Source organism: Comamonas sp. NyZ500 (assembly GCF_016772095.1).
Lineage (GTDB): Bacteria > Pseudomonadota > Gammaproteobacteria > Burkholderiales > Burkholderiaceae_C > Comamonas > Comamonas thiooxydans.
Genome location: NZ_JAEIJE010000016.1, coordinates 57,427 through 111,922 on the forward strand (window position 1 = coordinate 57,427; position 54,496 = coordinate 111,922).

Consider the following 54,496-nt stretch of genomic DNA (forward strand, 5'->3'; position numbering starts at 1 on the left):
TGCTGCCAGGCACCTGAGCCTGCGGACACTGCAGCTGTATCAGCTCTCGTTCGTCCATGCGCTCCCCGATTCTCATCATGCTGAGGCAGCTGCCCCAGACGCAACCGGTGTCCATGGCCATCAGATCGGGCCGGTTGACATGGCCCAGCGTGGACCAGTGCCCAACAGCCATGGGTGTATCGGCAGTGAGCCGGCCCGGCACATCGAACCAGGGCATCAGTCCTTCGGGTGCGTGATCGGCGGATTCCGCGCTCTCAAAATCCATGACGCCGTCGGCACTGCAAAAACGCAGACGGGTAAAGGCGTTGACGATGCAGCGCAGTCTGTCATCGCCTTGCAGGTCGGCGGACCAGCGATCGGGCTGGTTGCCGTACATATTCTGCAAAAAACGCGCATGGTCGGCATGCTGAAGCACGGCCTGAACTTCGGTGCTCAAGGTCACGGCATCCTGCACACTCCATTGAGGAAGCACGCCGGCATGCACCATGAGAAGGTTCTCACCCAGCGCATTGGTGTGCAGGCGAGCCAGAGGCTGCTGGCGCAGCCAGTGCAACAGGTCATCGCAATCGGGTGTGCTCAGAACCTGGGCCAGAGTGTCGCGCTTGCTTTGACGGCGAAGGCCCCGGGCTGCGGCCAGCAGGTGCAGGTCGTGATTGCCGAGCAGAGGGCGAATGGCATCGCCGCCCTGCATGCAGCGGCGCAATACCTCGGCGGATTTGGGGCCGCGATTGACAAGGTCGCCGAGCACGTAAAGTGTGTCCCGACTTGCGGAAAAATCCACGATTTGCAATAAACGCTCGAAAGCGTCATCGCAGCCCTGGATGTCCCCGATACAGTAAAGTGCCATGGTCTTCTTTCTGATGGACGAGTCAGGGATTTTCTGCTGTTTGCATTGCTGACACTGCTTAACGGGGTGTTTGTAATGTCGAAACTGGCATTGGCCTTCCGGTTGCAGGGCAGGATTGCCGGCTTTGGCAAAGCTCGTGAGCAAGGACGCCCAAGCTGAGCTGGAGTTGCTTGAGAGTCCACGCAGTTTCTGTCTTTCGTGCAGCTTGGAATTACCTCCATCGGACGCTCAGCGGTATTGGGGTGGGGCTGCGATCAGCGATGGATTGGCCGTTTGGCTGATATCTCCGGGAATATTGGAAAGGACAGCAACCATTTCGGCAACGACTATCGTCGTAACTGCTATTACATTTATAACGATTATCTTTGGAGAGCTGGCTCAAAAGCGTATCGGGCAGCCCTATTCAGCGCTGGTTTCGGCATGGCAAGGCGCTCCATGGCCTGGGTTGCATCTATCGCAAAGTCCTTTGTGCGTTTGTTGTCATTTTCAATGCATGTCATATTGACTTTGCTGCGGATTAGTGAGTTCACCTGTGCAGCAATGGCTGAGGAAGAAATCGCAGCTGGTTTGGAGCAGGGGCGTCAGCCAGGTTTGATGGAGGTGCATGAGCATCAGGCGGCGTAAGCGTATTTCATTTAGACGATATTTATCTGACGTATTCAATGTTATTTACGCCGATATGTATTGCCTGAATGGCGAAATGGCGATGCATCAGGTTCTGCAGACCTGTGCCTGGCTGTTGCCCGGATGGAGAGCTGGGAAGACATTCCTGGTTACTGCATGCCGCAGCTCGCTGGACGAGATGCAAGGCATCATCGGCGTGCCCAATGGGCCGGCGCTCGCTGAGAAATCACAAGACCTGCAGGGAGAGCAGGCGCTGGCTTTGAAATTATTGCCTGAGACTTGGTGCGAGCCGAGGCGGCTGGATCAACTGCGTGCCAATGCAGGGAGCGGGGTGTTTTTCGTCGACGAATATGGGGCGGAGCAGGGCATCACGACACCGCATGGTTGGCTCTAAGTCAGTGCCAGAGAGCTTTGCTTCTTGGAGGAGGCAGAGGCCTGGGCAACTCGCAGAGAAGACGGATTCTGACTGCTCAAGGGCCTGATGCCTATTCAGAATTGAAGGCCAGGCTGACTATTTGAGTATTGCCAGGCGAAGGCCGGGGGCACCATAACACGCCGGCCGGTTTATTCCTTGCCAAAGCAGCCATTTGCCCGTTCCGGACGTGAAGGTCTTGTGTGGTGGCTGGATATTTGAGCTGATCGATTTGGACGAAAGCGTATCGACGGGATATTGGCAGCTCCTGAGACTGAATAGCTATTTATTAACACGTGGTTGCATTTTATAGATATTCTGAATTGTGGTTTTTGCTTACTAGGAAAATCATGAATTTGAAATTCCGGCATTTATAATGAGTTCACTTTAATCAACCAAGAAGCGCAAATCATGAGCACTTACAAGGAACTCCTGAAGCAGAGAGAAGAGCTGGAACAGCAAATCAACGAAGCCCGTTCGCGTGAACTGGCTGAAGCTGTGAGCAAGGTTCGCGGCCTGATTGCCGAGTACGGCTTGACTGCTGAAGATGTTTTCCCTCCCGCTCGCGCGCGCTCTTCCGCCAATGCGGGCGCCAAGGTGGCCCCCAAGTATCGTGATCCTGCTACGGGTCAGACTTGGACCGGTCGTGGCAAGCCGCCAAAGTGGATTGCAGACCAGGATCGCGAAAAGTTCGCTATTTGATCTGCTTTTGCGCACGTTGAAAGAGCCCGCCTTGGCGGGCTTTTTTCATGGCTGCAAGGTTTGCGGCAGCGCAAACAAGAGTTCTCTTCAATGCTGGCGACTACGCGGCACAATAAGAGTCCATGAACAAGCAGGTGTTGATTGCGGGTGGCGGTATTGGCGGTCTGGCAGCTGCCATTGCGGCGGTGCGGGCTGACTGGGATGTGCGCCTGTTCGAGCGTGCAGCGCAGTTTTCCGAAGTCGGAGCCGGTATTCAGCTGGGGCCCAATGTGGTGCGCTGTCTTCAGGCATGGGGGCTGCAGCGGTCGTTGCAGCAGGTCGTGGCCTGCCCTTTGTCCTTGCGAGCCTGCAGTGCCGTGACGGGGCAAGAGCTGGGGCGATTGCCCCTGGGCGCAGATATGGTGCAGCGCTATGGAGCCAACTACCTGACCATTCATCGCGCCGACCTGCACCAGATTCTGCTGGAGGCCTTGAAGGCTCTGCCAGAGGCTCACCTCAACCTCGACCAGTTCGTCAGCAGCTATAGCCAGCAGGACGGCGTGGTCACCATTCGCACCAGTACCGGCAAGCTCATCGAGGGCGACGCCCTGATCGGCGCTGATGGCGTGCGCAGTGCCGTGCGCGCACAGATGCTGGGTGATGGCCCGCCGCGTGTGACCGGGCACCTGGCCTACCGTGCCCTGGTGCATCAGGCCAATCTGCCCAAGCGCTTGCGCACCAGCGAGGTCACGGCCTGGCTGGGTCCGCAGCTGCACGCCATTCAGTACCCCGTGCGCCGCGGCGAGCTGCAGAATCTGGTGGTCATTGTGCAGGGGCCGGCCCCCGAGGATCTGGACAACTGGGATCACTCGGCCAATCTGCCCGATTTGCTGCAGCATCTTCAGGGCGCATGCGCTTACCTGCAGGATCTGGTTCAACATGTTCCCGATGTGGGTGGTGAATGGCGTTTGTGGCCGGTGGCCGACCGGCTGCCGGTGTCGTCAGAGGCCCAGATGGCGCAGGGCCTTGTAGCCCTGCTGGGCGATGCGGCCCATCCCATGCGTCCCTATCTGGCACAGGGTGCGGGCATGGCCATCGAGGATGCAGCCGAGTTGCAGAGTGCTCTGTCCATGCATGATCTGGATGTCAGTCTGCGGCTGCGCCGCTATGCGCTGAATCGCTGGCAGCGCAATGCCAGGGTGCAGGAACGCTCGCTGCGCAATGGCCGGATCTTCCATGCGACAGGGCCTGTTCGCTGGGGGCGCGATCTGTCGCTGCGCGCCTTGGGCGGGCGCATCATGGATGTGCCCTGGCTCTATGAGGGCGCGCTCTAGCAACCGGTTGCCATAGCCGGAATGGTTTTCGCGCAGCTGCCTGCCTGGCAGATAGACTGCCTCAGTTGCTGGCCTTGTGCAGCAATGGCGAAGGCTTGATGAGCTGGTAAGCCAGCACGCCGCTGCCCAGCATGGCGGCAATCATCAGCATCACGGCCTGATAGATGTCGGCATTCTGGCGTTCCGCAACGCCTGCGACCAAGCCCGACAGCCACTGCATGAGCGCGGCTCCTAGAAACATGGCCATGGTGAAGATGGACAGTGCGCGTCCCGTCGTGGCCGGTGGGTAGGAGGAGCGCACATCGGCATAGATCAGCGTGCCGTAGCCCGAAAGCACACTCATGACCAGCAGCAGCAGCACGCTGCCTACGGATTGGTGGAGCAGGGCCAGCGCTACAAAAACGGTTGCCATGAGCAGCGCAAAGCGTGCAATGCGCTGGCGACGCCTGGCCGGACCGGGGTCCAGCCGGCCGAACATGGAAGGCACAAACAGCGAAATGACGGAGCAGGCCAGGGCCACATTGCCGGTCGTGACCAATGAAAACTGGTAGCGATCCATCAGCATGGGACTGAGCCAGAGGCCGCGCACGGTGAGAAACGAGGCGTAGCTGACCATGCCCAGCAGCACAATGCCCCAGGTATGGGGCAGCAGCAGCAGGCTGCCAAAACCTTGCAGCGCCTGCATGAAGCCGGGCTTGGGCTGGGCATCGCCGGGAAGCTCGGGCTCGTGCACCTTGAAGAAAATCAGCAGCCAGGACAGCGCACTCAGCACCGCCAGCAGCGCAAAGCCGGCACGCCAGCCCATGTGCTGCACCAGCCAGGCCATGGGTGTGCCGGTAAACAGCAGGCCCAGCCCGCCCAGGCCAAGGCCTATGCCCGAGAGGTAGGCAAATTTATCGGCCGGAAAGTGGCGCGCGATAAACATGGTGCTGGCCAGAAAGGCGGGCGAGCAGCCCACGCCGATCAGCAGCTGACCCAGCATCAGCCAGGAATAGCTGGGTGCGAGTGCGGACAGCGCGGCGCCCGCAATCGACAGCGGAAAGGCCAGCAGCACGGTGCGGCGCAGGCCGTAGATATCCATGCCTATGCCCATGAGCAGCTGGGCCACGCCGAAGGACAGTGCAAACAGCCCGGCAAACGAGCCCAGCGACTGCGCGGACAGGCCGAAGTCCGTGCGCAGACCGTCGGCGATGATGGAGGTGACGGTTCTGAAGGCCTGGCTCAATGCAAAGCCCGTGAGCAGGCAGACCAGCATGGCCCAGGCGGAAGAGTCGGGTTTGGGGCTGGCGCTCGGCGCAGCCTCGGCGGCGCTGTGATCGGAAGACATGGGCAGTTTGTTGCGATGTTAGGTTTTGCACGGAGCCTAAAGAATTCAGGCTGCCCGCGCTGTCACGAAAGAGCAGCAGGGGCAGCCTGAATGGCGATGGCCTTGATGACCGGCCTACAGCTCGGTGCGCAGGCTCCAGATCTCGGGGAACAGCACCACGTCCAGCATCTTCTTGAGATAGCTCACGCCGCCGGTGCCGCCCGTGCCGCGCTTGAAGCCGATGACACGCTCCACCGTGGTCAGGTGGCGGAAGCGCCAGAGACGGAAGGCATCTTCGATATCGGCCAGCTTTTCTCCCAGCTGGTACAGATCCCAATACTTGTGCGGATCGCGGTAGACGGTGATCCAGGCCTGCTTCACGCCCTCGCTGGCCTCATAGGGCTGGGTCCAGTCGCGCTGCAGGCGGTCGGCAGGCACGGCGATGCCTTCGCGGGCCAGCAACTGCAGGGCCACGTCGTACAGCGATGGCGATTCGTAGGCGGCCTGCACCTGGGCCAGCAGATCGCTGCGGTGGGCGTGGGGCTGGAGCATGGCCGCGTTCTTGTTGCCCAGCGCGAACTCGATGCAGCGGTACTGGTAGCTCTGGAAGCCGCTGGAGTTGGCCAGATAGGGGCGCATGGCCGAGTACTCAGGCGGTGTCATGGTGGACAGCACGGTCCAGGCGCTGACCAGTTGCTCCATGATGCGCGAGACGCGCGCCAGCATCTTGAAGGCATCGGGCTTGGTCTCGCCCGATGCATTGGCAATGGCTGCCGTAGCCGCGCGCACCTCGTGCAGCATCAGCTTCATCCACAGCTCGCTGGTCTGGTGCTGCACGATGAACAGCATCTCGTCATGGGCGGGCGACAGCGGATGCTGGGCCGTGAGAATCTGGTCCAGATGCAGATAGTCGCCATAGCTCATGTCACGGCTGAAGTCGAGCTGGGCTTTCTCGTCGCGGACGATGGCTGCGCCGCCATGCAGGGGGCAACCGGAGGATTCATTCGTCATGGTCAAATCATCTTTGATAGGTCAGTGCGCGCAGCGTAACCGAATCCGGGCACACAAAGCCTGCAAGAACGTGGATGCAAGCTGCCATAGCTTTGCGTAAAGTCGGGCCAGTCATAGACCGATGACAGAAAACGCACTCAGCCGAGATTCACGCCATGCCCAGTCCTCTGCCTTCCACCGCCGCTGCAAATTCGCAAACAGATGAGCGCATGATCCAGTGCTGCCGCTGGCTGGAGAGCGAAGAGCCCATGCCCGCGCTGGAGGTGCTGGCTCAGCGCCTCGGGCTCAGTCCCTGGCAGTTGCACCGCAACTTCAAGCGCGCCACGGGGCTTACGCCCAAGGCCTATGCCAAGGCCCATCGCGGCAGGCATGTGCGTGCCGCGCTGGCGCAGGAGGCCAGCGAGTCGGTCACCGATGCGGCCTATCTGAGCGGCTATGAAGCCAGCAGCAGCTTCTACAAGGATGCACCGGCCATGCTGGGCATGGCGCCGCAGTCCTATCGCAGGCGCGGCCAGGACCAGCGTATCCGCTTTGCCCTGGCCGAATGCTCGCTGGGCAGCCTGCTGGTGGCCAGCACCGACAAGGGCGTGTGCTGCGTGCTGCTGGGCGATGATCCCCATGCGCTGGTGGACGATCTGCAGCAGCGTTTTGCGGCGGCGCAACTGATCGGGGCCGACGCCCAGTATGAGCAGACCGTGGCCCAGGTGGTGGCCCTGATGGAGCAGCCCCGCCTGGGGCTGGCCCTGCCGCTGGATATTCAGGGCACGGCGTTTCAGCAGCGCGTGTGGCAGGCGCTGCAGAGCATTCCGGCCGGGCAGACCGTGAGCTACAGCGAACTGGCCCGGCAGCTGGGCCAGCCCAGCGCCACGCGGGCCGTGGCCAGCGCGGTGGCGGCCAACCCGATTGCAGTGGCCGTGCCCTGTCATCGTGTGCTGCGCAACGACGGCAGCATCTCGGGCTATCGCTGGGGTGTGGAGCGCAAGCGTGCGCTGCTGCTGCGCGAGGCCCAGCAGGCCCGACTCAAGCTCTCTTAAAGAGAGCTGCTATCGCATGATCCTCAATGAATTTGAATTGATTTCTATCCGAAATCATTGGTTGATGAGCGATAGCAGCTATGAATTTAATGAATGAAGCACAGGCACGCTACGGCGCAGCCCCCTGTGATAGAAAACCGCATGCTGCTTGAAGTCTCCATTGCCCTGCCCGCGCGTTACCGCTTTGACGAATTCGTGCATTTCCATGATCGCGACGAGCAGCAACTGGCCGAGCGGGTCGATGCCGCTGCGCGCAGCCTGCACAAGGCCATCATGTGGAAGCGCAGCCCCGCCTTGCTGCAGCTGCAATGGCAGAGCGGACAGGTACAGGCCAGCTTGCATGCAGCGCACACAGAGCCGGCAGAGGCAGACCGGGCCGCGCTGCAGGCCATGGTGAAACGCATGCTGGGGCTGATCTATGCGCCAGACCAGCTGGAGCTGGCGCATGGCGACCACCGCGAGCTGGGCGCGCTGCTGTCGCGCCAGGCCGGCCTGCATGTACCCGGCTCGCCCACGCCCTTCGAGGCGCTGACCTGGGCCATCACCGGCCAGCAGATCACGGTGGCCGTGGCCGTTTCGCTGCGGCGCAAGCTGATCGCGCTGGCGGGCGAGCCGCTGGCGCAAGACGGGGACATGCCGGCCCTGCACGCTTATCCCGATGCACAGCGTGTGGCAGCCTTGGGGCTGGACGCGCTGCGCGGCGCGGGCTTTTCCCAGGCCAAGGCCCAGACCCTGCTGGCCGTGGCCCAGGCCGTTGCCGAGGGGCAGCTGCCGCTGGACGACTGGGCTGCCAGCAGTGCCGCCGGGCGCTGGAGCGAGGAGGATGTGGCCGCTGCCTCGGCACAATTGCTGGCGGTCAAGGGCATAGGGCCGTGGACGGTGAACTACACCTTGCTGCGCGGCTATGGCTGGCCCGACGGCAGTCTGCACGGCGATGTGGCGGTGCGCCGGGCCATCGGCCTGCTTACCGGCAGCGACAAGCCCGACGCGCGTGCCGCCAGCGACTGGCTGGAACAGTTCAAGCCCTGGCGCGCGCTGGTGGCCGCGCACCTCTGGGCCTCGCTGGCCGACAGCGCCTATTGAGAGGCGGCAGGCGGCAGCGCTTCAGAGCGGCGGCGACAGCACCAGCAGCAGCAGGCGTGCGGGCTGGCCCGAGGCATTGGCCAGGCGGTGCTCGCTGTCCACCACCAGCGTGGCCGTGTCGCCCGCATGCAGCAGCACCTGCTCCTGGGCGGTGAAGACTTCGATGCTGCCTTCCAGCACATGAAAGACCTCGCGCGTGCCTGCGCGATGGGCCGCGAAATGGCTGGAGACCGCATGCGGCGGAAAGCGGTAATGCACGAGGTTCACACCCGCGCTGGGGCTGGCCAGGGCCAGGCGCTCCACGCCGCTGGCCTCGTCGACAAAGCGCAGGTTCTCGCCGGCGCGCGTGATCTGCGCGCTGGGTGCGCTTTGCACCAGCTCGCCCAGCTCGCAGCCCAGACCCTGTGCAATCGCCATGGCATTGCGCAGGCTGGTGGCCAGCAGGCCGCGTTCCACGCGCGACAGCGCACCCGGTGAGACGCCGCTGGCCTGGGCCAGCTGATCCAGTGTGATGCCCAGCTGGGCGCGGCGCGCGCGGACGGCGGCGCCGAAAAGCGCATCCTGCTCCGATGCCTGCGATGCGGTGGTGGAGTTCAAGTCTGGCTCCTTGTCATGGCGTCTGTTCTTGTGTTGAAAATTTTCCTATGAGAAAATAATTTTGCGTATAGGAAATTATTTTTCGAGGATGAATGCAATGTACATGTTTATCAGTGCCTTGCCCGTGGCCACCGTCATCGCCGTCCTGCTGGCGGGCTGGCGCTCGCTGCATGCCGCAGCGCTGGGCGTGGCGGTGGCGCTGCTGGTGATTGCCGCAGCCTTTGCGCAGCCCGCTTCAGCATGGCTGGCCGCGGGCATGCACTGGGCGCCGGTGCTGCTGGAAGTGCTGCTGATCGTGGCAGGCGGGCTGCTGCTGTCCGAGGTGCTGCGCGCGTCGGGAGCGCAGAAGGCCCTGGCCGACTGGCTGCTGGCCAGGGCCGGCAGCGGCACGGGCGCCGTGCTGCTGGTGGTGCATGGCATCACGCCGTTTGCCGAGTCGGTCACCGGCTTCGGCGTGGGCGTGACCATAGGCATACCGCTGCTCGCGCACTTCGGCTTGCCGCCGCGCAAGGTGGTGCTCATCGGCCTGCTGGGCCTGTGCGCCGTGCCCTGGGGCTCCATGGGGCCGGGGACGCTGGTGGCAGCCACCATGGCGGGTCTGCCGTTCAAGGAGCTGGGTCAGGCTTCGGCCCTGGTCAGCGTGATTCCGTTTGTCATCACCGGCATGGCGGCGGCGGCTCTGGCGAGTGTGCCGGGCCGTCGCTGGCCGGCTCTGCTGCAGGGCCTGCTGTCGGGTCTGTTGCTGACTGCGGCCGTGGCTCTGATGAATACCCTGGCAGGCACGGCGCCAGCGGGGGCACTCGGTGCCTTGCTGGTGGTGGGCTGGCATCTGCTGCGCCTGCGCGTGTCGCAAGTGGACGCGGACAAGCCGCCCCTGAGCGCACCGGGGCGGCGTGCGCTGGCGGCCTATGCGCTGCTGCTGGGAGGCGTGCTGGCGGCGGCAGCGCTGCTGCGCACCCTGGATCTGCCCGCTGCCTGGCATGGGCTGGCTTCGCCGGGACTGTGGCTGCTGGTGGCTGCGGTTTTTTTCACGCGAGGCCGGCCGGCGCGCCCATCGCTGGCAAAGGTCTGGCGCTCCTGGCTGCAGGTGGCACCGGTCACGGCGCTGTTCATTGTGCTGGGCGTGCTGATGGCGGTTTCGGGCATGGCCGCGCAGCTGGCGCAGGCGCTGGCCCGCAGCGGGTCGCTGTATCTGCTGGCTGCACCCTTTGTGGGAGCGCTGGGTGGCTTTGTGACCGGCTCCAACACCGGGGCGAATGCCATGTTCGCGGCCACGCAGGCCGAGATCGCCCAGGCGCTGGGCGCGCCGCTGCTGTCATTCATGGCGGTGCACAACGTCAGTGCTTCGCTGCTGCTCATGGCTTCGCCCGGCAAGGTGGAGATGGCCGTGCAACTGCTGGCGCAGGGGGCTGACCAGCGGCGCTGGGTGCAGCGAAGCGTGCTGGTGCTGGACCTGGCCGCCGTGGCGCTGATGGGCGTGCTCAATTGGAGCTGGGCACGGGCCTGACCGGATGCCGGCCGGCCCGCGCCCGGTGCCTGCCTCAGGTCACGGCGTGCACGGTATTGAACTCGGGCCGTTGCCATTCGCCCGATTCCAGCACCTGGCGCAGATGCTCGACGGCATTCCAGACATCGGCAAAGCCCACATACAGCGGCGTGAAACCGAAACGCAGAATGTCCTTGTGCCTGCCCGTGCCGCCGTCGCCCTTGCGGAAGTCGCCGATCACGCCGCGTGCAATCAGCGCCTGGACAATGGCGTAGGCGCCGCTGTCCTGGCCATTCACGCCCAGGCCTTCTTCCCGGGTCAGGCAGACCTGGGAGCCGCGTGCCGCATGCTCGCGCGGTGTCGCCAGACCCAGGCCGTGGCCCTGGCAGCGCTCTTCCACGAGCTGGATGAACAGATCGGTCAGCGCCAGCGATTTCTTGCGCAGCGCGGCCATGCCGCCGAAAGCCTCGGCTTCGGTGTAGATGTCGATACCGCACTGCAGCACGCTCATGCTGATCATGGGCTGGGTGCCGCAGAGATAGCGCTGTATGCCCTGGGCGGGGTGGTAGTCGGGCACGAACTTGAAGGGCTCGGCGTGGCCGAACCAGCCCGACAGCGGTTGCCAGAAACGGTTGATCAGACGCGGATGCGCCCAGACAAAGGCCGGCGCGCCGGGGCCGCCGTTGAGGTATTTGTAGCTGCAGCCCACGGCGAAGTCGGCATCGGCGCCCTTTAGGTTCACGGGCACGGCACCTGCGCTGTGGCACAGATCCCAGACGCAGAGAATGCCTTTGGCATGGGCGGCGGCCGTGACGGCTGCCATATCGTGCATGGCACCCGTGCGGTAGTTGACATGGGTGAGCATGGAGATCGCCACATCGGTCTGCAGCGCGCCGGCGATTTCCTCGGGCTCGAGCAGCACCAGCTCCAGGCCATATTCCTGGCAGACGGACTGGGCGATATAGAGATCGGTGGGGAAGTTGCTGCGCTCGCTGATCAGCTTTTTGCGGCCGGGCGCATCTTCGCGGGCGATGCGCGCGGCAGCGCTCAGCACCTTGTAGAGATTGATGGAGGTGGTGTCGGTGAACACCAGCTCGCCCTGGCCCACGCCGAGCCAGGGTGCGAACTGGTTGCCCAGGCGCTCGGGCAGCGTGATCCAGCCCGCCTTGTTCCAGGAGGTGATGAGGTCCTGGCCCCATTCCTGCGTCACCACTTCGGTCGCGCGCGCGGCGGCGGCCTTGGGCTGGGCGCCCAGGGAATTGCCGTCCAGGTAGATCATGCCCTGGGGCAGGGCAAAGCGTTCGCGCAGCGCGCGCAGCGGGTCCTGGGCGTCCAGAGCCTGGCAATCTTGCAAAGTGGTCATTGTCTTCCTTCTCTCATTTTGATAGCTACTGACGATGATTGTGTCTACGCCAGAGCCGGTTCTGATTCAAATATGGCTGGACTCGAATTCGCCCATTGTGTCCGAGACCGGGGCGGCCCCGCTGCCTCGCACCAAGCGCATCAGAGCAGGCTGCGCAACACGGCACGCACCGGCGAGGCATCGGCTTCGATGAGCTTGAGCGGCAGAGCGATCAACTCATAGTCACCCTCGCTAACCTCGTCGAGCACCAGGTTCTCCAGCACGCGCAGGCCGCGCTGGCGGATCACCATATGGCTGTCCAGGCTCTTGCTGCTGGCGGGGTCTATGCTGGCAGTGTCTATGCCGATCAGCTTGACGCCGAGGTCGGCCAGCTTTCGCACGGTTTCGGGGGCATAGGCGGCGAGGTCAGCATCCCAGCCGGTGGGCGCTTTCTCGTAGGTGCGCACCAGCACGCGCGCGGGCAGGCCGGCATCGATGGCGTGCGTTATGTGACTCCATTCGATCAGCGGCCCGCAGCCCATGGCGTGGATCACGCGGCAGGGGCCCAGAAAGGCATCCAGATCGACGGCGCCAATGGCCGCGCCCTGCGCATCGTAGTGCAGCGGCGCATCGGCATGCGCGCCCACATGGGGCGAGAGATGAATGGCGCTGACATTGACCGGGCAGCCCGGGCCAATGCTGGCCACCCATTCCTGGCTATAGGGTGTGTCGCCCGGAAACACCGGTGCGGCAGGATGAATGGCAGGAGAAATATCCCAGATCTGGCGTGTCATGGTGCAACTAGCAATATGTGTATTTCAGCGGGAGCGTGACAAGTAGCGCAGCCTATGTCAAAGACACCGAGCAAGGGCCGCCCCGCAGCGATGGTGTCGTCCCCCTCCCATAGCGCGCAGCGCGTAGAGAGAGGGGGAAGCGGCGGGGCCGCCTAGGCAAAGCCGCTCAGGGGGTGACCTTCTTCTTCCTATACCAAAGAGCATAGACCAGTACCAGCACGATCAGAAACGGCACGCCCACCAGCACGGTGGTGTGGAACTCCTTGGTAAACAGCGTGGTGACGATCACGCCCGCCATCAGCAAGGCGCCGACCAGGGTCAGCACGGGAAAGCCCCACATGCGGAACTCCAGCTTCTGGCCCGGGTGTTCGCGTTGCCAGCGCGGGCGGAAGAACAGATGGGTCACGAACACCATGAACCAGGCAAACATGGCGCCGAACATGGCGATCGACATCATCAGCTCCAGCGACTGCTCGGGCTTGAGCACGTTGAGCACCATGGCCACGGCCATGCCCAGGCAGGAGACGGCAATTGCGCCCAGCGGCACGCCGCTTTTGCTGAGTTTGCTCAGGCCCTTGGGGGCATAGCCGCCGCGCGAGAGGCTGAACATCATGCGCGAGGTGACGTAGAGCTGGCTGTTCATGGCCGACAGCGAGGCCAGCAACACCACGAAGTTGAGGGCCGCGGCCGCGCCGGGGATCTGCAAAATCTCCATCACCTTGACGAACGGGCTCTTGTCCGTGCCCGCATGGCTCCAGGGTACGACGGCCAACATCAGTGCCAGCGACAAGAGATAGAACAGCACCAGGCGCAGCACCGTGGTGCGGAAGGCGCGGGTCACGGCCTGCTTGGGGTTCTGGGCTTCGCCGGCCGCAATGGCAATGGATTCCAGGCTCAGATAGCTGAAGATGGCCACGATCACGCCCACCCAGGTGCCCCACCAGCCGTTGGGGAAGAAGCCGCCGTCGACAAAGTAGTTGTCGAAGCCCACGCCCTCGGGCCGGGTGCCGAAGACCACATAGGCGCCGATCAGGATGAAGGCCACGATGGCAATCACCTTGACCATGGAGAACCAGTACTCGACCTGGCCGAAGGCCTTGACGCTGGTGGCATTGACGGCGGCCAGCAGGACCGAGAACAGCGCCACCCAGATCCATGGGTCCACCGTGGGGAACCAGTAGGCCATGTACTTGCCCACAGCCGTGACCTCCATGCCCACGGCCAGCACCACGGCTCCCCAGTAGGCATAGCGCACCACAAAGCCGGCCAGCGGACTGATGTAGTGCTCGGCGTAGGCGCCGAAGGAGCCCGAGGTGGGGTGGGCCACGGTCATCTCGGCCAGGCATCCCATGAGCAGCAGGCCGATGAAGGCGCCGATGGCGTAGCTGATGAGCACGCTGGGACCGGCAAAGCCGATGGCAAAGGCGCTGCCCATGAAGAGACCGGTACCGATGGCGCCGCCGATGGCGATCATGGTCATCTGGGCCGAGTTCAGGTGCTGCTGCAAGCCTGTCTCGCGTTGCTGAATACTGTCAAAGTTGGCCATTGCTGACTTGCGCGTGCGAAAAATCGAAGCGGCAAGTATCCCGCGAATGACCGGCTGCGGCGGCGTGGCGGCGAATGTCCCTGACCCGGCCGGCTTAGCGCTGCGTGCCGGCGTAGTTGCCAGGCGTCAGCGCATGATGGGCCTTGAAGGCGCGCTGCATATGGGCCTGATCGGCAAAGCCCATCTGGTGAGCGACCGAGGCCAGGGGCTCGCCCTGGGCCAGCAGGTGGCGCACGCCATTGAGGCGCAGGTTGAGGCGGTAGGCCCCGGGCGTGACGCCGGTGACGGCCCTGAAGCGGCGGATGAAACGGCTGGGGCTCATGCCGCAGCGCAGGGCCAGGGCCTGGACGCTGGTTTCGTCTTCGGGGCTGCGGTGCATGTGCTGCAGCGCAGGCAGGACGGCATTGGGCGGCTGGGGCTCTGGGGCAGGGGAGTCGGCGGCACGGCCCAGCAGCTGCAGGAAATCCGTCAGCGATTGCTCGTGCTGCCGCAGCTGCGCATCCGTGGCGCTGCCGGCAAGCGGCTGGCAGAGACGGTCTGCCCAGCGCGAGATTTCTGGCTTGTGCAGCGCGCGCCGTGCAAAGCGCAGGCCGCCGACGCCGAGCCGCTCATGAACCCAGTCGGCCTGCACGAACAGCATGCGGTAAGACCAGGGCTGCAATGTCTCGGGGTTGCAGGCATGCCAGTGGCCGGGCTCGATCAGCACCACGCTGCCAGCACTCAATGCTTCGGGGCCATCGTCATGCAGAAACAGGGTCTCGCCCTCATCCACGATGCCTATGGAGTACTGCGCGTGCGCATGCAGCCGGTAGCTGTAGCAGGATTGGCGGCTGATGCGCAGCTCGGCCCAGGGCAGGGCCGGGTGGCGGTGGAAATGGTGGCTGGGGGCTGGCATGACGGCCTCATCATGCCAGCATGCTGACCACGCTTGCCACCAGCACCATGGCCAGGGCCTGGTTCAGCCGCCGCTGACGCAGGGGCGTGCTCAGCCATTGGGTCAGTGCATGGCCCAGCGCGGCCCAGCAGCCAACGCCGAGCAGGCAGGCCAACAAGGAGACGGCGCAAAACAGCAGCAATGCAGCAGGCAGCGAGACCTGCTGCGCCGCCAGAGGGGCCACAAACATGCCGATGCCCGAAAGCGCCACCAACCAGGCCTTGGGGTTGAGGCTCTGAATGGCAATGCCTTGCACGAACGCTCCGCCTGGACCGGCCGGCAGTGACGAGGGCACGCTTTCCCTGGCTGCCCGGCCATGGGCCCCGGGGGCATTGGCCAGCTGCCAGGCCAGCCAGAGCAGATAGAGAGCACAGACACGCGGCGCCCAGCGCAGCAGCTCGGGCTGCTTGAGCAGCCATTGCCCGCTCTGGCCCATCAGCCAGACGATGACGGCGTAGCTGACGCTGGCTCCCAGTACATAGCAGAAGGCGGCGCCAGCGCGGCCGTTGCCATGGCGCAGGGCCAGCACGTTCACCGGCCCTGGCGTGATGGCGCCGGCGAGTGCAAATCCGGCCATGGCCAGAACAGAAGAAAGCATGGACAAACCTGAAACAAGAGGTCGCCAGTCTGAGTCCTTGGCCGTTCCAGGTATTGAACAAAATTGCGCCTTTGCTTGGTTAACAAGTGCAAAACGGTGTCTTTTTCAGACAAGGAGCGAAGCTAACTTGCGTTACGCTTGAATGCTTTCGCGAACCTGACCCCCGTCCCACCTTCCATGTCATCCGCAGCAGCTTCTAGCCCATCCCGAGTCTGGCCGGCCGTACGCATGGTGGGGCGTGCAGACATGGGTCGCCAGCGCAGCAATAACGAAGACTCGGTGGGGCTGGAGCCGCAGGCCAGGCCCTGGCCGGTTGCAGTGCTGGCCGACGGCATGGGCGGCTATAACGCGGGCGAGGTGGCCAGCGTCATGGCCGTGGAGCTGATCACGACCAGCGTGCAGCACGGTCCGGCCGCCGATGAATCCATGCTGGCAGCACAGTGCGAGCTGACGGACTCTCTGCACATGGCCAATACGGCCATCTATGCCGCCGCGCAGTCCACGCCCGGCTGCAGCGGCATGGGCACCACGGTGGTGGCCGCCCTGGTGCTGGCGAGCGAAGTGCTGATTGCCCATCTGGGCGACTCCAGGGCCTATGCCTGGCGTGCCGGCCGGCTGCAGCGCCTGACGCGCGACCATTCGCTGGTGCAGCAGGATATCGATGCCGGCCTGATCAGCGAGGCCGATGCCAGGACCTCGCGCTACGGCCATCTGGTGACTAGAGCGTTGGGAGTGATGCCCCAGGTGGAGCCGGAGCTGAACCACTGGCCGCTGCAGCAGGGTGACCGCATTCTGCTGTGCTCGGACGGCCTGACCGATATGCTGAGCGACGCCAGCCTTGCCTCCCTGTTCGAGGAAAACCTGCCGCTGGAGCGGTTGCAGGAGGCCTTGATCGAGGCGGCCAATGCCGCGGGAGGCAAGGACAATATCGGCGTGGTGCTGATTGAGCAGGGCGCCTGATCCCCGGATCTGACCGGGACTCTTAGATCAGACCGCTTTCCAGCGGAGGCAGCTGATGGCGCTGGCGCACGCGGTTGCAGGCGTCCGAGCCCGCGGCGAACTCCCGGCAAGGGGAGGGGCGCCATTCATAAATGCCGCAGTACGCCTTCTCTCCCACCTTGCCCACCAGAGCTGCACAGCGTGGCCTGGCCCAGTCCGTGCCACGCATGCGGCAGGTGTAGTCGGTGACTTCCTCAACCAGCCCTGCGGGGACACTGCCCCCATGCTCCTGGGACTCGTGCACGGAAAAATCGACACGAAAGGACGCACAGCAGGCGCCGCAGCTAAGGCAGGGGTGGGTCATGGGAAGGCGGAGTTTTTCCGGTGGGGCGGCGATTTTCGCAGCTGTGCAAATCCTTTGGTTGTGCCGGGCCGCAGATTTGTCAACCGCGCCGCTCAATACCCGCCCAAAAGTCCATGCTGCTGGTGCCAATTCGCCACCGTTGTGCACCAATCGCCTACAGTAAATGGAAAATGAGAATCAAAATCAATTAATAATGCGCTATGAGTTCTTTGCAGTCCCCCTCGGCGAGGTCTGAGGCAGTGTCAGTTACTTCGTCCATGAATGCTCTTTCTGTTCAAGCGTCTGAATCCGGCGTGCCATCTTCCAGCGCTGCAGCCACGGCCACCGGGCCCATCATGGGCCTGGATCAGCTGGTGGTGAATCAGCCGGCCCGGGTGGTGGATCTGGCTTCCTCCGAAGGCGAGGATGAAAGCCTGTTGCTCAGACTCATGGAAATCGGCTTTCTGCCCGGTGAGTCCGTGCGCGTCGTTGCCACCGGCTTTCCCGGCCCCGACCCACTGGCCGTGCGCATAGGCCAGGCGACGTTTGCGCTGCGCCGCCACGAGGCGTCCCAGGTGCTGGTGCAGCTGGAGGCCGCAGCATGAACGCGCGTGAATCCAAGATCACCATGATGAGCTCTCAAGCTGCGGAGCAGGCGCCCCTGCGTGCCGCGCTGCTGGGCAATCCGAATTGCGGCAAGACGGCGCTGTTCAATCTGCTGACCGGCGCGCGCCAGAAGGTGGCCAACTACGCGGGCGTGACCGTGGAGCGCAAGGAAGGCTGGCTGAGCACGCCCGGCAAGCGCCGCGTGCGCGTGCTGGACCTGCCCGGCACCTACAGCCTCGATGCGCACAGCGAAGACGAGCGCATCACGCGCGACATCGTCAAGGGCCAGCATCCGCGCGAAGCGCCGCCCGAGCTGCTGGTCTGCGTGACCGATGCCACCCATCTGCGCCTGAACCTGCGTCTGGTGCTGGAAGCGCGCGCTCTGGGCCTGCCCATGGTGGTGGTGCTCAATATGAGCGATATGGCGCGTCGCCAGGGACTGGTCATCGACAAGGCCAGGCTCAGCGAGCTGCTGGGCGTGCCCGTGGTGGAGAGCGTGGGCGTGCATCTGTCCGGCGCCAAGGATTTGCTGGCCTGGCTGGACAGCGAGCAGGCCAGGCAGCTCAAGGCGCCGACGCTCGAAGGCCAGTTCAAGCCCGTGACGGGCAGCAACTCGCGCGCCCAGCTGCTGGCCCTGCACCAGCAGGTAGCCGAGATCATGCGCCAGACCGTGCAGGAGCCCGCGGCTCCCACGCAGCGTGACGATCGCATCGACTCCGTGGTGCTGCACCCGCTGTGGGGCACGCTGCTGCTGGTGGTGACTCTGTTCCTGATGTTCCAGGCCGTGTTCAGCTGGGCCGAGCCCCTGATGGACGGCATCGAAGGCCTGGTCAGCGACTTCGGCCAGTGGGTGCATGGCGTGATGCCCGATGGCGTGCTGCGCAGCCTGCTGGTGGACGGCGTGATTGCCGGCACAGGCTCGGTGGTGGTCTTTTTGCCGCAGATCCTGATTCTGTTCTTCTTCATCCTGGTGCTGGAAGACTCGGGCTATCTGCCGCGCGCCGCCTTTTTGCTGGACCGCATCATGGGCAGCGTGGGCCTGTCCGGACGCTCCTTCATCCCGTTGCTGTCCAGCTTTGCCTGTGCCGTGCCCGGCATCATGGCCACGCGTTCGATCTCCAGCTGGCGCGACCGTCTGCTGACCATCATGATCGCGCCGCTGATGACCTGCTCGGCACGCCTGCCCGTGTACACGCTGCTGATCGGCGCCTTCATCCCCGAGCAGACCGTGGCCGGCTTCTTCAATCTGCAGGGCCTGGTGCTGTTTGCCCTCTATGTGGGCGGCATCGTCAGTGCCATGGCCGTGGCCTGGGTGGGCAAGCTGGCCACCAAGGTCAAGACCCGCACGCCGCTGCTGATGGAGCTGCCTTCCTACCGCATCCCCAGCCTGCGCAGCCTGGTGCTGGGCCTGTACGAGCGGGCCATGATCTTCCTGCGCCGCGTCGGCGGCATCATTCTGACCGTCAGCATCGTGCTGTGGTTCCTCTCCAGCTACCCAGGTGCTCCCGAGGGCGTGACCGAAGGCGCGATTCGCTACAGCTTCGCGGGCCAGATCGGCCGTGCGCTGGAAGTGGTGCTGGCACCCATCGGCTTCAACTGGCAGATCGCCATTGCGCTGGTGCCCGGCATGGCCGCACGCGAGGTGGCGGTGGGTGCGCTCGGTACGGTGTATGCGCTGTCGGCCGTGGGCGATGACGCCATGGCCCAGCAGCTGAGCCCGCTGATCGCCAGCAGCTGGTCGATGGCGACCGCGCTGTCGCTGCTGGTCTGGTTTGTGTTTGCGCCCCAGTGCATCTCCACGCTGGCCATGGTCAAGCGCGAAACCAATGGCTGGCGCTATCCGCTGCTGATGGCCGGCTATCTGTTTGCTCTGGCCTATCTGGCCAGCTTTGTGACCTATCGCGTCGCCGTGGCCCTGGGCTGGGGCTGAGAAAGGATTGTCTATGTGGCAGGAACTGATAGTGGGCGCCATCGTGCTGGTGGCCGCCGTGTCGCTGGCCTGGCGTTTCATGCCCGCCGGTCTGCGCAGCAAGCTGACGCGGGTTCATCCTTCGCTGGCGCCGGCGGGCAAGAGCGGCAGCTGCGGCGGTTGCAGCGCCTGTGGTGGCGACAGCTGCTCGGATACGCGCAAGGCTTGAACACAGGCGGAGCCTGACCGCATCAGCTAAAAATATAGCTGCCTGCGATTGTCATCTATGCATTTCAGATGCTTTTGTATCTGAAGTGATTGATTGGCAAGCGCAGGCAGCTTTTTATTTGGTAGCGATAGTGCTTGCGGGCTTGCCGAAAGCTCAGGCGGCTTCCAGCCAGGGCTGGACTTCTTCCTCGCTCAGTGCCGACAGGCCGAACTTCTGGCGTGTGTCATGGCAGCCGTAGGAGGCAAACGGAAAGTCGCGGCAGGGGCGCGAGCGCTGCTCGTAAATGCCGCAGCCTATGCAGCCCGCGCCGACCTCGGGCAGCTCGCGCAGCGCCACGCAGCGCACCGGGTGGCGCTCCGTGCCGTTCATGCGCGCGCGATTGCCCTTGCCGGGCACTTCATGGGCCAGCTCATCGGGGACGGTGCCGCCCATGGATTGCAGCTCGTAAATGGAAAACTCAACGCGGTAGTTCTGGCAGCAGGCGCCACAGCTCAGGCAGGGGTGGACGGATTCGGACATCGTGTTTTTTCAAGGGTTCAGGCATCGGGGTCGCGCCGTCCTCCTCCGGGAAGGACGGCTTTCTAGGGAGCAGAGGGAAGCCGGCGCACAGGGCTGTCTGCGGCTTCCGGTGCCGAGCCACTAGGTATGGCCTTGAAGAAACTTCAGATAGAAGGTGTGGATGCGTACATAAAGCGCACGCACGCGCGCGGCAAAGGATTTGCGCGGGCCGAAGAAGGAAGGCACGCGCGTGTGGCGTGCCATATGCGGCTGGCGCAGCGCCAGCAGGCCGCCGCGCTGGCCGTAGCGGGCATCGCCCTGGGTGGGGCGCAGCGGAAACAGAAACACCGCCAGCTGGCGCAGGGCCCGCTGGCGGTGTGGGGATGTGATGTGGCTCAGGTGCATGGGTGTGGTGGTATGCAGATGAGCCCGGACGTGCCGAATCAGCCTGGCTGGCGGCCCAGCAGCAGGTACTCCATGAGAGCCTTTTGCACATGCATGCGATTTTGGCTTTGGCACGCGGCATGCTGCCGCTTCACACCCGCGAAGCGGGTATGAGCCTGCGCCCGAATCGCATGCTGGCTCTGGCGAGCCGTCGCGTGCACCGATGTCTTCGCCATCAGTCCACGCGACCCAGCAAAAGGTACTCCATGAGAGCCTTTTGCACATGCATGCGATTCTCGGCCTCGTCCCAGACCACGGATTGCGGTCCGTCTATGACTTCGGCCTCCACTTCCTCGCCGCGGTGGGCGGGCAGGCAGTGCATGAACAGGGCATCGGCCTTGGCCGAGGCCATCATCTCGGCATCCACGCACCAGTCGGCAAAAGCCTTCTTGCGCGCCTCGTTCTCGGCTTCGTAGCCCATGCTGGTCCAGACATCGGTGGTGACCAGATCGGCGCCCTTGCAGGCTTCGAGAGGGTCCTTGAACACCTTGTAGCAGCCGGGGTTGACGGGCTTGCCGTTGAAGGCCAGCTGCTCGTCCACCTCGTAGCCGCCGGGTGTGCTGACATGAACTGTGAAGCCCAGCAGATCGGCGGCCTGCAGCCAGGTGTTGGCCATGTTGTTGCCGTCGCCCACCCAGGCCACCACCTTGCCCTTGATCGAGCCGCGGTGCTCGATGAAGGTGAAGATGTCGGCCAGGATCTGGCAGGGGTGGAACTCGTTGGTCAGTCCGTTGATGACGGGCACGCGCGAGTACTGGGCAAAGCGCTCGATCTTGTCCTGACCAAAGGTGCGGATCATGACCAGATCGGTCATGCGGCTGATGACGCGTGCGCTATCTTCAATCGGCTCGGAGCGGCCCAGCTGGCTGTCGCCCGTGGTCAGGTGGACCACGGAGCCGCCGAGCTGGTACATACCGGCTTCGAAGCTGACGCGGGTGCGCGTGCTGGCCTTCTCGAAGATCATGGCCATGGTGCGGTCGATCAGCGTGTGGTGCTTCTCGTAACCCTTGAACTTTTTCTTGATCAGGGCGGCACGTTCCAGCAGGTAGTCGTATTCATCTGCCGTGAAGTCGCTAAATTGCAGGTAATGCTTCATGCGGAATTCCTTGGAGGATCAGGCAGCCAGAATAGCTTGAACCAGGGGCTTGAGCCTGGCGACGATTTCGTCGGCTTCGGCCTTGCTCAGGATCAGCGGCGGCACCAGGCGAATCACGGTGTCGGCGGTCACGCTCAGCAGCAGGCCGGCTTCTGCGGCCTGGCCAATCAGCTCGCCACAGGGCTTGGTCAGCTCCACGCCAATCATCAGGCCCTGGCCGCGCACTTCGACGAAGCCTTCGAGGCTGCCCAGTTCAGCCTGCAGTTTAGCTTTCAGATATTCACCCACTTCAGTGGTATGAGCCAGCAGGCCGTCTTCCTCCATGATGCGGATGGTTTCCACCCCGGCGCGCATGGACAGAGGGTTGCCGCCAAAGGTGGAGCCATGGTTGCCTGCCTTGAGCACTTCGGCAGCCGCCTTGTGCGCCACTACGGCGCCCACGGGCACGCCAGAGCCCAGTCCCTTGGCCAGGGTCATCACATCGGGGGTGATGCCGGCCCACTGATGGGCAAACCATTTGCCGGTGCGGCCCATGCCGGCCTGAACCTCGTCCATGATCAGCAGCCAGCCCTTGGCATCGCACAGCTCGCGCACCTTCTTCAGATAGTCGGCGCGCATGGGGTGCAGACCGCCTTCGCCCTGGATGGGCTCCATCATGATGGCGACGATGTTGGGATTGCCTTCGGTCGCATCGATCAGGGCTTCGTAATCATTGGGTGCGATGCGGGTGAAGCCAGCGAGCAGATCGCCAAAGCCGTTGCGTACCTTGGGGTTGGCCGTGGCGCTCATGGTGGCGATGGAGCGGCCGTGGAAAGCATGGTCATAGACCACGATTTCGGGCTTGGCAATGCCCTTGTCCACGCCGTATTTGCGGGCGATCTTGATCGCGGCCTCGTTGGCTTCCAGACCGGTGTTGCAGAAGAACACATTGGTCATGCCCGAGCGCTCGGTCAGCAGCTTGGCCAGGGTTTCCTGGCCGGGCACATGGTAGTAGTTGCTGGTGTGGATCAGCTTGGCCACCTGCTCTTGCAGGGCAGGCACCAGCTTGGGGTGGTTGTGCCCCAGGGTGTTGACGGCAATGCCGCCCAGCGCGTCCAGGTATTCCTTGCCGTTCACGTCCCAAACGCGGCAGCCCTGGCCGCGCTCCAGCGCGATGGGTACGCGGCCGTAAGTGGGCATAACGTGGGGCGAAGCTGCCTCGATGAAAGCGGTCATTGCAAGAATCTCCTGAGAAGGAAGGTCAACGGCGCACGGTGGCGCCTGAAAAATGAGAGCTTTGATTCTAGAGTGCCCGGATAACCCCAACATTGCGGATTGCGCATCGCTGCCATGCAATCAACCTACGCCATTGTGGGGTTGACAGCATGGCTCTTATACAAGAGTTAGAATGCTTGTTTAGGCATGTTGGCGGGGATCCCGCCTGGTTGCCGGATCTTTTTGGCGAATATTTGATGGTTACCCCTTCCAGCAAAGAACTGTTCATCATGGGTATGACCCATGCCGGAAAAACCTTTCGACCCAGTGACTGGGCCGAGCGCTTGGCCGGTGTCATGAGTCAGTTTCGCCCTGGTGGAGCCTGCGCCGGAAGCCATCTGAGCTACTCTCCCTGGTGCGTGCCCACGGTGATGAACGGCACCAAATGCGTGGTCATCAACCGGGATCTGCGCGACTACGAGCCCATGGCCTGGGACTTCTGCTTGAACTTCGCCAAGGACAACGATCTGCAAGTGGCCGAGGCCTGCCTGCTTCCTGACAAGCTGCCAGCCGGCAAGAAGTGATTTTTCAGGTGCCAAGAGGCGCCGCGCAAACGACAAAGGCTTCCACGGGAAGCTTTTTTTGTATCTGTGCGCTGCGGGCGGGGCTAGTTCTGCGCTGTCGTGCTGTCCAGCATCCGTGACCGGCGCCACGGGCCCCAGCGGTAGTAGGCGATGGACAGCAGCATGGATGCCAGCGCGCTGAGCGGAAAACTCCACCACAGCGCATCCTGCCCCCACAGCGGCTGCAGCCCCCAGGCCAGAGGCAGGCGCAGGCCCCAGAGCGTCAGGGCCAGGATGGCCAGGGGCGCCAGCACTGCACCCGTGGAGCGCACCACGCCGGCCAGCACGCTGCTCACGCCCAGCAGCATGAACGAGCCCAGCACGATGCGGTTGAGATGGCGTGCAGGCTCCAGGGCCGTGCTGCCCTCGGGCAGGAACAGGGCCAGCACGGATCGGTCGCAGGCCAGAATCAGGGCCACGCAGGCGCCGGTCAGCAACAGGTGGCAGGCCACGCCGGCACGCGCCGTACGCGCCACGCGCGGCCAGTGACCGGCGCCCACGTTCTGGGCGGCGATGGTGGTGCAGGCCGAGGCCACGGCAATGGCCGGCATCTGGACATAGGTCCACAGCTGCAGGGCTGCGCCGTAGGCGGCCGAAACCTGGGCGCCATGGGTGTTGATCAGGGCCAGCATCAGCACCAGGGAGAGTGAGACCAGCAGCATCTGCAGGCCCATGGGCAGGCCCTTGATGACCAGGCAGCGCAGCAACTCAGGCACAGGCCGCCAATGGCGGCGCTGGCGCCAGCCTATCCACAGCGGCAGGCGCTGCCAGCGCAGCCAGGCCAGCAGGCCCGCAAGGCCGAGGCTGTTGGCCACCAGAGTGGCCAGGGCCGAGCCCGCCATGCCAAGGCCTGGCAGGGGGCCGGCGCCGAAAATGAACAAGGGGTTGAGCAGGGCATCGCCCAGGGCCACGCCCAGCAGGGCCACGAAAGGCGTGCGACTGTCGCCTGTGCCGCGGAGCACGGCGGCCACGAAGATCAGCAGCAGCATGGGCGGCAGCGCGAGAAAGAGCACGCGCAGATAGTCCACGGCCAGTGCGGCGGTGGCAGGCTCGGCCCCCATGATGCCCAGCATGGGGGCGGCCAGCGGCCAGCCCAGGGCGGCCATCAGCAGGGACATGCCCAGAAACAGGCTGGCACTGGTGCCTGTGATGCGGCGGGCCAGGGCCCAGCGGCCCGCGCCCACGGCCTGAGCCACCAGCAGATTGGCGGCCTGGCTGATGCCGAAGACCAGAGCAATCAGCGCAAACAGCAGATTGTTGGCATGCACGGCCGCAGACAGCGCACTCTCGCCCAGATGGCGTCCGATCCAGAAGGCATTGACCGAGGTATTGAGCGACTGCAGCACATAGCCGCCCCACAGTGGCAGGGAAAAACGCAGCAGGGCGCGGCCTATCGGTGCGTGAGTCAGTGGCTGGTGCATGGGGAAAAGGAAGTTGCAGAGCACCAAGCGGAGGGACTCTGCAAGAAAAAACCCCGCGCGGCACAGGCCGGCGGGGCGGGCACCGGCGGGGCCGGTGCGGGGAGGGCTGGGCTTAGAGCGCCTGCATTTCCTTGTTCAGCTGGGTGGGGTTCTGGGGAGCGGCAGCAGGCGCGGGAGCCGCTTCGGCCTTTTTGCCCAGATCGGCAGGAACATCCACATAGGGCAGCTTCAGGGCCGAGCTGGTCATGCGGCGGATCTCGTTGGTATAGGCGGCATCCTCGTTGATCTTGCGGCCGTAGGAGGGCACGATCTGCTGGATGTGAGCCTTCCACTCGGTGCTGGCCATCTGCTCGGGGAAGGACTTCTTGAGCAGGTTCAGCATGATGTGGGGAGCGGTCGAGGCGCCGGGCGAGGCACCCAGCAGGGCGGCAATGCTGCCGTCTTCCGAGCCAACGATTTCGGTGCCGAACTGCAGCACGGCGCCTTTTTCAGGGTCGCGCTTGATGATCTGCACGCGTTGGCCGGCGGTGACCAGCTTCCAGTCCTCGCGCTTGGCTTCGGGGAAGTACTGGGCCAGCACGGCCTGACGGTCGGCGTCGGTCAGCTCGGCCTGCTGCATCAGGTACTGGACCAGGTCCAGGTTGTGGATGCCCACGCGCAGCATGCCCATCAGATTGTCATGGGTGACCGAGGAGAACAGGTCCCACCAGGAGCCGTTCTTGAGGAACTTGGTGGTGGCCAGTGCAAAGGGGCCAAACAGCACCACGGGCTTGCCGTCGAGCTGGCGGGCGTCCAGATGGGGCACGGACATGGGAGGCGAGCCGGTGGAGGCAATGCCGTAGGCCTTGACGTCGTGGCGCTTGGCCAGCTCGGGGTTCTCGATGGCCAGGAACTGGCCGCCCACGGGGAAGCCGGCGTAGTTCTTGGATTCGGGGATGCCCGAGGCCTGCAGCAGCTTGAGTGCGGCACCGCCGGCACCGACGAAGACGAACTTGGCCTTGACGGTCTTTTCCTGGCCGCCCTTGGCCAGATCGGCCACGGTCACGTTCCAGGTCTTGTCGGCGTTCTGGCGCAGGGCCGTGACTTCGCTTTGCAGGTGCAGCTGGAAGTTGGGGCCCTTCTGGAGCGAGGCCATCAGTTGCTCGGTCCAGACGCCATGGTTCACGTCGGTGCCCAGGGGCATATAGGTGGCGGCGATCTTCTGGGCCGGGTCGCGGCCTTCGATCATCAGCGGGGCCCACTTCTTGATCTGTGCCTGGTCTTCGGAGTACTCCATGCCGTAGAACAGGGGGTTCTGGACCAGGGCTTGCTGGCGCTTCTTGAGGAAGGCGATGTTGTCATCACCCCAGACGAAGCTCATATGGGGCGTGGCGTTCACGAAAGTCTCGGGCGACTGCAGGTGGCCGCGGCCGACCTGGTGGGCCCAGAACTGGCGCGTCACCTCGAACTGCTCGGCAATGCTCACGGCACGCTTGGTTTCCACGCTGCCGTCGGGCAACTGGGGCGTGTAGTTGAGCTCGGCAAAGCCGGAGTGGCCGGTGCCGGCGTTGTTCCAGCCGTTGGAGCTTTCCAGGGCCACGCCGTCCAGGCGTTCGAAGACCTCGATCTTCCAGTCGGGCTGCAGTTCCTGCAGATAGGTGGCCAGCGTCGTGCTCATCACGCCGGCGCCTACCATCACCACATCAACGGGCTGCTCGTTCTCGGCCTTGGGCACGGAGCGAGGGAATATTGGCCAAAACAAAAATAACAGCGCGGCCAGGACCAGGGCCGCGACGGCTCCCAGTCCTGCTTTGATCGACTTTTTCATGACTTTTTCTAGACTTGACTATCAAAAAAGCCTGCGGGCAGGCGGCAGGCTTTTTGCGAAGATACGGGGCAAGTCCTATAAAAGACATGAGACTCCCCGACCTGGGGATTGTCCTAGGGAAGTCAAAATCTGACGCTAATCAATTCGTATTAGGGTGCTTTGTGCTAGGTGTGAGGCGCGTCTGTGGATGCCTTGATGAGGCAGTCATGTCGGGCACAGGCAACAAAAAAACCGCCCTGAGGCGGTTTTGATGTTTTTGCTGACAGCGCACCCGTTACAAACGGCAGATGACCTAAGTCATCCGTGCTTGAGGGAGGCTGGTATTAGGCAGCCAGAGCCAGGGTCTTGACCTTGGCGGACAGGCGGCTCTTGTCGCGAGCTGCCTTGTTCTTGTGGAAGATGCCCTTGTCAGCGATCGCGTCGATCACGGACTGAGCCTTGGCAAACAGTTCAGCTGCCTTGGTCTTGTCGCCGGCCACAACAGCCTTCTCGACATTCTTGACAGCAGTACGGTACTTGGAACGCAGCGAAGTGTTCGCAGCGTTCAGCTTGACGTTCTGGCGGGCGCGCTTGCGGCCAGAAGCCAGGCGGGGGTTCTTTTTGGCTTTAGTTGCCATGATTTATTTCCTTGTGTGTCTGAGGATGATGTCAGCAAAACCGTGGATTGTATCACCCCCTGTGCGGCTTTGCCGCTTCCCCCTTTAAGGGGGACGACATCCTCGCGGCGGGGCGGCCCTTGCTCGATGTCTCTGTGTTGGGCCGTGTCTGGTTTGAGATCGCTGGATTGCTACAGAGTGAAAAGCGCCGCAAATCAGCCTGCAGCGCTTGGCATGAACGCATACACTTCGCTGCGTGTCACTGTTCAAAGCCGCCTCCACCGTATCCCTGATGACGCTGGCCTCCCGTGTTTCGGGGCTGGTTCGCGATCTGCTCATGGCCTCCATGTTTGGAGCCAATGCCCTCACAGACGCGTTCAATGTCGCCTTCAGAATTCCCAACCTGTTCCGGCGCCTGTTCGCCGAAGGGGCTTTCAGCCAGGCCTTTGTGCCGGTGCTGGCCGCGAGCAAGACCCGGGATGGCGAGGAGGCCACGCGCCACCTGATCAGCCATGTCGCAACCATGCTGTTCTGGGCTCTGCTGGTGGTCTGCGTCTTGGGCGTGATCGGCGCGCCGCTGCTGGTCTGGCTGCTGGCCAGCGGCATGCGCCAGTCACCCGACGGCTATCACGCAGCCGTGGTGATGACGCGCTGGATGTTTCCCTATATCGGCTTTATGTCGCTGGTGGCTCTGTCGGCAGGCATTCTCAATACCTGGAAGAAGTTCGCGGTGTCGGCAGCCACGCCCGTGCTGCTCAATATCAGCATGATCGTGGCGGCTCTGCTGGGAGCCCCCTGGTTCGAGAAGCAGGGCATAGAACCCATCTATGCCATGGCTGGCGGCGTGATGCTGGGCGGCGTGCTGCAACTGGCGGTGCAGATTCCTGCGTTGCGCTCCATGGGGCTGATGCCGCGCATCGGCTTCTCGTACGCAGCCATTCGCGCAGCCTGGGACGAGGCGGGTGTGCGTCGCATCCTGGCACTGATGGGGCCGGCGCTGCTGGGGGTAGGGGTGGCCCAGGTCTCATTGATGATCAACACCCAGATAGCTTCCTATATGGCGCCCGGAAGCGTGACCTGGTTGTTCTATGCCGACCGTCTGATGGAGTTTCCCACGGCCTTGCTGGGCGTGGCTCTGGGGGTGGTGCTGACGCCGCAGCTGGCTTCAGCCAAGGCGGCAGGTGATGGCGAGCGCTATTCCAATATGCTGGACTGGGGTCTGCGCCTGGTTGTGCTGCTGGCCGTGCCCTGCGCCGTGGGGCTGCTGACCTTTGCCACGCCGCTGGTGGCCACGCTATTCCATCGCGGTGCCTTGCATGACAGCGATGTGGGGCAGATTGCCCTGGCTCTGATGGGCTACGGCGCCGGCCTGCTGGGCCTGGTGGCCATCAAGGTGCTGGCGCCCGGCTACTACGCCAGCCAGGACATCCGCACACCCGTGAAGATTGCAATCGTGGTGCTGGTGATTACGCAGTTGCTCAATCTGGTGCTGGTGCCCTGGCTCAAGCACACCGGGCTGGCCCTGTCCATCGGCCTGGCTGCACTGGTCAACGCGAGCTGGCTGCTCACGGGCTTGTTGCGTCGCGGTACCTACAAGCCCAGGCCGGGCTGGTTGAAGTTCATCGTGCAGGTGATTGCGGCCAGTGCCTTGCTGGCGGTGCTGCTGCTCTGGGGCAGTCAGCACTTCGACTGGGTGGGCTTGCGCAGCAATGGCTTGCTGCGCGCAGGTCTGCTGGCTGCCATGATGGTCGGTGCCGCCGTGCTTTACTTTGGCGTGCTGATGCTGTCGGGCCTGAATCTGCGTCAATTGCTGCGCCGTTAAAGCTTGAGCTGCTCATGGAAAAGTGAGCGGTCAGCGCAGGTTTTACAGGCGTATCAAGGGGATTTCGCTTGCATGACCTGCCAAGGCGGCTTACAAATCAGCCTATGAGCTGGACGATAGACGAGTACCCCACGGCCCTGCAGTATTTTGCGTCTTTGGTGCAGAGTGATGAAAACTTTGCCTTGATGGAAGCCGCCATCAGCATTGCTCAGGATGCCGAACCTGATCTTGACCTGCAGGCCGTGCTGGCCGAGCTGGACAGGCTGCAAGTGCGTTTGGTGCAGCGTCTGGCCGGCGAGGAGGACGGTTTGCGCAAGCTCGGTGCGCTCAACAAGTTCTTCTATGGCGAGCTGGGCTTTGCCGGCAACCTCAACAACTATTACGACCCTGCCAACAGCTACATCCACCATGTGCTGCAGACAAGGCGCGGCATTCCCATCAGCGTGGCACTGGTCTGGCTGGAGCTGGCTGCCGGCATCGGTCTGACGGTGGAGGGCATAGGCTTTCCAGGGCATTTTCTGGTCAAGGTCATGCTGCCGCAGGGGCAGGTGGTGCAGGATCCGTTGACAGGCGACTCCTACTCCGCAAGCGCCTTGGCAGAGCGCCTGCAGCCGTTTCTCGATCAGGCCGGCATTTCACCCGATGATGCGCCGCCGCTGGGGCTGTATCTGCAGGCCGCTCATCCGCGAGATGTCGTGGCGCGCATGCTGCGCAATCTGCAGGAGATTCATCAGGTCCAGAAAGACTGGCCCATGCTGGTGGCCGTGCTCAATCGCCTGATCCTGCTGCAGCCTGGCCGCGAGGAGCTGTTCCGGGACCGCGGCATGGCGTATGCCCAATGGGGAGTGATTGAAAGAGCGCTATCGGATCTGGAGCGTTATGCGCCTGCCGCACAAGGGCAGGAGGCCGATTACATCGCCAAAACCATTGCCCGGCTGCGCCGCGCAGGTTGAGTGCCTTGGTGGCAAGCAGCTTGCTTACACCAGTTGTGCGGCTTCCAGCTCTTTCTTGAGGTAGGCATAGAACAGCGGCGCTGCCACCAGGCCTGCTGGGCCGAAGACGGACTCGGCCACAAACATCACGGCCAGCAGCTCCCATACGCCCATATGCGTGCGTGTTCCCACCACCTTGGCGTTGATCACGTATTCAGCCTTGTGAATCAGGATCAGAAAGCCCAGGCAGGCAGCAGCAGCTATGGGTGATACGGACAGGCCGACCAGCGTCAGCACGGCATTGCACAGCAAGTTGCCGACGATGGGGATCAGCCCGGCGATGAAAGTCAGCGTGATCAGCGCGGGGGTGTAAGGTAGTTGCAGCTTCCAGATCGGCAATATGGCCAACAGGAAGACGGACGTCAGCAGCGTGTTGAAGGCTGCAATCCAGAACTGGGCGGCCACGATCTGCTTGAAGGCCAGGGCAAAGTGACCGATGCGCTGCTGCAGGGCCTGCACCAGCGGCGGGTGACGCGTGGCGATGGGGCGAACGGCTGCCAGCGCGCCGATGATCAGGCCCACATAGGCATAGAGCAAGCCAGTGAGCCAGGCTCGGCCTGCAGTGGCCAGCACACCGGCCTTGGCGGCCAGATAGCCGGCCAGCTTGCTTTGAATTTCCTGAGCGCCGTCAGGCAGTTGGTCGGCAATGTCCGAAGGCAGTTTTTCTCGCAGCTCCAGCACCGTGGCCGCCAGATAGTCCAGCAGTTCCTTGTACTGGGCGGGGGCTTCGGTGATATAGGTCCGGGTCTGGGAGAGTGCGCCGCTGAGCAGGGCCAGCGGTGCCAGAATCACGATGGTGGTGGCAACCACCTGGGCCCAGCGTGGCAGCTGGTTGCTGGCAAAGGCGCGAGGGTTGGCGCGTGACAGCAGGCGCGACAGCGAGCGGGTAAGCATGAAGCCTACGCACACACACAGCAGGCCGGGGAGTATTCCCTGATGCATGACGAGCAGCAATGCTGCTCCCATCAATATGTAACTGGCCAGTATGACCTTGGGCGAAGGGCCCGGTTGCGTAGTGATGGGGGCGGGCAAATGCTGCGTCATTCAGGCTCGGGGTAGAGGGGCTGTGATGAAGGCCTGCTTAGCGCACTTCAACGGGCTTGCCGGAGCCGATTTCCGTGATGGCGCCGATGCTGTAGACCTTCTCGCCCAGCTCGGCCAGTGTGGCTGCCGTGGCTTCTGCGTCTTCAGCGGCCACCACCACCACCATGCCGATACCGTTGTTGAACGTGCGGTTCATCTCGATGTCGTCAATGCCGGCGGTCTTTTGCAGCCAGGCGAACAGCTCGGTCTGGGGCCAGCTGCCGGCCTTGAGATGGGCTGCGGTGCCTTCGGGCAGCACGCGGGGAATGTTCTCCAGCAGGCCGCCGCCCGTGATGTGGGCCAGGGCCTTGATGGGGTGCTTGTCCAGTGCGGCCAGCACGTTCTTCACATACAGACGGGTGGGCTCCATGATGGCTGCCTTGAAGGGCTTGCCGTCCAGAGTCGCGGGCACGCTGCCCTGGGCTTCGGCGCGCTCGATGCACTTGCGTACCAGCGAGAAACCGTTGGAATGCACGCCGTGCGAGGCCAGACCCAGCACCACATCGCCGGGCTTGACGTTCTGACCGCTGAGGATCTTGGACTTTTCGACCGCGCCGACGGCAAAGCCGGCCAGATCGTATTCGCCATCGGGGTACATGCCGGGCATTTCAGCGGTTTCTCCACCGATCAGTGCGCAGCCGGACAGCTCGCAACCCTTGGCGATACCGCCCACCACGGCAGCGGCCGTGTCCACATGCAGCTTGCCGCAGGCGAAGTAGTCGAGGAAGAACAGGGGCTCGGCGCCCTGCACCAGCACATCGTTCACGCTCATGGCCACCAGGTCGATGCCCACGGTGTCGTGCATATTCCACTCGAAGGCCAGCTTGAGCTTGGTGCCCACGCCGTCGGTGCCGGACACCAGCACGGGTTCCTTGTAGCGCTTGGGCACTTCGAACAGGGCGCCGAAGCCGCCGATGCCGGCCATCACGCCTTCGCGCATGGTTTTCTTGGCCAGGGGCTTGATGCGTTCGACCAGTGCGTCGCCTGCGTCGATGTCAACACCGGCGTCTTTGTAGGAAATGGGGGTAGAGGAGGATGCGGAAGAGCTCATCGATGGATCCGGTGCGGGGGCGCCCTGCTGGGCGGAAACCCCGGGATTCTACGGCGCTTGCCCGTGCAGCGGGGGCGCCCGGACATGCGTCAAAGGGTTTTGCTGGAGCATTCATGGCCTGACTACAACAACGGCAGTAGGCAAAATCAGCCCGAAGCCGCTCGGGGGCTGCGAGTGCAGACTAAAATTGGCGCTTTTGTTACCGAGTGATCACGCTAGGGCATATTGCAGGGCCTGATCTAAGTGCGCGTCCGGGCCTTTGTATCTTCCACCATTGATGCTGATGAATCTCCTGCCAGATTTCGCCGCATGGGCTGTTGAATGCCCAGGAAAGGGGGCGCTGCGCGTATGTCGCAGATGAAGCAGCTGGCTCTGGATATCAGCATGGCGCCCGGCCCGACGCTCGCGCGTTTCTTCGTCGGCCCCAATGCTGCGCTGATCGATCATCTGCGTCACTGGGTGGGCGATGGTCAGCTGCAGCAGTCGCGCACGCCGGTGCCCACCTATCTCTGGGGAGAGGCCGGGTCCGGCAAGAGTCATTTGCTCAAGGCGGTGCGAGAAGCTTTGCGCGAGCAAGGCGCGATGGTGGGCTGGATGGATGCATCCACGCCATTCCCGCCCGAGTTCGACGAGCGCTGGGCCGCCGTGCTCATGGACGATGTGGATATCTACACACCGTTCCAGCAGGCGCGTGCCTTCAACTGGTTTGTGAATGCCACCAGTCCCGCCACCGGCCTGCCGCGCTGGGTGCTGGCTGCGGGCCAGCTGCCAGTCGCCGATCTCAAGATGCGTGAGGACTTGCGCACCCGTCTTGGCTGGGGTCATGTCTATCAGCTGCATCTGCTCGACGAGTCGGCACGACGTGCCGTGCTGCGTCAGGAAGCCGATGCCCGTGGCGTGTTTCTGAGCGACGAAGTGATGGATTACATGCTCAGACGCTTTTCGCGCGATCTGGGCTCGCTGATGCAGCTGCTGGACATGCTGGACGGTTTTGCCTTGCGCAACAAGCGCGCCATCACCATCCCGCTGCTCAAGACCATGCTGGAAACCGAGTGAGGCCCCCGGTCACGCTCCCCGCTTTGGCCATGCCACAGCATTTTTTGTTGGATTTGAATGTCGACTTCTGAATTGGCTATCAAGCCCAGGCTGGCCCTGTTTGACCTGGACCATACGCTGCTACCGCTGGACTCCGACCATGGCTGGGGCGAGTTCTCCATCGCCATCGGCTGGTGTGACCGCGAGGAGTTCGGGCGCCAGAACGATGCTTTTTTTGACGACTATCTGGCCGGTCGTCTCAACATTCCCGACTATGTGCGCTTTGCCACGGCTGCCGTGGTTCAGCGCGGCGAGGCTGCGGCCACGGCTGCGCACCAGCGTTTCATGGACGAAGTGATTCGCCCCGCCATGAAGCCTGCCGCCCTGGCATTGGTGCAGCAGCACCTGGATGCGGGCGATACCGTGGTCATCACTTCGGCCACCAACGAGTTTGTGACGCGTCCCATCGCCCAGGCCTTTGGCGTGCAGCATCTGCTGGCGACCGAGCTGGTGCGTGATGGCAGCGGCTGGTTCACCGGCGAGATCGCCGGCACTCCCAATATGCGCGAGGGCAAGGTCGTGCGCATGACCGAATGGCTGGCCCAGCGCGGCCTGCGATGGGAGGACGTCGAGGCGACCTTCTACAGCGACTCCATGAACGATGTGCCGCTGCTTGAAAAAGTGGATCACCCGGTGGCCACCAACCCCGATGCGCGCTTGCGTGCCCTGGCCGAGGAACGCGGCTGGCGCATCGTGGACCTATTTAGCGAAGCACCATGATCAAGACCATTATTGACAAGCTGCTGGGCAAGGCGCCCGCAGCCCCCCGCTCGCGCAAGCCCAAGTTCGGCAAGCGTGAGGAAGTGCCGGTTCAGGTGCATGGCATAGACCCGAATCTGGTGGACCGTCGCGCCATCGATGTGGTGCAGACCCTCAAGCGCTCGGGCCACGAGGCCTATATCGTCGGCGGCGCCGTGCGCGACCTGCTGCTGGGTCTGCGTCCCAAGGACTTCGACGTGGCCACCGATGCCACGCCCGAGCAGGTCAAGAACCTGTTTCGCCGCGCCTTCATCATCGGCAAGCGTTTTCGCATCGTGCACGTGGTCTATGGCCGTGGCCGCGAAAACGAAGTCATCGAGGTGTCGACCTTCCGTGCCTTTCTTGACAACAGCGCGGCCGAGCAGGTCAGCGGCAATGAACGTACCAGCAAGAATCAGCTGGCTGGGCTGAAGCATGCCGTGGATGCCAGCGGCCGCGTGCTGCGTGACAACGTCTGGGGCCCGCAGGACCAGGATGCCACGCGCCGCGACTTCACCATCAACGCCATGTACTACGACCCCGAGACACAGATCGTGGTCGACTATCACGGCGGCATTGCGGACGCCAAGAAGAAGGTGCTGCGCATGATCGGCGATCCGGCCACGCGCTACCGCGAAGACCCGGTGCGCATCATTCGTGCCGTGCGCTTTGCCGCCAAGCTCAGCGGCAAGGGCTTCAAGCTCGAAGCCAAGACCGCCAAGCCTCTGGTCGAGTGCGAGCCGCTGCTGCAGGAAGTGCCGCAAAGCCGCTTGTTCGACGAAATGCTCAAGCTGCTGCAGACCGGTCACGCGCTGGCTTCGGTGGCACAGCTCAAGGAACTGGGCCTGTCGCGCGGCATCTATCCGCTGCTGGACGTGGTCATGGAGCGCGCCGACCATCCCTTCGTGCAGGCAGCACTGATGGATACCGACCGCCGCGTGGCCGAAGGCAAGCCCGTGGCGCCCAGCTTCCTGCTGGCCTGCGTGCTGTGGCAGGACGTCAAGCAGGGCTGGGAAAAGCGTCTGGCCAAGAGCTATCACCCTTTCCCTGCGCTGCAGGAGTCGATTGACGAGGTGTTCGATCAGCGTATCGGCGATGTCTCGGGCCGGGGCAAGCTGGCTGCCGATATGCGCGAGATCTGGGTCATGCAGCCGCGCTTTGACAAGCGCACCGGAGCCACCCCGCACTCCATGGTGGCGCAGCCGCGCTTCCGCGCCGGCTTTGACTTCATGCGCCTGCGTGCCGATATCGGCGAGGTCGAGGAAAGCCTGGCCAGCTGGTGGCAGGAGTTCCAACAGGCCGATGATGCCCAGCGCGATGATCTGATTGCCCAGGCCCGCGACGAACAGCGCGCCCGCCAGCGTGCCCAGCAGCAAACGGCGCCCAAGGTGCATCGCGTGACCAAGAAAAAAGCCGAAGGCGAGCAGGACAGCCCGCTGGATCAGGTGGCCTCAGAAGGCGATGCCGCCGCGCCCAAAAAGCGCCGTCGCCGTCGCCGCAAACCATCCGCCGGTGCTGCTTCGGTCGCCGGTGGTAATGAATAAACCGGTGGCGCTGGCGGCCGACACGGTTGCGGTCGGTCTCGGGGCCAACCTCGGCGATGCACGCCGGACCCTGTCCTGGGCCGTGGCGGCGATGGCCGGGCTGGCCCGGACCGAGCTGTTGGCCGTGTCCTCGCTCTACAGCAGCAAACCCATTGATTCGTCCGGGCCTGACTATCTGAATGCGGTGGCGTTGCTGCGCACCGGGCAGGAGCCGCTGGATCTGCTGCATGCGCTGCAGGCGATCGAGCTGCAGGCCGGACGCGAGCGCCCCTACCGCAATGCACCGCGCACGCTGGATCTGGATATCGAGCTATGGGGCGACCGGCACTCGGATGCTACCGAGCTGACCCTTCCCCACCCGCGCATGTGGCAGCGTGCCTTTGTGCTGCTGCCGCTGGCCGAAATTGCGCCCGGCTGCGTGAGTGCTGAACAACTACAGGCAGTGGCAGACCAGGGCATAGAGCGCAGCCTGGCCCAGGGCTGGTGGATAGAGCAGTCAGCGTAGTTTAGATTTGATAGCTTCTCGCGCTTGCCTGGCAAGCGATTGAGGCTGAACTAACTAAAAAAGCCCCGGAGCCGTCAGGCTGCCGGGGCTTTTTTATCAGTGCCAGGACTCGTCAGTCGACCTTGGCTCCGGAGGCCTTGACGATGGGCTGGTACTTGGCGCGCTCGGCAGCCATGAACTTGTCGAATTCGGCGGGCGTGGAGCCCACGGGTTCGGCCATCAGGGCGTTGAAGCGGGTCTTGGTTTCCGGTGCTTGCAGAGCATCATTGAAGGCCTTGCTCAGCTTGTCCAGCACGGGCTTGGGGGTGCCGGCCGGGGCAACCAGTCCCCACCAGGTGTCGATGGCAAAACCGGGGTAGCTCTTGGACAGCGCGGGCACGCCGGGCAGCAGTGGCGAGGCATTGAGCGAAGTCACAGCCAGAGCCACCAGCTTGCCGCTCTTGATATTGGGCGCGGCCGCAGCCAGGTTGTCGATATTGAAGTCCACCTCGCCGGACAGCAAGGCCAACTGGGCGGGGTTGGCGCCACGGTAGGGAACGTGCAGCGCAAAGATGCCGGCCTTTTGCTTGAGCATCTCGCCCGCCAGATGGCCAGCGGAGCCATTGCCGCCGCTGCCGTAGTTGAGCTTGCCGGGATGGCTCTTGGCGTAGGCGATCAGATCGGCCACGCTATGGATCTTGAGTTGCTCGGCCTTGGCGGCATTCATCACCAGCACATTGGGCACGCGCACCATCTGGGTGATGCCGGCAAAGTCCTTGCCCGCGTCATAAGGCATCTTGGTGTAGAGCCAGGGGTTGACGGCATGGGTGGCCGTGGCGGCCAGGCCTATGGTCAGGCCGTCGGGCTGTGCCTTGGCAATGGCGTCGGCGCCGATGTTGCCGCCAGCGCCGGCCTTGTTGTCGATGATGACGACGCCCAGGGAATCGCGCACTCGCTCTGCCAGCGCGCGGGAGGTGATGTCCAGCGGACCACCGGGCGCATAGGGCACGATCAGACGGATGGGTTCTTGGGCCTGGGAGAGGGGAGAGGCCAAGGCAGCAACGGCCGCCATGACCGAGAGAAGGCTGTTTCTACGGTTCATAGAGCTCTATTGTGCAAAAAATTGCAGCGGCTCCGGAACTGGCGGTTACTTGTGCAAGAAAATTGCGCGTAAACCCTGATGCGGCATGGAGTGCATCGGGGTTTGCGCAAAACAGCGTTCTTACTTGTCCGCTTCGGAGGTAAAGGCGTCGGCGTAGAACTCTTCGGCAGGTAGCGCGCGTTCGCTGGTATAAGCGGCGCGGGCCGAGTCCACGACGATGGGAGCACCGCAGGCATAGACCTGGTAGCCAGACAGGTCGGCAAAGTCGTCCAGCACGGCCTGGTGGACAAAACCGGTACGGCCCGTCCAGGCATCCTCGGCCAGGGCATCGGAGATCACGGGCACATACCTGAATTGGGGCATGGCGGCCGTGTGCTCGGCAATCCAGCTGGCGTCATACAGGTCGGTGGGGCGGCGGCCACCCCAGTACAGCGTGACGGGGCGGTTGATGCCCTTGTGGCGCATATGCTCGATCAGTGCCTTGATAGGGGCAAAGCCCGTGCCCGAGGCGAGCAGGATGATGGGCTTGTCCGAGTCCTCGCGCAGGAAGAAGCTGCCGAACGGGCCCTCCACACGCAGAATTTCCTTTTCCCTCATGCCGCCGAAGACATGATCGGTGAACTTGCCGCCTTCCATGTGACGGATATGCAGCTCGATGCCGGGTGCAGTCTCCTGCACATGGGGCGCGGTGGCCATGGAATAGGCTCGGCGGGCACCGTCGCGCAGGATGAACTCCACATACTGGCCGGCGTGGTAGCGGAACTTCTCGCTGGCCGGCAACTGCAGGCGCACCTGCATCACGTCATGCGACTTCTTCTCGAGAGCGGCCACGCGCACGGGCATCTTCTTGATGGGGAAGGAGCTGGCGTCCGTGACCTGGCGCGACTCCAGCACCACATCGCTGTGGGGCGTGGCGCAGCAGGTCAGCACATAGCCGCCGGCTTCTTCTTCGGCTGTCAGAGCCTTGTCCGAGTGCGTACCGTGGCTGACTTCGCCGCTGAGCTTCTTGCACTTGCAGGAGCCGCAAGCACCGTCCTTGCAGCCATAGGGCAGGCCGACGCCGGTGCGAATGGCCGCGGCCAGAATGGTTTCAGCGCCCTGAGTGGCAAAAGCACGTCCGCTGGGCTGGACGGTAATTTCAAACGAAGCGTGGGCAATCTCGGTCATGACGTTTTGGTTATCCTTGAAGGCGTATCCGGCAGCCTTTTTGTCGGCGCTGCTGCTGTCGCAGCAACGCCAGTGGCTCCTTAGATCTTGTACGCAGCAGGTCCCGATTTTGCCTTCAAACCAAAGCCCATTGGGCGCGCTGCCAGCGCGCTTTCGTCGTGAACGCTTATTGATCGTCGGCCACGGCGATGTGGGTCAGCGCGTGGCCCGATTGTTGGTCGCTTCAGGCCGTGGCAGGCACGGCATTCAGGTACTGGCTTTGAGCCGCAGCCCAGGTCGGGCCGAGCAACTGCATGCCCATGCCGTGAGGCCCTTGTGGGGGGATCTGGATGATCCGGCAAGCCTGCGCAGGCTGGCAGGCATTGCGACGCGGGTGCTGCACCTGGCGCCGCCTCAGGCACCGGCTGCCGGGGATGAATGCTCGTGGCTGGACTCCCGCACCACGGCTCTCATGCGGGCACTGCGCCTGCGCAGCCTGCCGCGCAGTCTGGTCTATGCATCGACTTCGGGGGTCTATGGCGACTGCGAGGGGCAGTGGGTGGCCGAAACCCGGTCCGTCGCGCCGACGACTGCCAGAGCTCAGCGCCGCGTGAATGCCGAGCTTGCAGTGCGCTTTGCAGGGCGCTTGGGTCTGCGGGCCAGCATATTGCGCATTCCCGGCATCTACGCACCTGATCGTGAGGGCGGTACGCCCCGCGCCCGGCTGCAGCGTGGCACGGCCGTGCTGCAGTCCGAGGACGACGTCTATACCAATCATATTCATGCCGACGATCTGGCACGTGCTTGCCTGCTTGCGCTGTGGCGCGGCAAGCCGCAGCGCATCTATCACGCGAGCGACGACACGCAGTTGAAGATGGGAGATTACTTCGATCTGGCGGCCGATCTCTACGGCCTGGCCAGGCCGCCGCGCATTTCGCGCAAGCAGGCGCAGACAGAACTGCCGGCGAGTCTGCTGAGTTTCATGAGCGAGTCGCGGCGGCTGTCGAATCAGCGGCTCAAGCACGAATTGCGGCTCAGGCTGCGCTATCCCACGGTGACCGAGGGCCTGCAAAGCTAGGCAAAGCACAGAGCACGATCCTCAAAAATTCGCGTGGCCAGGCAATGGGCGGCAAGCAAGCGCCGCCGCGCAGCGAAGCTGTCGCCCCCTGGGGGAAGGCGCACAGCGCCTCAGGGGGATTACGGTATCGGATGCACGCCGCCGCGGTTGTCATAGCAGCGAAAGACATTGCAGTTGACGATCTTGGCGGGCGGCTGCGATGGCGTGGGACGTGCCGGCGGGTAGCGGTTGGGATAGCCATAGCCCCACTGCGGGCGGTTGATGGCATTGGGCTGCAGTGCCCGGCTTTGCTGCAACTGCTGGTAGGCGGCTGCGCCCAGGCAGCTCATCTCCATCTGGGCCTGAGCCGCCTGGCTGCGCTCACCCCAGGTGGCCGGGTCGGGGCTGGCTTCGGCCAGTATGGCGTTGTAGCGCTCGCGGGCCTGGCGGCAGGCGGGCGTGTTTTCCAGATTGGCACCGGCCCGGGCCTGGGCTTTCTCGGCGGCCTCGCGTTCCTTGCGCTCCTGCTCTTCACGCTGGCGGCGCTGGGCTTCGTCGCGCGCCATCTGGGCCTTGCTGCGTTCCCGCGCCTGGCTGGCATTGGCACGCTCGGCCGCAATTTCCTCGGCGCTTTGCGCAGCCTGAATCTGTGTGCTCATTTCGCCCGAGATGCAGCGGCCATTGGTATAGGTCACCTCGCCGGTCTTGGCATCGACACAGCGCATGACCTGAGCCTGGGCCGTGCCTGCGATCAGCACCCAGCCCAGCAGCAAGCCCAGCGGCAGCTTGCGCATGGTGACGGCGGGAGATAGGGGCTCTGGCATGACCGCTCCTTCAAAGGCGTTTGAGTGCCTGCAAATTATGAAGTGGCGGCAAGAAAAGCAGAAGCGGTGCCGTGCCGCAGCGTCCGGTCAGCGCCAGTCACCGCGAGGAGGAAAGCCTTGCTGCTGACCTTCGCGCTGGCGTTGCTGCTGGCGCTGATCGCGCTCACGTTCGCGGTCTTGCTGCTGGCGGTCGCGGGCCTGTTGCTGGCGATCACGTTCGGCCTGCATGCGGTCACGCTCGCGCTGCTGCGACTGCTGTTGTTGTTCGCGCTCCTGCTGGCGGCGTATCTGGTCCTGATCGCGGCGATTCTGGGATTGCTGACGATCCCATTCGCGGCGCTGCTGGTCCCGGTCGCGCTCCATCTGACGCTGCCATTGCTCGCGATCGCGCATGTTCTGGGCGCGCTCGCGTTCCAGCTCGCGCTGGCGCTCCCATTGACGGCGCTCACGCTCGCGCCATGCCCAGTCATTGCTGTCCTGACCCTGGTAGACCGGATAGGCGGGATAAGCGGGCTGGGTGCTGTAGATGGTGGTGGAGCCATAGCTGCCACCGTAGCCGCCGCCATAGCCGGAGTCGTACTCGCCGGGAACCGCGCAGGCAGTGCACAGCACGGCCAAAGCCCCCATGCTGGCCCAGCGCGTGGAGGTGGACATCAATGACTGCAGGGATGGTTTCATGGCGTGTCTGGTGAGGTGTGGGTGGGCGCAATGCCCTGTGCTCTTAACGTCCGGCGGCTATTCCAGGTTGACTTCGCTACGTTGTATGCTCATTAAATGAGAGCTCGTTTGGCTTTGTGGACGCTCGTTAAGGATGGTTTTTCCTTGATTTTTCAGATTGACGCCATAGTGACCCTTTTGTCAAAAGCGCTGCCAAAGCGTCGCTAGAATGACTTCGTCTTGCGGTGAATTCCGGTTCACTGCAAAGCAGCGTTCTCAGGGCGGGGTGCAATTCCCCACCGGCGGTATCTGCGGCAATGCCTTGCATTGACTGCAGCAGCCCGCGAGCGCCTGCAGTCTCGCCAGAGGCTGCAGGGTCAGCAGATCTGGTGAGATGCCAGAGCCGACGGTCATAGTCCGGATGAAAGAGATCGCGCAGCATCGGTCCGTGATGCAGCTATCGCTGCCGCATGGGCGGGTGTATCAGCGCACGCCCTGATTCATTGGAATTTTCTGGAAATACCACCATGAATCAGACCCCCATCTCCATGAACTTTGCCACTCACGCGACTTCCGAAGGTACGCCCTGGAAGGCTGTGGCCGGCCGCAGCCGCATTGCCATCATCAGCGCCAGCTGGCACACCGAAGTGGTCTATCAGGCCCGCGATGCCGCTCAGGCCGAACTCCTGGCACAGGGCGTGCAGGCCGGCAACATCACGCATTTCAGCGTGCCCGGTGCCTTTGAAATCCCGCTGCTGGCCAAGAAGCTGGCGCAAAGCGGTCGTTTCGATGCAGTGATCGCCACGGCACTGATCGTCAACGGCGGCATCTATCGTCATGAATTCGTGACCACGGCCGTGATCGACGGCCTGATGCGTGTGCAGATGGACTCCGAAGTGCCCGTGTTCTCCGCCGTGCTGACGCCGCGCGATTTTCACGAGCATGGTGATCATGTGGAGTTCTTCCGCCAGCACTTCGTGAAGAAGGGTGTGGAAGTGGCCCATGCCTGCCTGAGCACGCTGGACCAGCATGCCAAGGTGGATGCTCTGCTGCAGGCCAAGGCTGCCTGAGCGGCAGGTGTCAATGAAGGAACGCCCCAGTCTGGGGCGTTTTTCTTTGGCGCTGCTGCCATTTCGCGAGCAAGGGCTTGCGGCGGGTTTTTCCAGCACAGCCCGGGGCGCTTGCCGATCCCTGAAAACACTGATTGTTGTGCCGGTGTAGCACTCGCTGCACCTATGTGATTGCCTCATTGCCAATTGCCTGTCGCGGGGCATAAGGTTGCGTCTTGTCTCAACCGAGTGGAGTGCGCAATGAAGAATTTTGGCAAGTTGTGTATCGCGACAGTCGTAGCTGGTATGGCTGGGGGCGTGATGGCCCAGGAGCAGATCATCAAGATCGGTCATATCGGCCCGACCTCCGGCCCTCAGGCTCACTTCGGCAAGGACGATGAAAACGGCGTGCGCATGGCCATTGAGGACCTGAACGCCAAGGCCATGGAAATCGGAGGCAAGAAGGTCAAGTTCGTGCTGGTGGCCGAGGACGATGTGGCCGATCCCAAGCAGGGCACGGCGGCTTCGCAAAAACTGTGCGATGACAAGGTGGCCGGTGCAGTGGCCTTTGTGAACTCCGGTGTGGCGATTCCTTCTTCCAAGGTGTTCCAGGACTGCGGCATTCCCATGATCACGGGCGCTGCGACCAATCCCGATCTGACCAAGCCCGGCTGGAACACCACCTACCGCGTGATTGCCAACGACAACGCCCTGGGCGCGGCGCTGGCTAGCTATGCGGCCAAGAATCTCAAGCTCAAGAATGTGGCCGTGATCGACGACCGCACGGCCTATGGCCAGGGCCTGGCCAATGTGTTCAAGAAGGATGCCGCAAAGCATGGCATCAAGATCGTGGCCAACGAGTTCACCAACGACAAGGCCACGGACTTCATGGCCATTCTGACCTCCATCAAGGCCAAGAAGCCCGATGCCATCTTCTACGGCGGCATGTATGGTCAGGCCGGCCCCATGCTGCGTCAGATGGCCCAGCTGGGCATGAACGACGTCAAGATGTTTGGCGGTGACGGCATTTGCGTGACCGAGCTGGCCAAGGTGGCTGCCGGCGCCAAGCCGCTGGAGAACGTGGTCTGCGCCGATGGCGGAGCCTCCATTGCCAAGATGCCTGGCGGCACGGAGTGGAAGAAGCGCTATGACGCCAAGTATCCGGGCCAGTTCCAGGTCTACAGCCCCTACTTCTATGACGGCACCATGCTGCTGGCCGACGCCATGAAGCGTGCCAATTCATGGGACCCCAAGGTCTATATCCCCTTCCTGCAGAAGTCCGACTATTCGGGTGTGACCTCCAAGATCCAGTTCGAGAAGAATGGCGAGATGAAGAACCCCAGCTATACGCTGAGCCGCTATGTGAACGGCAACAAGACGCCTATCGATCTGAACTGATTGCCTTGAGTGCACCAGGCCATGTGGTGTGGCCTGTTTTGCAAAGCCTGCGGATGCCTCGCATTTGCAGGCTTTTTTGCTTTCGGTCTTTGGGGGGGAGGCAGGCATGGATGGCTGCTGGCTGGGGCGTTGCACGCGAAAGGATTGCGCTAGTTCTGCATGCCCTCTAGCTGCGCGAAATACTCGCGCAGCACCTCGATGGCCTCGCGCACCTTGGCGGGCAGGCTGTCGCGGCTGGCGGTGACGGCCCAGATGTCCAGCATGCCCATATCCCAATCAGGCAGCAGGCGCACCAGGCTGCCCGTCTCCAGACTTGCCGCCACGTCATGGGCAGAAAGCAGGGCAAGCCCCAGACCCGCTTCACAGAACTGCTGCACCGCGCTGCGATGGTTGCTTACCATGAGCGGTCGCACCTGCAGCCGGTACTCCTGCGCCGTGCCCTGCTGACGCCACAGAAAGTCGGCCTGGGCGTCGTCACTGCGGCTCATTTCCAGCCAGGGCAGCTGTGCCAGCTCGCTGGGGTGTCGAGGCGTGCTGCCGTGGGCCTTGATCCAATGCGGCGAGGCGCAGAGCAGGGTGGCGCTGCGTCCCAGATGACGGGCCACCCAGCTGGAGTCCTGCAGATTGCCGAAGCGCAGCGCCAGATCCACGCGCGCCTGGATCAGGTCTATGGGAGCGTCATCCATGAGCAGGCGCAGCCGCAGCTCAGGATGCATGGCCAACCATCGGCCCAGCGCCGGGGCCGCATGCTGGGTAAAGCCGGCCGGGGCAGCCAGACGCAGTTCGCCGCTGGGCCGCTGATGCTCGGCAGCCAACTCGGCGCGCGCCCGGCTGGCGGCCTCGCACATGGCTGCGCACTGGATGTAGAAGCGCTGGCCGGCATCGGTCAGCGTCAGTTGGCGCGTGGAGCGGTGCAGCAGCGTCAGGCCAGCATCGTGTTCCAGCTGACGGATATGCTGGCTGACGGCCGAGGGCGTCATGTCGAGCTGGCGGGCAGCCGCGCTCATGCTGCCGCGCTCCACCACGGCGGCAAAAATGGCCATGCGTCTGAAATCTTCCATGAGGCTATTTTGAAGTGCTGCTTCAAGGTCATGGTGGCTGAAAGGGGTTTTTCTCGCGATTAATGGCGATTAATCTTTAGCCCTGTTGAAGATACAAGGAGTTTTCCATGAAAGTTGCATTGATTGGCGCCACGGGTTTTGTCGGTGCCGGGTTGCTGGATGAGTTGCTGCGTCGCGGTCACGAAGTCGTGGCCCTGGTACGCAAGCCCGAGGCCGCTGCAGCGCGCGAACATGTGCAGTTCGTCAAGGCCGATGTGCTCAAGGCCGACGAGGTACAGCGCGCCGTGACCGGCTGCGATGCGGTGGTCAGCGCCTATAACGCAGGCTGGAGCAATCCCAATATCTATGACGATTTCATGCAGGGATCGCGCGCCATCGTGCAAGGTGTCAAGGCTGCGGGCATCAAGCGTTATCTGGTCGTGGGCGGAGCCGGCAGCCTGTATGTGAATGGTCAGCAACTGGTGGATTCGCCCGATTTTCCGGCCTTCATCAAGCCCGGCGCCTCGGCGGCACGCGACATGTTTGCCGAGCTGCAAAAGGAGGCTGCTCTGGACTGGACCATGCTGAGCCCGGCCGTGGGCTTCCATGGCGGCTCCGATGCGCAGTCCAGGGGCCGTACCGGTCACTACCGTACAGGCAAGGACGAACCTTTGGTGCAGGCCGACGGCCAGCCCGGCGATATTTCGGTTCAGGACCTGGCCGTGGCATTGGTCGATGCCCTGGACAGGAACGAACACGTCAAGGCTCGTTTCACCGTCGCGTATTGATCAAGCCCTGCCGTCGCCCGGTCCGACCCCATTGATTGATGGGGCAAGGCCGGGCCGTCTGTCTGCTGTCATGCTGCAAGCGCACAATTTCGGGTTTTGCGGCGCCAGACGCCTGCACGCCTTGATTGCATGACAGAAACCTTGACTGCCCCTATCGAATCGACCCGATCTCCCACCCAGGCCTGGCTCAGCGTGATTGCGCTGGCGCTGGGTGCTTTTGTCTTCAACACCAGCGAGTTCGTGCCGGTCGGTCTGCTCAGCAGCATTGGCGCCAGCTTTGACATGCAGGTGGAGCAGGTGGGGCTGATGCTCACTATATACGCCTGGGTGGTGGCGCTGGCCTCGCTGCCCTTCATGCTGCTCACGCGCAATGTGGAGAGGCGCAAGCTGCTGATGGGCGTGTTTGCGGTGTTCGTGCTCAGCCATCTGCTCTCGGGCGTGGCCTGGAGCTATGCGTCCCTGGTCATCAGCCGCATCGGCATTGCGCTGTCGCATGCGGTGTTCTGGTCCATCACGGCCTCGCTGGCCGTGCGGGTGGCGCCTCCGGGCAAGAAGGCCATGGCGCTGAGCCTGCTGGCCACGGGTACTTCCGTGGCCATGGTGCTGGGCATTCCGCTGGGCCGCATCGTGGGTGAATGGCTGGGCTGGCGCATGACGTTTCTGGCCATTGGCGCGGTGGCGGCGGCGGTGATGCTGGTGCTGGGCAAGCTCTTGCCTCGGCTGCCCAGCGAGAACGCAGGCTCCCTGTCCAGTGTGCCCATGCTGTTCAGGCGCCCGGCCCTGGTCGGCATCTATGCGCTGCTGGTGGTGGTGATTACCGGCCAGTTCACGGCGTATAGCTATATCGAGCCCTTTGTGCAGGACATCGCCGGCCACGCCGGCGATGTGACCACGGCCGTGCTGCTGCTGTATGGCGGCATGGGTATTGTGGGCAGCGTGCTGTTCGGCTGGTTCGGTCTGCGCTTTCCGCGCGGCTTTCTGCTGGCGTCCATCGGCGTGCTGGCGCTGAGCCTGTTGCTGCTGGTCATGAGCAGCACGCATGTCTGGAGCCTGTATCTGCAAAGCTCGGTCTGGGGCATCGCCATGATCTGCTTTGCGCTGTCCATGCAGTCCAAGGTGCTGAATCTGGCGCCCGATGCCACCGATGTGGCAATGTCCATGTTCTCGGGCATTTTCAATATCGGCATTGGCGGCGGCGCACTGCTGGGCAGCATCGTCAGCCAGCAATGGGGCATGACGCATATCGGCCTGGTGGGCGGCCTGCTGATTGCCATGGGCGGCGCGCTCTGGTTGTTCATGATGCTCAAGCTGGCCGACAGCTTCCGTTTGAAGTCCTAGTTTTGTATACAAAACTGGCCTGACTCTTGCATGGGTGGTTTGTCTCAAACTTTTTAGAGAGGAAACCACCCATGAAAGCGTTTGCCGCTACCTTCACCACCATCGCCCTGGCTGCGGCCAGCCTGTCGGCTCAGGCCCAGAGTTCCGTGCAGCTCACTGGCACCATTGATAGCTATGCGGGCTCCATGAAGCTGGCAGGGCAAGAACGCGTGGCCTCGGTCGGCTCCGGCGGTCTGACCACTTCCTGGTGGGGTGTGAAGGGCGTGGAGGATCTGGGCGGAGGTCTCAAGGCCGACTTCAATATCACCAGCTTTTTTCGTGCCGATACCGGTACCCCCGGCCGCTTTGATGCCGACCCCTTTTTCTCGCGTGATGCCAATGTGGGTCTGGCTGGCAGCTTTGGTCGTGTGAGCCTGGGTCGTGGCCTGGCACCGAACTTTCTGCCCACGGTGCTGACCAATCCGTTTGGCGACTCCTTCACGGTCTCGCCGCTGGTGCTGCATGCCAATATGACGACCGCGGCCTGGGGAGCGGACAGCCTGACCACGGCCTCCAACACTGGCTGGAGCAACCAGATCCTGTATTCCACGCCCAGCTTCGGCGGTCTCAGGGCCAATGTGCATTACCAGTTCGGCGAGCAGACCAGCAGCGGCAACAAGGGCAAGAAGAATGTGGGCCTGAACCTGATGTACTCGGGCGGACCGCTGAGCCTGACTGCGTTCTACGAGCGTGCGCAGATCAGCAATCCGGTATCGCTGGCGGTGATGCCGACCAAGAGCAACTGGATGGTGGGCGGCAGCTATGACTTCAGCGTGGCCAAGCTCTATGCCACATACGGCCAGGCCAGGATCGACGCCCAGGACCGCGAGAATACCACCTACTCGCTGGGTCTGGATATTCCTGTCAGCGGAACGCCTGGAACCTTCAAGGCAGCGGCTGCACGCACCAAGTCGGAAGTGGGCAATGTCAGCGGCACACGCACCACCGTCAGCCTGGGCTACGACCATTTCCTGTCCAAGCGCACCGACGTCTATGCCGTGGCCATGTATGACCGCGTGAGCATGGACATTCCCAACAAGTCCGGCACCAGCGCCCTGGTGGGCATCCGTCACCGTTTCTGAGAACAGATCTTGTGTTGCACCAGTTTCATGCATGGGCACCCGGCTTGTGCATGAGGCGGGGCAAAGAAAAAGCCCTCGCCGGTATGTGCCGGCGAGGGCTTTTTTCATGTGCAGCAGACGCTTATTCGTCCATCTTCAGGTTCTGCTTTTGCACCACGTTCTTGTAGACGGCCAGTTCTTCGGCCATCTGCTTGGCAAAGGCTTCGGGGGTGTCGGCCATGATGATGGAGCCGCTTTCCTCGATGCGCTTTTTCACGTTGGGGTCCTGCACGGCCTTGCGCACGGCGGCATTGATCTTGGCCACGACCTCCTTGGGCAGGTTCTTGGGGCCGACGATGCCGTAGTACGCCATGCGGTTGACCTGGGGCAGACCGATTTCCTTGAAGGTGGGCACATCAGGCAGGGCGGCCACGCGCTGAGGGGCGGCGACGACCAGGGCTGTGAGGCGCTTTTCCTTCACAAAGGGCAGGGTGGAGGGCAGGTTGTCGAAAATCAGCGGCACCTGGCCGGCCACGGTGTCGTTCAGCGCAGGGCCGGAGCCACGGTAGGGAACGTGGGTCATCTCGGTCTTGGTTTCCAGCTTGAACATTTCCATCATCAGGTGGGTGATGGAGCCCAGGCCGGGCGATGCGTAGGAGTACTTGGCGGGATGGTTCTTGATCTCGGCCAGGAAGCTCTTGTAGTCCTTGCCGGCAAACTTGGGATTGGCCGCAATGATGTTGGGCGTGGCCGCAATGTTCACGATGGGCGTGAAGTCGGTGGCCACGTTGTAGGGAATCTTGGGGTTGATGGCCGGGTTGGTCGCCGTAGTGGACACGGTGGCAATGCCGAGGTTGTAGCCATCGGGCGCAGCGCGGGCGGTTTCGGAGGCACCGATGCTGCCGCCGCCGCCGCCCTTGTTTTCCACCACCACGGACTGGCCCAGTTCGCGGCTCAGCGGCTCGGCAATGATGCGGGCGATCAGGTCGGTCGTGCCGCCGGCGGCAAAGGGAACCAGCAGGCGGATGGGCTTGTTGGGATAGGCGCTTTGTGCCTGTGCAGCGCCGCAAAAAGCCATGGCAGCCAGAACGGTGGCTGTGAACTTGAACATCAATGTCTCCTTGGAAAGTGTGATTGGCAGTGCATCTCTGGTGAAGTTGCCTGCGGTTTTCGGGGCTTGGGCCCTCTTTTGTTGTCAGGAGTTTGCTTTGGCCGTGAAGGCCTCAAACCACTCCTTGCTCATGCAACGCAGCAATGGCGTTGTCATCAAGTCCGAATTCGCGCAGCACCTCATCGGTGTGCTGGCCGAGGGCTGGCGGGGCGTTGCGGTAAGTCACCGGCGTGGCCGACAGACGTATGGGGTTGGCGACGGTGGCGATACGGCCAATGCCGTCACTGGCGTTGCGCGGCAAGCTTTGCTGAATGCCGCGTGCCTTGACCTGGGGGTCTTCAAAGGCCTGGGCAATGGTGTTGATGGGGCCGCATGGCACGGCTTTGTCTTCCAGCAGCGCAATCCAGTCAGCCGTGCTGCGCTGAAGCATCTGTGGCTTCATCAACTCCAGCAGTGCCGCACGGTTCTGTACACGGGCGGTATTGGTGGCAAAGCGTGCATCCAGGGCCCAGCCGTCCTGGCCGATGGCTGCGCAAAAGCGCGCGAACTGACCGTCATTGCCTATGGCCAGCAGCACATTGCCGTCCAATGTCGGAAAGTCCTGATATGGCGCCAAGCTGGGGTGGATGTTGCCGGCGCGGCTCGGCGCCTGGCCGGTGGCCAGAAAGCCTGCAGCCTGGTTGGCCAGCACGGCCATGCCCACGTCCAGCAGCGCCATATCGATGTACTGGCCCTGGCCCGTGCCGTTTCTCGCATTGTCGCGGGCGTTGAGTGCAGCCAGGATGGCATTGCTGGCATAGAGCCCCGTGAACACGTCGATCACGGCCACGCCAACCTTGAGAGGGCCTCCGCCGGGTTCGCCATCTGCATGGCCGGTGATGCTCATCAGGCCGCACATGGCCTGCACCATGAGGTCATAGCCGGCGCGCTCGGCATAAGGGCCGTCCTGGCCAAAACCCGTGATGGAGCAGTACACCAGGCGCGGGTTCAGCGCCTTGAGACTCTCATAGTCCAGACCGTATTGAGCGAGCCCCCCGGTCTTGAAGTTCTCTACCACCACATCGGCCTCTTGCGCCATGCGCTGCAACAGGGCCCGGCCCTCAGGGTGTGCCATGTCCACGGTGAGGCTGCGCTTGTTGCGGTTGCAGGCCGTGAAGTAGCTGGCTTCGCGCGTGTCGTTGCCCGCATCGTCCCTGAGGAATGGAGGGCCCCAGTGGCGCGTATCGTCGCCGGCAACCGGGCGCTCCACCTTGACCACATCGGCCCCCAGATCGGCCAGCATCTGAGTGGCCCAGGGGCCCGCCAGCACGCGCGACAGATCCAGCACCTTGATACCTGCCAGTGCGCCCGTGGAAGTGCTTGTCGATGCGTTCATGTCGGAGGTGTCCAGAAACCGGGTAAGGGAACTATGAAAACAGAAGCGTCTTGCGCTTTATTGGTATGAGTTTTGATGTAAAAACTATTCAAAACTCATACGAATCAAGCGGTGGAAGCTAATAAATAGATAGCGAAAAAGAGGCTCGAATCTCTGCCATCGCCCCACGGCAAAGGCAGCAAGCAAGAGCCGCCTCGCGGCGAAGCTGCCGTCCCCCTCCCATAGCGCAAAGCGCGTAGAGAGAGGGGGCGCCCGGCCAGGGGAAGCGGCGGTGCCGCCCAGGTGGGGCCGCCCAGGCGGGGCCGCCTAGGCACAGCGGCTCAGGGGGGTCAGTTAAATGCAGCGATGCCGGTCTGGGCGCGACCCAGAATCAGTGCGTGCACATCGTGAGTGCCTTCGTAGGTGTTCACCACTTCCAGGTTCACCAGGTGGCGAGCCACACCGAACTCGTCGCTGATGCCGTTGCCGCCCAGCATGTCGCGCGCCATGCGGGCGATGTCCAGCGATTTGCCGCAGTTGTTGCGCTTGACCAGAGAGGTGATCTCGATCACGTTCTGGTGTTCGTCCTTCATGCGGCCCACGCGCAGCGCGGCTTGCAGGCCCAGCGTGATTTCGGTCTGCATATCGGCCAGCTTCTTCTGGATCAGCTGGTTGGCTGCCAGGGGACGGCCGAACTGCTTGCGGTCCAGTGTGTACTGGCGGGCGGTGTGCCAGCAGTCTTCTGCCGCACCCAGCGCGCCCCAGGCAATGCCGAAGCGGGCGCTGTTCAGGCAGGTGAACGGGCCCTTGAGGCCGCGCACGTCGGGGAAGGCGTTTTCTTCGGGGCAGAACACATCGTCCATCACGATTTCACCAGTGATGGAGGCGCGCAGGCCCACCTTGCCGTGGATGGCAGGCGCGGACAGACCCTTCATGCCCTTTTCCAGCACAAAGCCGCGGATCTGGCCCACAGTGCCGTCCTCGGAGACTTCCTTGGCCCAGACCACGAACACGTCGGCCACAGGGCTGTTGGTGATCCACATCTTGTTGCCCTTGAGGCGATAGCCGCCGTCGACCTTGTAGGCGCGTGTGGCCATGGAGCCGGGGTCGGAGCCGTGGTCGGGCTCGGTCAGGCCGAAGCAGCCGATGAACTCGCCCGAAGCCAGCTTGGGCAGGTATTTCATCTTCTGCGCTTCGGTGCCGAACTCGTTGATGGGCACCATCACCAGCGACGATTGCACGGAGGCCATGGAACGATAGCCCGAATCAACACGCTCGATCTCGCGCGCCACCAGGCCGTAGCTCACATAGTTCAGACCCGCGCCACCGTATTGCGTGGGAATGGTGGGTCCCAGCAGGCCCAGCTCGCCCATCTCGCGGAAGATGCTGACGTCCACGGACTCGTTGCGGAACATGGCTTGCACGCGAGGCTTGAGCTTGTCCTGGCAGTACTCGCGCGCAGCGTCGCGGATCATGCGCTCGTCTTCGGTCAGTTGCTGGTCGAGCTGGAAGCAGTCGTCCCACTGGTAGCCATTGGCCATGTTCATCTCCTGAATGCAAGGTGTCGGGTTGCAGGCGCATTTCCGCCTGAGTGCTTGCACACATATTAGGTTTGCAGAACAGGGGCTGGCAAACGATGAATAATCATCTATGAATGAGTAAAGCGCATGTATAAGCGAATTATTCAGGGTTTCCCCTTCGTTTTGAGATTGATTGATGCGTTCTAAGCACAAGAGATATGCGTAGAGTTCTCCCTTCCACCCAGGCCCTGGCCTGCTTTGAATCGGCCGCCCGCCATGTCAGCTACACCAAGGCTGCGCAGGAGCTGTCGCTGACGCAAAGTGCCGTCTCGCGCCAGATCATTGCGCTGGAGGAGTTTGTGGGCGTGGCGCTGTTCAAGCGCACACGCCACGGCGTGCTGCTCACCGATGCGGGGCTGCATTACGCCAAGCAGGTGGGACGCTGGCTGCAGGGGCTGGAGCGCGACACGCTGGATCTGATGAGCCATCAGGGCGAGGGCGGTCCCATCAATCTGGCGGCCGTGCCCACCTTTGCCACGCGCTGGCTGCTGCCGCGCCTGCCGCAACTGGCACAGCAGCACCCCGACATCACTGTGCATATCGATGTGCAGACCCGGCCTTTCCTGTTTGCCGACACGGTGTTCGATGCTGCTCTCTACGCGGGCACGCCCGAGCAGGTGGCCCGCTGGCCCGGCGTGCAGGCGCAGTGGCTGATGGACGAGGAAGTCGTGCCCGTGTGCAGCCCGCAACTGCTGGCCACGGCCCAGCAGCGTGATCCAGGCCGTGCCTGGCTGCCGGTCGGCCCCGAGGTGATTGCGCGCCTGCCGCTGCTGCAGCAAAGCACGCGCCCCCAGGGCTGGCGCCAGTGGTTCGACGCGATGCATGTCGATGCACCGCGCGCGCTCGACGGCATGCGGCTTGAGCTGTTTTCCATGCTGGCCGTGGCTGCCAGCCAGGGTCTGGGCGTGGCGCTGATCCCGCCCATGCTGATCGAGCAGGAGATTGCGCGCGGCGATCTCATCGTCGCCTGTCCCCAGCCGCTGCGCGGCAACCGCGCCTACTTTTTGGTCACGCCCGAGCTGGCGGCCGAGGCACAACCGTCGCCGGCGCTGCGCGTGTTCAGCCAGTGGTTGCAGCACAAGGCGCAGGAGGCTGCAGGTCGCAAGCCAGAGCGCCAGCCTTGAAATACAGCTTTGACCGCATAGCCGCCGGGCTTTGGGCCTTCGATGCAGGTATCTAGGCAAGAATGATTGCTTGCCCGGCCAGCAAAGCGCTGGCTGCTATGAATTCTTGCAGTGGAGAGTCGAATCATGTCATTCAGCCAAAGCCTGTGGAGCGCCAACCAGGCACTGTTTCAAAGTACCCTGGAGCTGCCCTTCAACCAGGAGCTGGCGGCCGGCACGCTGAGCCGGGAGCGCTTTCGCCACTACATGATTCAGGATGCGCACTACCTCGTCGCCTATGGCCGAGCGCTGGCCGTGACGGCGGCCAAATCCGATAACGCCGAAGGCGTGGTGCAGTTTGCCAATGCCGCCAATGAGGCCGTGGTGGTGGAGCGCGCCCTGCATGGTGGCTTCATGCGTGACTTCGGCGTGACGCCCGAGCAGTTTGCAGCCACGCCGCTCACGCCGGTCTGCCATCACTACACCAGCTATCTGCTGGCCACGGCCTGGAGCGCCTCCTATCCGGTGGCTGTTGCGGCCCTGCTGCCCTGCTTCTGGATCTATGCCGAGGTGGGGCGCGACATTCATGCGCGCTCGGCCAAGGACAATCCGTATCAGGCCTGGGTGGACACCTATGCCAGCGAGGAGTTTCATGCGGCGGTGCGCGGCGTCTGCGCCACGGTGGATCGCCTGGCCGAGGAGGCCACCGAGGCCACGCGCGCGGCCATGCATGCGGCCTACAAGGATGCGGCCCGGCTGGAATGGATGTTCTGGGACAGTGCCTACCGCCTGGGAGATTGGCAAGGGCCGCTGCGCTGAGTCGCTGAGTTTTAGTGCATAAACGGGGGTGCTGATTAAAAAATAATCAGCACCCCGTTTTTCCTAATGTGACAAGGAGTTAAGTCGCTTATTCAAGTGCTTGCTCCGGTTTGTCCACAAGCTTGTAATGATTTAGTGGGGAAAACTGGGCTACAGCCCAATTTGGGTAGGCGTGAGCTGCTATGAAATGCGGAGTTTGTAGGCTTTAAGAGCCGTATAGTGTGATTTGCTTAAAAATCAAGCAGGTATTGAAAAGTCTTTGCAGAACAAGGGCTTGATACGCTTATCCCGTTGAGTGGTTGGTATTGTCCACAAGCTTGTAGCGGGCGAATGGGGATATCCCGATACGATGCGCGGTAAACATCGAGGGAGAGGGAATTGAAGAAGTCGACATACCGGGCCATTGTTCTTGCCTCCTCGGCAATTCCTTTGGCGGGCCTGTGCCTGGACGCCTTTTTCCCGCTGATCCCCGCGAGTCTGAAGTCGGTGCATGACAGCATGGTGCAATTCGGCGGCATCAAGCGCTATCCGCCCGGAGTATTGCTGGCCATGGCGGTGGTGGTTGTGACTACGCTGGCTTCTTTTTACGGACAACTGCGCTTCAGAAGCTGGGCGCCAAGTCTGGCGGTCAGCTCGACGCTAGCCGGTTTGCTGGTGTCCTGTTTTACGGGCCCTGTTTTGCAATCGGGTCTGGGCAGCGCCGCCGCCGATGCGGGCACCCTGCTGAGCGGGTTGGCGCTGGTCCTGCCTTATGCCAACGCCGAAGTGCGGGCTCTTTTCTGGCCACAGGCCGCCGCAGCGACTGTCGATACGGCTGGCCTTCAGGTTGCTGGAACTGAGCCGGTTTGAGTCATGGACTCAGCGCTTGCCGGCCTCGACCAGATGGT

The 54,496-nt window shown here is 63.1% G+C and carries 55 protein-coding genes and 1 riboswitch (2 of these 56 running past the window's edge); of the genes, 27 read left to right on the top strand and 28 right to left on the bottom strand.

The genetic code is table 11. The features are described from left to right. On the bottom strand, positions 1-847 hold the 5' portion of the coding sequence (locus JAO85_RS19910; protein WP_202788833.1) for a symmetrical bis(5'-nucleosyl)-tetraphosphatase. It extends 8 nt beyond the left edge of the window; the window shows 847 of its 855 coding nt (coding positions 1-847); the start codon lies at positions 845-847; its stop codon lies beyond the left edge, outside the window. 273 nt (positions 848-1,120) lie between these two features. On the opposite strand from JAO85_RS19910, the gene JAO85_RS25655 reads away from it, so the two are divergent. The 4 genes from JAO85_RS25655 to JAO85_RS19930 all read left to right on the top strand — a co-directional run bounded on the left by JAO85_RS25655 (position 1,121) and on the right by JAO85_RS19930 (position 3,898). Continuing rightward, positions 1,121-1,471 carry a hypothetical protein gene (locus JAO85_RS25655; protein ID WP_237734922.1) on the top strand — a complete coding sequence of 117 codons (351 nt, stop codon included), beginning with the start codon at positions 1,121-1,123 and terminating at the stop codon, positions 1,469-1,471. Next, on the top strand, positions 1,452-1,865 hold the full coding sequence (locus JAO85_RS19920; RefSeq protein ID WP_237734923.1) for a TlyC: 414 nt from the start codon (positions 1,452-1,454) through the stop codon (positions 1,863-1,865). The genes JAO85_RS25655 and JAO85_RS19920 overlap by 20 nt, the downstream gene beginning before the upstream one ends. Before the next feature lie 429 nt (positions 1,866-2,294). Continuing rightward, the gene (locus JAO85_RS19925) at positions 2,295-2,585 is read left to right on the top strand and encodes an H-NS family nucleoid-associated regulatory protein (RefSeq protein WP_003052529.1); all 291 of its coding nucleotides are present in this window, start codon (positions 2,295-2,297) and stop codon (positions 2,583-2,585) included. 122 nt (positions 2,586-2,707) lie between these two features. Next, entirely contained in the window at positions 2,708-3,898 is a 1,191-nt protein-coding gene (locus JAO85_RS19930; RefSeq protein ID WP_202788834.1) for an FAD-dependent monooxygenase, read from the top strand. Positions 3,899-3,959: 61 nt separating this feature from the next. Here JAO85_RS19930 and JAO85_RS19935 read toward each other — a convergent pair whose 3' ends face one another. Next, a complete protein-coding gene (locus JAO85_RS19935; protein ID WP_003067177.1) occupies positions 3,960-5,225 on the bottom strand; it encodes an MFS transporter in 1,266 nt (421 codons plus the stop codon). A 114-nt stretch (positions 5,226-5,339) separates the two neighbouring features. Beyond that, positions 5,340-6,215, bottom strand: a complete 876-nt coding sequence (gene kynA, locus JAO85_RS19940; protein ID WP_003067178.1) for a tryptophan 2,3-dioxygenase — start codon at positions 6,213-6,215, stop codon at positions 5,340-5,342. Positions 6,216-6,370: 155 nt separating this feature from the next. On the opposite strand from kynA, the gene ada reads away from it, so the two are divergent. Then, positions 6,371-7,249 (top strand): bifunctional DNA-binding transcriptional regulator/O6-methylguanine-DNA methyltransferase Ada, encoded by an 879-nt coding sequence (gene ada / locus JAO85_RS19945; RefSeq protein ID WP_003067179.1) that lies wholly within the window; start codon positions 6,371-6,373, stop codon positions 7,247-7,249. A 93-nt stretch (positions 7,250-7,342) separates the two neighbouring features. Continuing rightward, positions 7,343-8,332, top strand: a complete 990-nt coding sequence (locus JAO85_RS19950; RefSeq protein ID WP_202788835.1) for a DNA-3-methyladenine glycosylase 2 family protein — start codon at positions 7,343-7,345, stop codon at positions 8,330-8,332. Between the two features lie 21 nt (positions 8,333-8,353). On the opposite strand, the gene JAO85_RS19955 is transcribed toward JAO85_RS19950, so the two are convergent. Next, complete coding sequence (locus JAO85_RS19955) at positions 8,354-8,929, bottom strand: helix-turn-helix domain-containing protein (RefSeq protein WP_003052541.1); 576 nt, start codon at positions 8,927-8,929, stop codon at positions 8,354-8,356. A gap of 97 nt (positions 8,930-9,026) precedes the next feature. Here JAO85_RS19955 and JAO85_RS19960 point away from each other — a divergent pair, with 97 nt between their 5' ends. Continuing rightward, a complete protein-coding gene (locus JAO85_RS19960) occupies positions 9,027-10,436 on the top strand; it encodes an SLC13 family permease (protein ID WP_202788836.1) in 1,410 nt (469 codons plus the stop codon). Between the two features lie 34 nt (positions 10,437-10,470). Here the strand turns inward: JAO85_RS19960 and kynU are convergent, their stop codons facing one another. The 5 genes from kynU to JAO85_RS19985 form a co-directional block, all read right to left on the bottom strand. Next, positions 10,471-11,778 (bottom strand): kynureninase, encoded by a 1,308-nt coding sequence (kynU, locus tag JAO85_RS19965; RefSeq protein WP_202788837.1) that lies wholly within the window; start codon positions 11,776-11,778, stop codon positions 10,471-10,473. Between the two features lie 140 nt (positions 11,779-11,918). Beyond that, positions 11,919-12,551 carry an arylformamidase gene (gene kynB, locus JAO85_RS19970; protein WP_202788838.1) on the bottom strand — a complete coding sequence of 211 codons (633 nt, stop codon included), beginning with the start codon at positions 12,549-12,551 and terminating at the stop codon, positions 11,919-11,921. A gap of 166 nt (positions 12,552-12,717) precedes the next feature. Beyond that, positions 12,718-14,097 (bottom strand): amino acid permease, encoded by a 1,380-nt coding sequence (locus JAO85_RS19975; RefSeq protein ID WP_039049074.1) that lies wholly within the window; start codon positions 14,095-14,097, stop codon positions 12,718-12,720. Between the two features lie 94 nt (positions 14,098-14,191). Next, the gene (locus JAO85_RS19980) at positions 14,192-14,992 is read right to left on the bottom strand and encodes an AraC family transcriptional regulator (RefSeq protein ID WP_202788839.1); all 801 of its coding nucleotides are present in this window, start codon (positions 14,990-14,992) and stop codon (positions 14,192-14,194) included. Between the two features lie 10 nt (positions 14,993-15,002). After that, positions 15,003-15,629 (bottom strand): LysE family translocator, encoded by a 627-nt coding sequence (locus JAO85_RS19985; protein ID WP_039049075.1) that lies wholly within the window; start codon positions 15,627-15,629, stop codon positions 15,003-15,005. Between the two features lie 228 nt (positions 15,630-15,857). Between JAO85_RS19985 and JAO85_RS19990 the strand changes: the two genes are divergently transcribed. Beyond that, positions 15,858-16,589 carry a Stp1/IreP family PP2C-type Ser/Thr phosphatase gene (locus tag JAO85_RS19990; protein WP_012839463.1) on the top strand — a complete coding sequence of 244 codons (732 nt, stop codon included), beginning with the start codon at positions 15,858-15,860 and terminating at the stop codon, positions 16,587-16,589. A 22-nt stretch (positions 16,590-16,611) separates the two neighbouring features. Here the strand turns inward: JAO85_RS19990 and JAO85_RS19995 are convergent, their stop codons facing one another. Then, entirely contained in the window at positions 16,612-16,932 is a 321-nt protein-coding gene (locus JAO85_RS19995; protein WP_034353576.1) for a YkgJ family cysteine cluster protein, read from the bottom strand. A 257-nt stretch (positions 16,933-17,189) separates the two neighbouring features. Between JAO85_RS19995 and JAO85_RS20000 the strand changes: the two genes are divergently transcribed. The 3 genes from JAO85_RS20000 to JAO85_RS20010 are packed head-to-tail and all read left to right on the top strand — an operon-like array spanning position 17,190 to position 19,655. Next, positions 17,190-17,516, top strand: coding sequence for a FeoA family protein (locus JAO85_RS20000; protein WP_003067096.1), 327 nt, complete (start codon positions 17,190-17,192; stop codon positions 17,514-17,516). Next, positions 17,513-19,447 carry a ferrous iron transporter B gene (locus JAO85_RS20005; protein WP_202788840.1) on the top strand — a complete coding sequence of 645 codons (1,935 nt, stop codon included), beginning with the start codon at positions 17,513-17,515 and terminating at the stop codon, positions 19,445-19,447. Before JAO85_RS20000 ends, JAO85_RS20005 begins: the two co-directional genes overlap by 4 nt. Before the next feature lie 13 nt (positions 19,448-19,460). Then, entirely contained in the window at positions 19,461-19,655 is a 195-nt protein-coding gene (locus JAO85_RS20010) for a hypothetical protein (RefSeq protein ID WP_003067100.1), read from the top strand. A 153-nt stretch (positions 19,656-19,808) separates the two neighbouring features. Here JAO85_RS20010 and JAO85_RS20015 read toward each other — a convergent pair whose 3' ends face one another. The 4 genes from JAO85_RS20015 to JAO85_RS20030 all read right to left on the bottom strand — a co-directional run bounded on the left by JAO85_RS20015 (position 19,809) and on the right by JAO85_RS20030 (position 22,908). Beyond that, positions 19,809-20,174, bottom strand: coding sequence for a YkgJ family cysteine cluster protein (locus tag JAO85_RS20015; RefSeq protein WP_202788841.1), 366 nt, complete (start codon positions 20,172-20,174; stop codon positions 19,809-19,811). Between the two features lie 120 nt (positions 20,175-20,294). Continuing rightward, positions 20,295-20,558 (bottom strand): hypothetical protein, encoded by a 264-nt coding sequence (locus JAO85_RS20020; protein ID WP_003067103.1) that lies wholly within the window; start codon positions 20,556-20,558, stop codon positions 20,295-20,297. A gap of 214 nt (positions 20,559-20,772) precedes the next feature. Further along, on the bottom strand, positions 20,773-21,693 hold the full coding sequence (argF, locus tag JAO85_RS20025; protein ID WP_012839458.1) for an ornithine carbamoyltransferase: 921 nt from the start codon (positions 21,691-21,693) through the stop codon (positions 20,773-20,775). A gap of 18 nt (positions 21,694-21,711) precedes the next feature. After that, complete coding sequence (locus JAO85_RS20030; protein ID WP_034380459.1) at positions 21,712-22,908, bottom strand: aspartate aminotransferase family protein; 1,197 nt, start codon at positions 22,906-22,908, stop codon at positions 21,712-21,714. Between the two features lie 236 nt (positions 22,909-23,144). Here JAO85_RS20030 and JAO85_RS20035 point away from each other — a divergent pair, with 236 nt between their 5' ends. Beyond that, positions 23,145-23,471, top strand: coding sequence for a DUF3579 domain-containing protein (locus JAO85_RS20035; RefSeq protein WP_003052588.1), 327 nt, complete (start codon positions 23,145-23,147; stop codon positions 23,469-23,471). A gap of 83 nt (positions 23,472-23,554) precedes the next feature. Here JAO85_RS20035 and JAO85_RS20040 read toward each other — a convergent pair whose 3' ends face one another. The 3 genes from JAO85_RS20040 to rpsT all read right to left on the bottom strand — a co-directional run bounded on the left by JAO85_RS20040 (position 23,555) and on the right by rpsT (position 27,355). Further along, positions 23,555-24,931: an MATE family efflux transporter gene (locus JAO85_RS20040; protein ID WP_039049194.1), complete on the bottom strand. Its 1,377-nt coding sequence runs from the start codon at positions 24,929-24,931 to the stop codon at positions 23,555-23,557. Between the two features lie 112 nt (positions 24,932-25,043). Next, positions 25,044-26,738 carry a malate dehydrogenase (quinone) gene (gene mqo, locus JAO85_RS20045; protein WP_046461553.1) on the bottom strand — a complete coding sequence of 565 codons (1,695 nt, stop codon included), beginning with the start codon at positions 26,736-26,738 and terminating at the stop codon, positions 25,044-25,046. A gap of 323 nt (positions 26,739-27,061) precedes the next feature. Beyond that, positions 27,062-27,355 carry a 30S ribosomal protein S20 gene (gene rpsT, locus JAO85_RS20050; RefSeq protein ID WP_003052598.1) on the bottom strand — a complete coding sequence of 98 codons (294 nt, stop codon included), beginning with the start codon at positions 27,353-27,355 and terminating at the stop codon, positions 27,062-27,064. Positions 27,356-27,590: 235 nt separating this feature from the next. Between rpsT and murJ the strand changes: the two genes are divergently transcribed. Further along, the gene (gene murJ / locus JAO85_RS20055) at positions 27,591-29,156 is read left to right on the top strand and encodes a murein biosynthesis integral membrane protein MurJ (protein ID WP_012839454.1); all 1,566 of its coding nucleotides are present in this window, start codon (positions 27,591-27,593) and stop codon (positions 29,154-29,156) included. A gap of 104 nt (positions 29,157-29,260) precedes the next feature. Beyond that, a complete protein-coding gene (locus JAO85_RS20060) occupies positions 29,261-30,109 on the top strand; it encodes a SirB1 family protein (RefSeq protein WP_003070846.1) in 849 nt (282 codons plus the stop codon). Between the two features lie 24 nt (positions 30,110-30,133). On the opposite strand, the gene JAO85_RS20065 is transcribed toward JAO85_RS20060, so the two are convergent. Further along, on the bottom strand, positions 30,134-31,192 hold the full coding sequence (locus JAO85_RS20065) for an AI-2E family transporter (protein ID WP_003070847.1): 1,059 nt from the start codon (positions 31,190-31,192) through the stop codon (positions 30,134-30,136). A gap of 37 nt (positions 31,193-31,229) precedes the next feature. Then, the gene (purM, locus tag JAO85_RS20070) at positions 31,230-32,282 is read right to left on the bottom strand and encodes a phosphoribosylformylglycinamidine cyclo-ligase (RefSeq protein WP_003070848.1); all 1,053 of its coding nucleotides are present in this window, start codon (positions 32,280-32,282) and stop codon (positions 31,230-31,232) included. Positions 32,283-32,639: 357 nt separating this feature from the next. On the opposite strand from purM, the gene hda reads away from it, so the two are divergent. Genes hda through folK form a run of 4 tightly spaced genes read left to right on the top strand, consistent with a single transcriptional unit; the run spans position 32,640 to position 36,164 of the window. Next, positions 32,640-33,338 (top strand): DnaA regulatory inactivator Hda, encoded by a 699-nt coding sequence (gene hda, locus JAO85_RS20075; RefSeq protein WP_003070849.1) that lies wholly within the window; start codon positions 32,640-32,642, stop codon positions 33,336-33,338. A 57-nt stretch (positions 33,339-33,395) separates the two neighbouring features. Then, positions 33,396-34,097 carry an HAD family phosphatase gene (locus JAO85_RS20080; RefSeq protein WP_202788842.1) on the top strand — a complete coding sequence of 234 codons (702 nt, stop codon included), beginning with the start codon at positions 33,396-33,398 and terminating at the stop codon, positions 34,095-34,097. Beyond that, positions 34,094-35,659 (top strand): polynucleotide adenylyltransferase PcnB, encoded by a 1,566-nt coding sequence (gene pcnB / locus JAO85_RS20085; protein ID WP_202788843.1) that lies wholly within the window; start codon positions 34,094-34,096, stop codon positions 35,657-35,659. The genes JAO85_RS20080 and pcnB overlap by 4 nt, the downstream gene beginning before the upstream one ends. Continuing rightward, positions 35,652-36,164 carry a 2-amino-4-hydroxy-6-hydroxymethyldihydropteridine diphosphokinase gene (folK, locus tag JAO85_RS20090; protein ID WP_039049079.1) on the top strand — a complete coding sequence of 171 codons (513 nt, stop codon included), beginning with the start codon at positions 35,652-35,654 and terminating at the stop codon, positions 36,162-36,164. The genes pcnB and folK overlap by 8 nt, the downstream gene beginning before the upstream one ends. Positions 36,165-36,276: 112 nt before the next feature. Here the strand turns inward: folK and JAO85_RS20095 are convergent, their stop codons facing one another. Both JAO85_RS20095 and JAO85_RS20100 read right to left on the bottom strand, forming a co-directional pair. Further along, on the bottom strand, positions 36,277-37,245 hold the full coding sequence (locus tag JAO85_RS20095) for a tripartite tricarboxylate transporter substrate binding protein (RefSeq protein ID WP_012839449.1): 969 nt from the start codon (positions 37,243-37,245) through the stop codon (positions 36,277-36,279). A gap of 120 nt (positions 37,246-37,365) precedes the next feature. Beyond that, positions 37,366-38,412: a CDP-6-deoxy-delta-3,4-glucoseen reductase gene (locus JAO85_RS20100; RefSeq protein ID WP_039049080.1), complete on the bottom strand. Its 1,047-nt coding sequence runs from the start codon at positions 38,410-38,412 to the stop codon at positions 37,366-37,368. A gap of 109 nt (positions 38,413-38,521) precedes the next feature. Between JAO85_RS20100 and JAO85_RS20105 the strand changes: the two genes are divergently transcribed. Next, a complete protein-coding gene (locus JAO85_RS20105) occupies positions 38,522-39,469 on the top strand; it encodes an SDR family oxidoreductase (protein WP_202788844.1) in 948 nt (315 codons plus the stop codon). Positions 39,470-39,588: 119 nt separating this feature from the next. Here the strand turns inward: JAO85_RS20105 and JAO85_RS20110 are convergent, their stop codons facing one another. Together JAO85_RS20110 and JAO85_RS20115 are read right to left on the bottom strand one after the other, a co-directional pair. Beyond that, positions 39,589-40,272 (bottom strand): DUF4124 domain-containing protein, encoded by a 684-nt coding sequence (locus tag JAO85_RS20110; protein ID WP_202788845.1) that lies wholly within the window; start codon positions 40,270-40,272, stop codon positions 39,589-39,591. A gap of 87 nt (positions 40,273-40,359) precedes the next feature. Next, positions 40,360-40,950 carry a hypothetical protein gene (locus JAO85_RS20115; RefSeq protein WP_202788846.1) on the bottom strand — a complete coding sequence of 197 codons (591 nt, stop codon included), beginning with the start codon at positions 40,948-40,950 and terminating at the stop codon, positions 40,360-40,362. Between the two features lie 247 nt (positions 40,951-41,197). Next, positions 41,198-41,366: riboswitch (FMN riboswitch) on the top strand. Between the two features lie 90 nt (positions 41,367-41,456). Here JAO85_RS20115 and JAO85_RS20120 point away from each other — a divergent pair. Beyond that, positions 41,457-41,999 carry a 6,7-dimethyl-8-ribityllumazine synthase gene (locus JAO85_RS20120; RefSeq protein ID WP_003069072.1) on the top strand — a complete coding sequence of 181 codons (543 nt, stop codon included), beginning with the start codon at positions 41,457-41,459 and terminating at the stop codon, positions 41,997-41,999. 240 nt (positions 42,000-42,239) lie between these two features. Then, positions 42,240-43,376, top strand: a complete 1,137-nt coding sequence (locus tag JAO85_RS20125; protein WP_003069075.1) for a branched-chain amino acid ABC transporter substrate-binding protein — start codon at positions 42,240-42,242, stop codon at positions 43,374-43,376. A 149-nt stretch (positions 43,377-43,525) separates the two neighbouring features. Here the strand turns inward: JAO85_RS20125 and JAO85_RS20130 are convergent, their stop codons facing one another. Further along, positions 43,526-44,437, bottom strand: a complete 912-nt coding sequence (locus JAO85_RS20130; RefSeq protein ID WP_039049083.1) for a LysR family transcriptional regulator — start codon at positions 44,435-44,437, stop codon at positions 43,526-43,528. Positions 44,438-44,544: 107 nt separating this feature from the next. Between JAO85_RS20130 and JAO85_RS20135 the strand changes: the two genes are divergently transcribed. From JAO85_RS20135 to JAO85_RS20145, 3 genes are all read left to right on the top strand, one after another. Beyond that, positions 44,545-45,204, top strand: a complete 660-nt coding sequence (locus JAO85_RS20135) for an NAD(P)-dependent oxidoreductase (protein ID WP_012839444.1) — start codon at positions 44,545-44,547, stop codon at positions 45,202-45,204. A gap of 129 nt (positions 45,205-45,333) precedes the next feature. After that, entirely contained in the window at positions 45,334-46,542 is a 1,209-nt protein-coding gene (locus JAO85_RS20140; RefSeq protein WP_039049084.1) for a sugar transporter, read from the top strand. 71 nt (positions 46,543-46,613) lie between these two features. Further along, positions 46,614-47,663, top strand: a complete 1,050-nt coding sequence (locus JAO85_RS20145) for a porin (protein WP_202788847.1) — start codon at positions 46,614-46,616, stop codon at positions 47,661-47,663. A 121-nt stretch (positions 47,664-47,784) separates the two neighbouring features. On the opposite strand, the gene JAO85_RS20150 is transcribed toward JAO85_RS20145, so the two are convergent. The 3 genes from JAO85_RS20150 to JAO85_RS20160 form a co-directional block, all read right to left on the bottom strand. Continuing rightward, on the bottom strand, positions 47,785-48,753 hold the full coding sequence (locus tag JAO85_RS20150) for a tripartite tricarboxylate transporter substrate binding protein BugE (protein WP_012839441.1): 969 nt from the start codon (positions 48,751-48,753) through the stop codon (positions 47,785-47,787). A gap of 112 nt (positions 48,754-48,865) precedes the next feature. Beyond that, the gene (locus JAO85_RS20155) at positions 48,866-50,128 is read right to left on the bottom strand and encodes a CaiB/BaiF CoA-transferase family protein (RefSeq protein ID WP_202788848.1); all 1,263 of its coding nucleotides are present in this window, start codon (positions 50,126-50,128) and stop codon (positions 48,866-48,868) included. Positions 50,129-50,457: 329 nt separating this feature from the next. Next, on the bottom strand, positions 50,458-51,648 hold the full coding sequence (locus JAO85_RS20160) for an acyl-CoA dehydrogenase (protein WP_003069087.1): 1,191 nt from the start codon (positions 51,646-51,648) through the stop codon (positions 50,458-50,460). Positions 51,649-51,845: 197 nt separating this feature from the next. Between JAO85_RS20160 and JAO85_RS20165 the strand changes: the two genes are divergently transcribed. The 3 genes from JAO85_RS20165 to JAO85_RS20175 all read left to right on the top strand — a co-directional run bounded on the left by JAO85_RS20165 (position 51,846) and on the right by JAO85_RS20175 (position 54,458). After that, the gene (locus JAO85_RS20165; RefSeq protein ID WP_012839438.1) at positions 51,846-52,811 is read left to right on the top strand and encodes a LysR family transcriptional regulator; all 966 of its coding nucleotides are present in this window, start codon (positions 51,846-51,848) and stop codon (positions 52,809-52,811) included. Positions 52,812-52,937: 126 nt separating this feature from the next. Next, positions 52,938-53,609: a thiaminase II gene (gene tenA, locus JAO85_RS20170; RefSeq protein ID WP_202788849.1), complete on the top strand. Its 672-nt coding sequence runs from the start codon at positions 52,938-52,940 to the stop codon at positions 53,607-53,609. 378 nt (positions 53,610-53,987) lie between these two features. Further along, positions 53,988-54,458 carry a hypothetical protein gene (locus JAO85_RS20175; protein ID WP_039049089.1) on the top strand — a complete coding sequence of 157 codons (471 nt, stop codon included), beginning with the start codon at positions 53,988-53,990 and terminating at the stop codon, positions 54,456-54,458. Between the two features lie 9 nt (positions 54,459-54,467). Here the strand turns inward: JAO85_RS20175 and JAO85_RS20180 are convergent, their stop codons facing one another. Beyond that, on the bottom strand, positions 54,468-54,496 hold the end of the coding sequence (locus JAO85_RS20180; protein ID WP_003069096.1) for a LysR family transcriptional regulator. The gene runs 916 nt beyond the window's last position; only the last 29 of its 945 coding nucleotides appear in the window; its start codon lies off the right edge, out of view — the gene reads right to left on this strand; its stop codon occupies positions 54,468-54,470.

What these genes read in the sequence shown, in the direction of transcription:
- JAO85_RS19920 (WP_237734923.1), top strand. Translation starts at nt 1,452, where the DNA reads ATGAGCATCAGGCGGCGTAAGCGTATTTCATTTAGACGATATTTATCT.
- JAO85_RS19925 (WP_003052529.1), top strand. Translation starts at nt 2,295, where the DNA reads ATGAGCACTTACAAGGAACTCCTGAAGCAGAGAGAAGAGCTGGAACAG.
- JAO85_RS19930 (WP_202788834.1), top strand. Translation starts at nt 2,708, where the DNA reads ATGAACAAGCAGGTGTTGATTGCGGGTGGCGGTATTGGCGGTCTGGCA.
- JAO85_RS19935 (WP_003067177.1), bottom strand. Translation starts at nt 5,225, where the DNA reads ATGTCTTCCGATCACAGCGCCGCCGAGGCTGCGCCGAGCGCCAGCCCC.
- kynA (WP_003067178.1), bottom strand. Translation starts at nt 6,215, where the DNA reads ATGACGAATGAATCCTCCGGTTGCCCCCTGCATGGCGGCGCAGCCATC.
- ada (WP_003067179.1), top strand. Translation starts at nt 6,371, where the DNA reads ATGCCCAGTCCTCTGCCTTCCACCGCCGCTGCAAATTCGCAAACAGAT.
- JAO85_RS19950 (WP_202788835.1), top strand. Translation starts at nt 7,343, where the DNA reads ATGAAGCACAGGCACGCTACGGCGCAGCCCCCTGTGATAGAAAACCGC.
- JAO85_RS19960 (WP_202788836.1), top strand. Translation starts at nt 9,027, where the DNA reads ATGTACATGTTTATCAGTGCCTTGCCCGTGGCCACCGTCATCGCCGTC.
- kynU (WP_202788837.1), bottom strand. Translation starts at nt 11,778, where the DNA reads ATGACCACTTTGCAAGATTGCCAGGCTCTGGACGCCCAGGACCCGCTG.
- kynB (WP_202788838.1), bottom strand. Translation starts at nt 12,551, where the DNA reads ATGACACGCCAGATCTGGGATATTTCTCCTGCCATTCATCCTGCCGCA.
- JAO85_RS19975 (WP_039049074.1), bottom strand. Translation starts at nt 14,097, where the DNA reads ATGGCCAACTTTGACAGTATTCAGCAACGCGAGACAGGCTTGCAGCAG.
- JAO85_RS19980 (WP_202788839.1), bottom strand. Translation starts at nt 14,992, where the DNA reads ATGCCAGCCCCCAGCCACCATTTCCACCGCCACCCGGCCCTGCCCTGG.
- JAO85_RS19985 (WP_039049075.1), bottom strand. Translation starts at nt 15,629, where the DNA reads ATGCTTTCTTCTGTTCTGGCCATGGCCGGATTTGCACTCGCCGGCGCC.
- JAO85_RS19990 (WP_012839463.1), top strand. Translation starts at nt 15,858, where the DNA reads ATGGTGGGGCGTGCAGACATGGGTCGCCAGCGCAGCAATAACGAAGAC.
- JAO85_RS19995 (WP_034353576.1), bottom strand. Translation starts at nt 16,932, where the DNA reads ATGACCCACCCCTGCCTTAGCTGCGGCGCCTGCTGTGCGTCCTTTCGT.
- JAO85_RS20000 (WP_003067096.1), top strand. Translation starts at nt 17,190, where the DNA reads ATGAATGCTCTTTCTGTTCAAGCGTCTGAATCCGGCGTGCCATCTTCC.
- JAO85_RS20005 (WP_202788840.1), top strand. Translation starts at nt 17,513, where the DNA reads ATGAACGCGCGTGAATCCAAGATCACCATGATGAGCTCTCAAGCTGCG.
- JAO85_RS20010 (WP_003067100.1), top strand. Translation starts at nt 19,461, where the DNA reads ATGTGGCAGGAACTGATAGTGGGCGCCATCGTGCTGGTGGCCGCCGTG.
- JAO85_RS20015 (WP_202788841.1), bottom strand. Translation starts at nt 20,174, where the DNA reads ATGTCCGAATCCGTCCACCCCTGCCTGAGCTGTGGCGCCTGCTGCCAG.
- JAO85_RS20020 (WP_003067103.1), bottom strand. Translation starts at nt 20,558, where the DNA reads ATGCACCTGAGCCACATCACATCCCCACACCGCCAGCGGGCCCTGCGC.
- argF (WP_012839458.1), bottom strand. Translation starts at nt 21,693, where the DNA reads ATGAAGCATTACCTGCAATTTAGCGACTTCACGGCAGATGAATACGAC.
- JAO85_RS20030 (WP_034380459.1), bottom strand. Translation starts at nt 22,908, where the DNA reads ATGACCGCTTTCATCGAGGCAGCTTCGCCCCACGTTATGCCCACTTAC.
- JAO85_RS20035 (WP_003052588.1), top strand. Translation starts at nt 23,145, where the DNA reads ATGGTTACCCCTTCCAGCAAAGAACTGTTCATCATGGGTATGACCCAT.
- JAO85_RS20040 (WP_039049194.1), bottom strand. Translation starts at nt 24,931, where the DNA reads ATGCACCAGCCACTGACTCACGCACCGATAGGCCGCGCCCTGCTGCGT.
- mqo (WP_046461553.1), bottom strand. Translation starts at nt 26,738, where the DNA reads ATGAAAAAGTCGATCAAAGCAGGACTGGGAGCCGTCGCGGCCCTGGTC.
- rpsT (WP_003052598.1), bottom strand. Translation starts at nt 27,355, where the DNA reads ATGGCAACTAAAGCCAAAAAGAACCCCCGCCTGGCTTCTGGCCGCAAG.
- JAO85_RS20060 (WP_003070846.1), top strand. Translation starts at nt 29,261, where the DNA reads ATGAGCTGGACGATAGACGAGTACCCCACGGCCCTGCAGTATTTTGCG.
- JAO85_RS20065 (WP_003070847.1), bottom strand. Translation starts at nt 31,192, where the DNA reads ATGACGCAGCATTTGCCCGCCCCCATCACTACGCAACCGGGCCCTTCG.
- purM (WP_003070848.1), bottom strand. Translation starts at nt 32,282, where the DNA reads ATGAGCTCTTCCGCATCCTCCTCTACCCCCATTTCCTACAAAGACGCC.
- hda (WP_003070849.1), top strand. Translation starts at nt 32,640, where the DNA reads ATGAAGCAGCTGGCTCTGGATATCAGCATGGCGCCCGGCCCGACGCTC.
- JAO85_RS20080 (WP_202788842.1), top strand. Translation starts at nt 33,396, where the DNA reads ATGTCGACTTCTGAATTGGCTATCAAGCCCAGGCTGGCCCTGTTTGAC.
- pcnB (WP_202788843.1), top strand. Translation starts at nt 34,094, where the DNA reads ATGATCAAGACCATTATTGACAAGCTGCTGGGCAAGGCGCCCGCAGCC.
- folK (WP_039049079.1), top strand. Translation starts at nt 35,652, where the DNA reads ATGAATAAACCGGTGGCGCTGGCGGCCGACACGGTTGCGGTCGGTCTC.
- JAO85_RS20095 (WP_012839449.1), bottom strand. Translation starts at nt 37,245, where the DNA reads ATGAACCGTAGAAACAGCCTTCTCTCGGTCATGGCGGCCGTTGCTGCC.
- JAO85_RS20100 (WP_039049080.1), bottom strand. Translation starts at nt 38,412, where the DNA reads ATGACCGAGATTGCCCACGCTTCGTTTGAAATTACCGTCCAGCCCAGC.
- JAO85_RS20110 (WP_202788845.1), bottom strand. Translation starts at nt 40,272, where the DNA reads ATGCCAGAGCCCCTATCTCCCGCCGTCACCATGCGCAAGCTGCCGCTG.
- JAO85_RS20115 (WP_202788846.1), bottom strand. Translation starts at nt 40,950, where the DNA reads ATGAAACCATCCCTGCAGTCATTGATGTCCACCTCCACGCGCTGGGCC.
- JAO85_RS20120 (WP_003069072.1), top strand. Translation starts at nt 41,457, where the DNA reads ATGAATCAGACCCCCATCTCCATGAACTTTGCCACTCACGCGACTTCC.
- JAO85_RS20125 (WP_003069075.1), top strand. Translation starts at nt 42,240, where the DNA reads ATGAAGAATTTTGGCAAGTTGTGTATCGCGACAGTCGTAGCTGGTATG.
- JAO85_RS20130 (WP_039049083.1), bottom strand. Translation starts at nt 44,437, where the DNA reads ATGGAAGATTTCAGACGCATGGCCATTTTTGCCGCCGTGGTGGAGCGC.
- JAO85_RS20135 (WP_012839444.1), top strand. Translation starts at nt 44,545, where the DNA reads ATGAAAGTTGCATTGATTGGCGCCACGGGTTTTGTCGGTGCCGGGTTG.
- JAO85_RS20140 (WP_039049084.1), top strand. Translation starts at nt 45,334, where the DNA reads ATGACAGAAACCTTGACTGCCCCTATCGAATCGACCCGATCTCCCACC.
- JAO85_RS20145 (WP_202788847.1), top strand. Translation starts at nt 46,614, where the DNA reads ATGAAAGCGTTTGCCGCTACCTTCACCACCATCGCCCTGGCTGCGGCC.
- JAO85_RS20150 (WP_012839441.1), bottom strand. Translation starts at nt 48,753, where the DNA reads ATGTTCAAGTTCACAGCCACCGTTCTGGCTGCCATGGCTTTTTGCGGC.
- JAO85_RS20155 (WP_202788848.1), bottom strand. Translation starts at nt 50,128, where the DNA reads ATGAACGCATCGACAAGCACTTCCACGGGCGCACTGGCAGGTATCAAG.
- JAO85_RS20160 (WP_003069087.1), bottom strand. Translation starts at nt 51,648, where the DNA reads ATGGCCAATGGCTACCAGTGGGACGACTGCTTCCAGCTCGACCAGCAA.
- JAO85_RS20165 (WP_012839438.1), top strand. Translation starts at nt 51,846, where the DNA reads ATGCGTAGAGTTCTCCCTTCCACCCAGGCCCTGGCCTGCTTTGAATCG.
- tenA (WP_202788849.1), top strand. Translation starts at nt 52,938, where the DNA reads ATGTCATTCAGCCAAAGCCTGTGGAGCGCCAACCAGGCACTGTTTCAA.